The 57,671-nt window shown below is 45.9% G+C and carries 60 protein-coding genes and 1 pseudogene (2 of these 61 cut by a window edge); 21 read left to right on the top strand and 40 right to left on the bottom strand.

Going from position 1 to position 57,671, the window contains the following annotated elements:
- From dusA to rapZ, 4 genes are all read left to right on the top strand, one after another.
- A protein-coding gene (dusA, locus tag QEO93_RS10880) for a tRNA dihydrouridine(20/20a) synthase DusA (protein ID WP_032138056.1) crosses the window boundary here: on the top strand, positions 1-220 show its 3' end. It extends 779 nt beyond the left edge of the window; only the last 220 of its 999 coding nucleotides appear in the window; its start codon lies off the left edge, out of view; its stop codon occupies positions 218-220.
- A 143-nt stretch (positions 221-363) separates the two neighbouring features.
- Positions 364-810: a PTS IIA-like nitrogen regulatory protein PtsN gene (ptsN, locus tag QEO93_RS10875; protein WP_032138057.1), complete on the top strand. Its 447-nt coding sequence runs from the start codon at positions 364-366 to the stop codon at positions 808-810.
- A gap of 181 nt (positions 811-991) precedes the next feature.
- Entirely contained in the window at positions 992-1,957 is a 966-nt protein-coding gene (gene hprK, locus QEO93_RS10870) for an HPr(Ser) kinase/phosphatase (RefSeq protein ID WP_032138058.1), read from the top strand.
- A complete protein-coding gene (gene rapZ / locus QEO93_RS10865) occupies positions 1,938-2,783 on the top strand; it encodes an RNase adapter RapZ (RefSeq protein WP_032138059.1) in 846 nt (281 codons plus the stop codon). The genes hprK and rapZ overlap by 20 nt, the downstream gene beginning before the upstream one ends.
- A gap of 112 nt (positions 2,784-2,895) precedes the next feature.
- Here rapZ and QEO93_RS10860 read toward each other — a convergent pair whose 3' ends face one another.
- The 3 genes from QEO93_RS10860 to QEO93_RS10850 form a co-directional block, all read right to left on the bottom strand.
- On the bottom strand, positions 2,896-3,477 hold the full coding sequence (locus tag QEO93_RS10860; protein WP_032138060.1) for a hypothetical protein: 582 nt from the start codon (positions 3,475-3,477) through the stop codon (positions 2,896-2,898).
- A gap of 15 nt (positions 3,478-3,492) precedes the next feature.
- Complete coding sequence (locus tag QEO93_RS10855; RefSeq protein ID WP_032138061.1) at positions 3,493-3,795, bottom strand: hypothetical protein; 303 nt, start codon at positions 3,793-3,795, stop codon at positions 3,493-3,495.
- A gap of 443 nt (positions 3,796-4,238) precedes the next feature.
- Positions 4,239-5,225, bottom strand: a complete 987-nt coding sequence (locus tag QEO93_RS10850; RefSeq protein ID WP_032138063.1) for an RluA family pseudouridine synthase — start codon at positions 5,223-5,225, stop codon at positions 4,239-4,241.
- Between the two features lie 407 nt (positions 5,226-5,632).
- On the opposite strand from QEO93_RS10850, the gene QEO93_RS10845 reads away from it, so the two are divergent.
- Entirely contained in the window at positions 5,633-5,881 is a 249-nt protein-coding gene (locus QEO93_RS10845; protein WP_032138064.1) for a hypothetical protein, read from the top strand.
- Positions 5,882-5,904: 23 nt separating this feature from the next.
- Positions 5,905-8,775: an Rne/Rng family ribonuclease gene (locus QEO93_RS10840; RefSeq protein WP_032138065.1), complete on the top strand. Its 2,871-nt coding sequence runs from the start codon at positions 5,905-5,907 to the stop codon at positions 8,773-8,775.
- Between the two features lie 70 nt (positions 8,776-8,845).
- Here QEO93_RS10840 and mutM read toward each other — a convergent pair whose 3' ends face one another.
- The 4 genes from mutM to QEO93_RS10820 form a co-directional block, all read right to left on the bottom strand.
- Positions 8,846-9,664 carry a bifunctional DNA-formamidopyrimidine glycosylase/DNA-(apurinic or apyrimidinic site) lyase gene (gene mutM, locus QEO93_RS10835; RefSeq protein ID WP_032138066.1) on the bottom strand — a complete coding sequence of 273 codons (819 nt, stop codon included), beginning with the start codon at positions 9,662-9,664 and terminating at the stop codon, positions 8,846-8,848.
- Between the two features lie 58 nt (positions 9,665-9,722).
- Positions 9,723-10,961 carry an MFS transporter gene (locus tag QEO93_RS10830; protein WP_085815432.1) on the bottom strand — a complete coding sequence of 413 codons (1,239 nt, stop codon included), beginning with the start codon at positions 10,959-10,961 and terminating at the stop codon, positions 9,723-9,725.
- An 83-nt stretch (positions 10,962-11,044) separates the two neighbouring features.
- Positions 11,045-11,506, bottom strand: coding sequence for a hypothetical protein (locus tag QEO93_RS10825; RefSeq protein WP_032138068.1), 462 nt, complete (start codon positions 11,504-11,506; stop codon positions 11,045-11,047).
- Positions 11,503-11,760 carry a helix-turn-helix domain-containing protein gene (locus QEO93_RS10820; protein ID WP_032134054.1) on the bottom strand — a complete coding sequence of 86 codons (258 nt, stop codon included), beginning with the start codon at positions 11,758-11,760 and terminating at the stop codon, positions 11,503-11,505. The genes QEO93_RS10825 and QEO93_RS10820 overlap by 4 nt, the downstream gene beginning before the upstream one ends.
- 79 nt (positions 11,761-11,839) lie before the next feature.
- On the opposite strand from QEO93_RS10820, the gene dndC reads away from it, so the two are divergent.
- The 4 genes from dndC to QEO93_RS10800 are packed head-to-tail and all read left to right on the top strand — an operon-like array spanning position 11,840 to position 16,834.
- Complete coding sequence (dndC, locus tag QEO93_RS10815) at positions 11,840-12,958, top strand: DNA phosphorothioation system sulfurtransferase DndC (RefSeq protein ID WP_032138069.1); 1,119 nt, start codon at positions 11,840-11,842, stop codon at positions 12,956-12,958.
- Complete coding sequence (locus QEO93_RS10810) at positions 12,955-13,176, top strand: DNA modification system-associated small protein (RefSeq protein WP_003785297.1); 222 nt, start codon at positions 12,955-12,957, stop codon at positions 13,174-13,176. The genes dndC and QEO93_RS10810 overlap by 4 nt, the downstream gene beginning before the upstream one ends.
- A 4-nt stretch (positions 13,177-13,180) precedes the next feature.
- Positions 13,181-15,241 (top strand): AAA family ATPase, encoded by a 2,061-nt coding sequence (locus tag QEO93_RS10805; RefSeq protein ID WP_032138070.1) that lies wholly within the window; start codon positions 13,181-13,183, stop codon positions 15,239-15,241.
- A gap of 9 nt (positions 15,242-15,250) precedes the next feature.
- On the top strand, positions 15,251-16,834 hold the full coding sequence (locus QEO93_RS10800; RefSeq protein WP_032138071.1) for an FtsK/SpoIIIE domain-containing protein: 1,584 nt from the start codon (positions 15,251-15,253) through the stop codon (positions 16,832-16,834).
- 41 nt (positions 16,835-16,875) lie between these two features.
- Here QEO93_RS10800 and QEO93_RS10795 read toward each other — a convergent pair whose 3' ends face one another.
- Together QEO93_RS10795 and lolA are read right to left on the bottom strand one after the other, a co-directional pair.
- Complete coding sequence (locus QEO93_RS10795; protein ID WP_032138072.1) at positions 16,876-18,183, bottom strand: DUF2130 domain-containing protein; 1,308 nt, start codon at positions 18,181-18,183, stop codon at positions 16,876-16,878.
- Positions 18,184-18,270: 87 nt separating this feature from the next.
- A complete protein-coding gene (lolA, locus tag QEO93_RS10790; protein WP_032138073.1) occupies positions 18,271-18,876 on the bottom strand; it encodes an outer membrane lipoprotein periplasmic chaperone LolA in 606 nt (201 codons plus the stop codon).
- Between the two features lie 163 nt (positions 18,877-19,039).
- Between lolA and QEO93_RS10785 the strand changes: the two genes are divergently transcribed.
- From QEO93_RS10785 to QEO93_RS10770, 4 genes are all read left to right on the top strand, one after another.
- Positions 19,040-19,858, top strand: coding sequence for a ferritin-like domain-containing protein (locus QEO93_RS10785; RefSeq protein WP_425432028.1), 819 nt, complete (start codon positions 19,040-19,042; stop codon positions 19,856-19,858).
- Complete coding sequence (locus tag QEO93_RS10780) at positions 19,858-20,229, top strand: fluoride efflux transporter CrcB (protein WP_209434872.1); 372 nt, start codon at positions 19,858-19,860, stop codon at positions 20,227-20,229. Before QEO93_RS10785 ends, QEO93_RS10780 begins: the two co-directional genes overlap by 1 nt.
- 233 nt (positions 20,230-20,462) lie before the next feature.
- Complete coding sequence (gene xerD, locus QEO93_RS10775; protein ID WP_032138074.1) at positions 20,463-21,347, top strand: site-specific tyrosine recombinase XerD; 885 nt, start codon at positions 20,463-20,465, stop codon at positions 21,345-21,347.
- Positions 21,344-21,664, top strand: a complete 321-nt coding sequence (locus QEO93_RS10770; RefSeq protein ID WP_081907047.1) for a rhodanese-like domain-containing protein — start codon at positions 21,344-21,346, stop codon at positions 21,662-21,664. Before xerD ends, QEO93_RS10770 begins: the two co-directional genes overlap by 4 nt.
- Positions 21,665-21,703: 39 nt before the next feature.
- Here QEO93_RS10770 and QEO93_RS10765 read toward each other — a convergent pair whose 3' ends face one another.
- The 11 genes from QEO93_RS10765 to QEO93_RS10715 form a co-directional block, all read right to left on the bottom strand.
- Positions 21,704-21,859: a hypothetical protein gene (locus QEO93_RS10765; RefSeq protein ID WP_348651514.1), complete on the bottom strand. Its 156-nt coding sequence runs from the start codon at positions 21,857-21,859 to the stop codon at positions 21,704-21,706.
- Between the two features lie 368 nt (positions 21,860-22,227).
- On the bottom strand, positions 22,228-23,811 hold the full coding sequence (locus QEO93_RS10760; RefSeq protein WP_032138076.1) for an L-lactate permease: 1,584 nt from the start codon (positions 23,809-23,811) through the stop codon (positions 22,228-22,230).
- A 235-nt stretch (positions 23,812-24,046) separates the two neighbouring features.
- Positions 24,047-24,460 carry a hypothetical protein gene (locus QEO93_RS10755; protein WP_052368856.1) on the bottom strand — a complete coding sequence of 138 codons (414 nt, stop codon included), beginning with the start codon at positions 24,458-24,460 and terminating at the stop codon, positions 24,047-24,049.
- 234 nt (positions 24,461-24,694) lie between these two features.
- Complete coding sequence (gene aspS, locus QEO93_RS10750) at positions 24,695-26,503, bottom strand: aspartate--tRNA ligase (RefSeq protein WP_032138077.1); 1,809 nt, start codon at positions 26,501-26,503, stop codon at positions 24,695-24,697.
- 86 nt (positions 26,504-26,589) lie between these two features.
- The gene (locus QEO93_RS10745) at positions 26,590-27,243 is read right to left on the bottom strand and encodes a DUF502 domain-containing protein (protein ID WP_032138078.1); all 654 of its coding nucleotides are present in this window, start codon (positions 27,241-27,243) and stop codon (positions 26,590-26,592) included.
- Positions 27,244-27,328: 85 nt separating this feature from the next.
- Entirely contained in the window at positions 27,329-28,456 is a 1,128-nt protein-coding gene (locus QEO93_RS10740; protein WP_032138119.1) for a phospholipase A, read from the bottom strand.
- Positions 28,457-28,686: 230 nt separating this feature from the next.
- Complete coding sequence (gene truA, locus QEO93_RS10735; RefSeq protein ID WP_425337452.1) at positions 28,687-29,469, bottom strand: tRNA pseudouridine(38-40) synthase TruA; 783 nt, start codon at positions 29,467-29,469, stop codon at positions 28,687-28,689.
- 115 nt (positions 29,470-29,584) lie between these two features.
- Positions 29,585-30,292, bottom strand: coding sequence for a purine-nucleoside phosphorylase (deoD, locus tag QEO93_RS10730; RefSeq protein ID WP_032138080.1), 708 nt, complete (start codon positions 30,290-30,292; stop codon positions 29,585-29,587).
- Positions 30,293-30,365: 73 nt separating this feature from the next.
- On the bottom strand, positions 30,366-32,018 hold the full coding sequence (locus QEO93_RS10725; RefSeq protein WP_032138081.1) for a phospho-sugar mutase: 1,653 nt from the start codon (positions 32,016-32,018) through the stop codon (positions 30,366-30,368).
- A gap of 98 nt (positions 32,019-32,116) precedes the next feature.
- Entirely contained in the window at positions 32,117-33,424 is a 1,308-nt protein-coding gene (gene deoA / locus QEO93_RS10720) for a thymidine phosphorylase (RefSeq protein ID WP_167331722.1), read from the bottom strand.
- A gap of 92 nt (positions 33,425-33,516) precedes the next feature.
- Positions 33,517-34,788 (bottom strand): NupC/NupG family nucleoside CNT transporter, encoded by a 1,272-nt coding sequence (locus QEO93_RS10715; RefSeq protein ID WP_032138083.1) that lies wholly within the window; start codon positions 34,786-34,788, stop codon positions 33,517-33,519.
- 129 nt (positions 34,789-34,917) lie between these two features.
- Between QEO93_RS10715 and cdd the strand changes: the two genes are divergently transcribed.
- The 3 genes from cdd to QEO93_RS10700 all read left to right on the top strand — a co-directional run bounded on the left by cdd (position 34,918) and on the right by QEO93_RS10700 (position 38,343).
- Positions 34,918-35,715, top strand: a complete 798-nt coding sequence (cdd, locus tag QEO93_RS10710) for a cytidine deaminase (protein WP_032138084.1) — start codon at positions 34,918-34,920, stop codon at positions 35,713-35,715.
- Positions 35,716-35,896: 181 nt separating this feature from the next.
- A complete protein-coding gene (gene hutW / locus QEO93_RS10705; RefSeq protein ID WP_032138085.1) occupies positions 35,897-37,723 on the top strand; it encodes a heme anaerobic degradation radical SAM methyltransferase ChuW/HutW in 1,827 nt (608 codons plus the stop codon).
- On the top strand, positions 37,723-38,343 hold the full coding sequence (locus tag QEO93_RS10700) for an NAD(P)-dependent oxidoreductase (RefSeq protein WP_081907050.1): 621 nt from the start codon (positions 37,723-37,725) through the stop codon (positions 38,341-38,343). The genes hutW and QEO93_RS10700 overlap by 1 nt, the downstream gene beginning before the upstream one ends.
- 154 nt (positions 38,344-38,497) lie before the next feature.
- Here QEO93_RS10700 and QEO93_RS10695 read toward each other — a convergent pair whose 3' ends face one another.
- A complete protein-coding gene (locus QEO93_RS10695; protein ID WP_032138086.1) occupies positions 38,498-39,457 on the bottom strand; it encodes a beta-ketoacyl-ACP synthase III in 960 nt (319 codons plus the stop codon).
- Positions 39,458-39,596: 139 nt separating this feature from the next.
- Here QEO93_RS10695 and gloA point away from each other — a divergent pair, with 139 nt between their 5' ends.
- Entirely contained in the window at positions 39,597-40,004 is a 408-nt protein-coding gene (gloA, locus tag QEO93_RS10690) for a lactoylglutathione lyase (protein WP_032138087.1), read from the top strand.
- Between the two features lie 59 nt (positions 40,005-40,063).
- Here gloA and fnr read toward each other — a convergent pair whose 3' ends face one another.
- On the bottom strand, positions 40,064-40,798 hold the full coding sequence (gene fnr, locus QEO93_RS10685) for a fumarate/nitrate reduction transcriptional regulator Fnr (protein ID WP_032138088.1): 735 nt from the start codon (positions 40,796-40,798) through the stop codon (positions 40,064-40,066).
- A gap of 217 nt (positions 40,799-41,015) precedes the next feature.
- On the opposite strand from fnr, the gene hemN reads away from it, so the two are divergent.
- Positions 41,016-42,419, top strand: coding sequence for an oxygen-independent coproporphyrinogen III oxidase (gene hemN / locus QEO93_RS10680; protein ID WP_085815431.1), 1,404 nt, complete (start codon positions 41,016-41,018; stop codon positions 42,417-42,419).
- Between the two features lie 164 nt (positions 42,420-42,583).
- Complete coding sequence (locus tag QEO93_RS10675) at positions 42,584-43,027, top strand: hypothetical protein (RefSeq protein WP_052368858.1); 444 nt, start codon at positions 42,584-42,586, stop codon at positions 43,025-43,027.
- On the opposite strand, the pseudogene QEO93_RS10670 reads toward QEO93_RS10675, so the two are convergent.
- From QEO93_RS10670 to minC, 18 genes and pseudogenes are all read right to left on the bottom strand, one after another.
- Positions 42,955-43,479: pseudogene (locus QEO93_RS10670) on the bottom strand (transposase); the annotation flags it as partial. The gene QEO93_RS10675 and the pseudogene QEO93_RS10670 sit on opposite strands and share 73 nt — an antisense overlap.
- Positions 43,480-43,603: 124 nt before the next feature.
- Positions 43,604-44,215, bottom strand: a complete 612-nt coding sequence (gene aqpZ, locus QEO93_RS10665; RefSeq protein ID WP_280642268.1) for an aquaporin Z — start codon at positions 44,213-44,215, stop codon at positions 43,604-43,606.
- 144 nt (positions 44,216-44,359) lie between these two features.
- The gene (locus tag QEO93_RS10660) at positions 44,360-45,118 is read right to left on the bottom strand and encodes an amino acid ABC transporter ATP-binding protein (protein ID WP_032138122.1); all 759 of its coding nucleotides are present in this window, start codon (positions 45,116-45,118) and stop codon (positions 44,360-44,362) included.
- A gap of 25 nt (positions 45,119-45,143) precedes the next feature.
- Entirely contained in the window at positions 45,144-45,923 is a 780-nt protein-coding gene (gene rsmA, locus QEO93_RS10655; RefSeq protein ID WP_032138090.1) for a 16S rRNA (adenine(1518)-N(6)/adenine(1519)-N(6))-dimethyltransferase RsmA, read from the bottom strand.
- Positions 45,924-46,008: 85 nt separating this feature from the next.
- Positions 46,009-46,677, bottom strand: a complete 669-nt coding sequence (hda, locus tag QEO93_RS10650) for a DnaA regulatory inactivator Hda (RefSeq protein ID WP_032138091.1) — start codon at positions 46,675-46,677, stop codon at positions 46,009-46,011.
- 113 nt (positions 46,678-46,790) lie between these two features.
- Positions 46,791-47,669 (bottom strand): DMT family transporter, encoded by an 879-nt coding sequence (locus QEO93_RS10645; protein WP_032138092.1) that lies wholly within the window; start codon positions 47,667-47,669, stop codon positions 46,791-46,793.
- Between the two features lie 62 nt (positions 47,670-47,731).
- Positions 47,732-49,405: an energy-dependent translational throttle protein EttA gene (gene ettA / locus QEO93_RS10640; protein WP_032138093.1), complete on the bottom strand. Its 1,674-nt coding sequence runs from the start codon at positions 49,403-49,405 to the stop codon at positions 47,732-47,734.
- 174 nt (positions 49,406-49,579) lie between these two features.
- A complete protein-coding gene (gene rfaE1, locus QEO93_RS10635; protein WP_052368860.1) occupies positions 49,580-50,530 on the bottom strand; it encodes a D-glycero-beta-D-manno-heptose-7-phosphate kinase in 951 nt (316 codons plus the stop codon).
- Positions 50,531-50,719: 189 nt separating this feature from the next.
- Positions 50,720-51,031: a 2-nitropropane dioxygenase gene (locus QEO93_RS10630; RefSeq protein ID WP_095062766.1), complete on the bottom strand. Its 312-nt coding sequence runs from the start codon at positions 51,029-51,031 to the stop codon at positions 50,720-50,722.
- A gap of 118 nt (positions 51,032-51,149) precedes the next feature.
- Positions 51,150-51,527, bottom strand: coding sequence for a putative periplasmic lipoprotein (locus tag QEO93_RS10625; RefSeq protein ID WP_032138095.1), 378 nt, complete (start codon positions 51,525-51,527; stop codon positions 51,150-51,152).
- A gap of 46 nt (positions 51,528-51,573) precedes the next feature.
- Positions 51,574-51,927 (bottom strand): glycosyltransferase family 9 protein, encoded by a 354-nt coding sequence (locus QEO93_RS10620; protein WP_052368861.1) that lies wholly within the window; start codon positions 51,925-51,927, stop codon positions 51,574-51,576.
- Between the two features lie 10 nt (positions 51,928-51,937).
- Positions 51,938-52,834 carry a tetratricopeptide repeat protein gene (locus QEO93_RS10615; RefSeq protein WP_085815430.1) on the bottom strand — a complete coding sequence of 299 codons (897 nt, stop codon included), beginning with the start codon at positions 52,832-52,834 and terminating at the stop codon, positions 51,938-51,940.
- A gap of 18 nt (positions 52,835-52,852) precedes the next feature.
- Positions 52,853-53,146 carry a hypothetical protein gene (locus QEO93_RS10610; protein WP_032138096.1) on the bottom strand — a complete coding sequence of 98 codons (294 nt, stop codon included), beginning with the start codon at positions 53,144-53,146 and terminating at the stop codon, positions 52,853-52,855.
- Between the two features lies 1 nt (position 53,147).
- Positions 53,148-54,248: a methyltransferase gene (locus QEO93_RS10605; RefSeq protein ID WP_032138097.1), complete on the bottom strand. Its 1,101-nt coding sequence runs from the start codon at positions 54,246-54,248 to the stop codon at positions 53,148-53,150.
- Positions 54,249-54,374: 126 nt separating this feature from the next.
- Positions 54,375-55,295: a LysR substrate-binding domain-containing protein gene (locus QEO93_RS10600; protein WP_032138098.1), complete on the bottom strand. Its 921-nt coding sequence runs from the start codon at positions 55,293-55,295 to the stop codon at positions 54,375-54,377.
- A 2-nt stretch (positions 55,296-55,297) separates the two neighbouring features.
- On the bottom strand, positions 55,298-55,621 hold the full coding sequence (gene minE / locus QEO93_RS10595) for a cell division topological specificity factor MinE (RefSeq protein ID WP_032138099.1): 324 nt from the start codon (positions 55,619-55,621) through the stop codon (positions 55,298-55,300).
- 3 nt (positions 55,622-55,624) lie between these two features.
- Positions 55,625-56,437, bottom strand: a complete 813-nt coding sequence (gene minD / locus QEO93_RS10590) for a septum site-determining protein MinD (RefSeq protein WP_032138100.1) — start codon at positions 56,435-56,437, stop codon at positions 55,625-55,627.
- A 123-nt stretch (positions 56,438-56,560) separates the two neighbouring features.
- Positions 56,561-57,385 carry a septum site-determining protein MinC gene (gene minC, locus QEO93_RS10585; RefSeq protein WP_032138101.1) on the bottom strand — a complete coding sequence of 275 codons (825 nt, stop codon included), beginning with the start codon at positions 57,383-57,385 and terminating at the stop codon, positions 56,561-56,563.
- Between the two features lie 214 nt (positions 57,386-57,599).
- Between minC and QEO93_RS10580 the strand changes: the two genes are divergently transcribed.
- Positions 57,600-57,671, top strand: partial view of an extracellular solute-binding protein gene (locus QEO93_RS10580; RefSeq protein WP_032138102.1) — the 5' portion only. 1,053 nt of this gene lie beyond the right edge of the window; only the first 72 of its 1,125 coding nucleotides appear in the window; its start codon is at positions 57,600-57,602; its stop codon lies beyond the right edge, outside the window.

Genomic DNA, 57,671 nt, shown 5'->3' with positions numbered 1-57,671 from the left:
CCTAGTGCAACGTCTGTATGAATACGCGCAAATTCAGCTTGCAGCAGGACGCGGCAGCATTTTGCGACACATGGTTCGCCATTATCTCGGCATTATGCACGGCTTGAACGGCGCACGTGTTTGGCGACATATTTTGTCTGATGCAGAGCAACTGAAACCTAATCGCCCTGAATTGATTTTGGAAGCGTGGGAACATGTGGCTCGCAGCCTGAAAGATTAAGAAATTGTTGTAGGGTGTGCTCCATTTTCAGGCTGCGTAACACCCCAAAACGCAGCCTGAAAAAATGTAAATTTGATTTAAAACATTGTAGCCCATGTTAGCAAGCGTTAAAATTCGCGCCTAACTATTTTTGAGCAAAAGATATGAAAGCCATTGGCGAAATTCTTCCTTTAGCCCATGTTGTGTTAGACATGGAAACCACCAGCAAAAAACGACTCTTTGAGCAAGTGGCGCAACTGATTGCCACCGAAAGCGAATTATCGCAAACCGATATTTTTGACTGCCTGTTTGCTCGTGAACGACTGGGTTCAACAGGTTTGGGACACGGTGTCGCCATGCCGCACGGTCGCCACGCCAGCATTCAGGCTGCCACGGGCGCGTTTATCCGCCTGAAAACGCCTGTGAATTTTGATGCACCCGACAATATTCCTGTTTCATTGGTGTTTGTGCTGCTCGTTCCCGAAGAAGCGACTAGCGAACATTTGGAAATTTTGTCGCACCTTGCCGCGAAGTTTGCCGATAAAGACACGCGTGAATCCTTGCTGCATTGCGATAGTGCGATGAAAGCATACGCGCTTTTAACCCAATAATTTTTCAGGCTGCCTTTATCTTCCAGGCAGCCTGAAAACACGTTTGCAGCCTGAAAATCGTCTGAAATCTTTGTTCGATAGGGACAAGTGTTATCCTTGTCCAAATTTCCGAAAGGGGAAATGGACAGGGATAAACCCTGTTCCTACCAAAAAATTTCACACACAAAAAAAAGGAAACCCTATGCCCAGCGTATCCGTGCGCCGACTCTACCAAGACAACCAGCAAAAACTCCAAATGTCGTGGACAGCAGGCACGGCAGGCAGCGACAACCGTATTGCGATTGACACCGACCGCCCTGCCCTCGCCCTAGTCGGACACCTAAACTTTATCCACCACAACCAAGTGCAAGTGTTAGGCGTTGCCGAAGTTGCCTATCTACAAAAACTGGAACAAGCCGAAAATCCCACCAGCTTAGACGAACTCTTCAACTTCCCGATGACGCTCGTGATTGTCGCCAACGATTTGCCCGTGCCGCCAAACTTGCGTGATTACTGCCACACGCACAACGTCCCCCTGCTCACGTCCAAGCTGGAAAGCCCGTATCTGATGGACGTTTTGCGAATTTATTTGCAGCGCGTGTTAGCGGTATCCACCGTCAAGCACGGTGTGTTTTTGGACGTGTATGAAATTGGCGTTTTACTCACAGGCGCGTCAGGCTTGGGCAAAAGCGAATTGGCGTTGGAACTGATTTCGCGCGGACACAGCTTAGTCGCCGATGATGCTGTGGAACTGCACCGCACCGCGCCCGAAGTATTGGAAGGACGTTGCCCCCCAATGTTGCGCGACTTTTTGGAAGTGCGCGGCTTGGGCGTATTGAACATCAGGCAAATGTTTGGCGAAACCAGCATTCGTCCCAAAAAACAACTCAAGTTAATCATCAACTTAGTCCCAGCTGATGATGATTACATGAAACAGCTAGACCGCTTGAGCATTCGCACGGAAACGGAAGCGATTTTGAACGTGAAAATCCGTTCGGTGATGTTGCCCGTTGCCGCAGGGCGAAACTTAGCGGTACTCGTGGAAGCTGCCGTCCGCAACTATATTTTGCAACTGCGCGGCAAAGACAGCACCAAGGAATTTATTGAACGCCATCAGGCGATGATGATGAAAGACGAAGAAATAGAACATGAAAATAATCTTGATTAGCGGTTTGTCGGGTTCAGGCAAAACCGTTGCACTAAATTTATTGGAAGACAGCGGCTTTTATTGTGTGGACAATTTGCCGCTCGCGCTGTTGCCCGAATTAGTCCGCTTGCATATTTCAGGCAGCCTGAAAACCAGCAAACTCGGGATTAGCGTAGATGTTCGTTCCAATTTGAATGTGGACAACGCACAAGCGTTAATCAAAGAATTGCGCGAACAGGGACACGAAGTAGAAATCCTGTTTTTAGAGGCGGCTGAAGATGTGCTGTTACGCCGTTTTTCTGAAACGCGCCGCAGCCACCCACTTGCCAACGAAAATATCACGCTGCCTGAAAGTCTGCATTATGAACGCGAATGGCTGCTGCCCCTGCGCGATTTAGCTTATTGTATCGATACGTCCAAACTCAACGCGCAACAACTGCGCCGCATGGTTGGACAATGGCTGAATGTGAGCCGTGAACGTCTGCTCGTCAGCATAGAATCGTTCGGGTTCAAGCATGGCGCGATGATGAACGCTGATTTTGTGTTTGATGTACGCAGTCTGCCCAATCCGTATTACGACCCAACGCTGCGCCCATTCAATGGCAAAGACAAACCCATTCAAGATTATTTGTCCCAGCAGCCTTTGATTGGCGAGATGATTGGCGATATTGAAACGTTCTTGCGCCGTTGGTTGCCGCGCATGGAAGACGAAAGCCGCAGTTATGTAACCGTGGGGATTGGCTGCACGGGCGGACAACATCGCTCGGTTTACATTGCGGAAACGCTGGGGAAATTATTGAGTGATGAATTTCAGGTGTTGGTGCGCCATCGTCAGCTTGATTCATAAATTTTCAGGCTGCAAAATCATTCAACAATCATGGGATAAATCCCATCTTACGAGTCTTACAAAAGTTTTCAGGCTGCATTTTGAAATCAAAATGCAGCCTGAAAACTTTTATCTACTTCGGCACAACTTGCAAAAACTCATTCAAATTATTCACAATTTCCGCCTCATTCAGCAAACCGTCCGAAATAAACGCCGCCAAAAAAATACTAATCAGCAGCCCAGACACCAGCCAATAAACCACATAAGCCAGCAACACACGCCAAATCGTTTGGCGGCTAACTACCGCAAAACCAGCCAGTTGCGCCCAAGCCGCCCACGCCGTCCAAATCCCTACCAAAGGCGCAAGCTCCTGAAACGGCAGCATAAAAATAGTTGGGATAACCAAAGCCTCAGTTGCCAAGGTATAACCCAAAAACGGAATTTTTGGGCTGCCATATTTATAGTGCAGCACATCAGTAACTGCACGCGTCAAAATCAGCCAACGCGTAACCGCCGCCACCAAACCAAACGCAAACGCGCCCCAAGAATGCCCCAAAATCGGCGCATAAGCCATCGCATTCGCCACGCCCACCGCCAACATTACCACCACAAAAACAGGCAGCCCATAAAAATACAATTCCGCAAACGGACGATAACGTAAACGCATCGCCTGAGTCGCGTCCACGCACAAATCCCATACATTCATCTTCATCATTCAGGCAGCCTGAAATCAATGCGAACAGCCGCAACCGCAGCTATGTTCATGCTCATCATCAAAACTTTCCGCCAACAAAGCCTCATAATCCCCACTTTCAATCAAGCTCACCAATTCCGCCAAACTGTCCGCGCCCTCCACCACATCGCACGGCTCGTTTTCAGGAAAATCAGGCGGCAACACACTTGCCGTATCATCGTACCACGCCAACCAATAACCATTTTCCGTTTCAAAAAATTCAGCATATTCAGGGACAACCGTTTCCGCACTCACATTCATACGCGCCGCAATTTCCGCTTGATAAGGCAAAGTTTCCATTTTTCATATTCCAATCGTTAAATTTTATAAGACTCGTTATTTTAACTGAAAACTCATTTCTTCTTCAAAGAACCCAAATAAATCGCCGCCGACTTTTCCGACATCTGTTTCATCATCACTCCCAAATAAAAACTTTCAGGCTACATTTCAGCAAACAAATGCAGCCTGAAAAACATTTTCAGGCTGCATTATTTGAATAAACCCCGTACACCTTGATAAATAGTATAGAGCAACATAAATGTTCCTAAAAACACAACAGCTGAAACACCATAAACACCCCCCCCAGCCCACACCTTTAAATATGCCCACAAATAAGCCGTCTATACCCGATTCAAACAAGCCCATAATTGCATAATAAAGCACCGTACCATTAAAAATAGCTACACCCACCGATTCCATAAAACCTCCCATATTTCAGGCTGCGTTAAAAGCAGCCTGAAAACTCAACCACCCGTACTCTTCAAATTCTCCACTAAATTCCGCAATTCAATCGGCAAATCCGCCTGCAAATGCAACTTCTCCCCCGTCAAAGGATGATTCAACTCCAAAACAAAAGCGTGCAAAAACATCCGCTTCAACCCCAACTTCTGCAACCGCTTATTCGCCTGATAATCCCCATAACGCTCATCGCCAGCAATCGGGCAATTTTGCGATTGCATGTGTACGCGAATTTGATGCGTCCGCCCCGTCTTCAAAGTCGCCTCCACCAAACTCAACGCCGAAATGCCCACCGAATGCGTCAGGCTACCTGAAAACGTATTCAACACGCGAAAAATCGTGTGTGCCGATTGCCCATCTTCCGCAGAACCCACGCGCACCATTTTCTCCCCAGCCGCGCCTGTATATTTAATCAACGGCAGTTTCACATGACGATTTTCAGGCTGCCAAGTCCCCACACCCAACGCCAAATAAACCTTTTTCGGGTGGTCGTTTCGCAGCATTTCATGCAATTTAACCAACGCAGAACGCTTTTTCGCAATCATCAACAAACCGCTCGTGTCGCGGTCAAGCCGATGCACCAATTCCAAATATTTCGCGTCAGGGCGCGATTGGCGAAGCTGCTCAATCACGCCAAAACTCACACCCGAACCGCCATGCACCGCCACACCGCTCGGCTTGTTAATCACAATCATCGCATCGTCTTCAAACACAATGTCAAACGCACGCGCAGGCACAGGTTTCAGGCTGCCTGAAACCGTTTTCTCCGCAATTCTAATCGGCGGAATACGAACCAAATCCTTGTTTTCAATACGATAATCAGGCTTCACGCACCCTTTGTTTACGCGCACTTCACCAGCGCGAATAATGCGATGAATATGGCTTTTTGGCACACCTTTTAAGATTTTAATCAGATAGTTATCAAGGCGTTGCCCTGCTTCATGTTCTTCAATGGTAATGTGATTGACTATTTCTTTGCTAATTTGGGGCATTTTCTCTATAATCCGAAACTTGTTTCTGCTGCCACAAACGCAGCCTGAAACACGGTAATTGCAAGCAGTACGGCTTTGATTTAATGTAGAAAATTGTTTTCAGGCAGCCTGCATACCGATTTAATGAAAAAGCCGTATATCGCCATTTTACAAAAAAAGCACTTTGCACGTTTTCCTTTTTGTTGTCACAGAGCCTACAGCAGCAAAATTAGTTTGAAAAGATAACCATTAGACGATGGCTTAAACATTGTTAAATATAAATAAAATTACTTTCAGGCTGCCTGAAAAACAAATTTGAATAACCATTTATCAGTTGGGCAACAAACCCAATCATTCATTTTCAGGCAGCGTTTTAGTTCAAAACAATCAGTAGGCCGGGTTGTAAACCCAGCAAAAAATATCACAATTTGCAGGGTTTCAACCCAGCCTACTATTTTCTGTTACACACTAAACGCAGCCTGAAAACCTACCGTTCTTTATTATCGTCTCAACAAAAAAACTGCACACATCGCAGCGCAAAAAAACGCGCCATCACGCGAGCAGTTTCCAGTAGATTAGGTTCAACCAAAAAAGCTCAAACCGCGCCACAAATCCAAGGCGCGACAACCCTTTTGTTGCAAAACCAATCCACAAATCTCAAACCGAAAACGTGTTAAACTTTTGAAAATAAAGGTATAACATGAAACGAATGCTCTTCAACGCCACGCAAGCAGAAGAATTGCGCGTGGCAATCGTTGATGGACAAACCCTGTTGGATTTGGACATCGAAACCCTAGGCAAAGAACAACGCAAAGGCAACATTTACACAGGCGTGGTAACACGCATTGAGCCATCTTTGGAAGCCTGCTTTGTGGACTACGGCACAGACCGCCACGGCTTTTTGCCATTCAAAGAAATCTCACGCGCCTATTTCCACGACTACGAAGGCGGCAAAGTTCGCATTCAAGACGTGATTAAAGAAGGCACGCACGTTATCGTTCAAGTGGAAAAAGACGAGCGCGGCAACAAAGGTGCAGCTTTAACCACTTATGTGAGCTTGGCAGGACGCTACTTGGTGTTGATGCCAAACAACCCACGCGGTGGCGGCGTATCGCGCCGAATTGAAGGCGAAGACCGCGCTGAATTAAAAGAAGCCATGTCGCAATTAGACGTACCAAACGGCATGAGCTTAATCGCACGTACTGCAGGCATTGGGCGCAGCGCAGAAGAATTGCAATGGGACTTCAATTACTTGCTGCAATTATGGCGCGCCATTGAAGACGCAGCCGCGGCGCACAAAGACCCATACTTACTGTTCATGGAAAGCTCGCTGGTTATCCGCGCCATTCGCGATTACTTCCGCCCCGACATCGGCGAAATTTTGGTTGATAATCCCGAAGTTTACGAACAAGTGTCCGAGTTTATGAGCTATGTGATGCCCAACAACTTGTCGCGCTTGAAACTTTACGAAGACCACACTCCTCTATTCTCACGCTTGCAAATCGAGCAACAAATTGAAACGGCGTTTGCGCGTTCTGTGAACCTGCCAAGCGGCGGTGCGATTGTGATTGACCACACCGAAGCCCTTGTTTCAATTGACGTAAACTCAGCGCGTTCCACTCGCGGTTCAGACATCGAAGAAACCGCATTCCGCACAAACATGGAAGCGGCAGAAGAAGTCGCACGACAAATGCGTTTGCGCGATTTGGGTGGCTTGGTTGTGATTGACTTCATCGACATGGAAGACGCGAAACACCAACGCGAAGTAGAAAATACCTTGCGCGATGCCTTGAAAAAAGACCGTGCGCGTGTGCAAATGGGTAAATTATCGCGCTTTGGTTTGCTGGAATTAAGCCGCCAACGCTTGCAGCCTGCATTAGCAGAAAGCAGCCATATCGCGTGTCCGCGCTGCGCTGGCACGGGCGTGATTCGCAGCATTGAATCGACTGCGCTGCACGTTTTGCGCTTGATTCAAGACGCGGCGATGAAGGAAAACACCAGCGAAATCCACGCGCAAGTGCCTGTGGATGTGGCAACTTTCTTGTTGAACGAAAAACGCGCGGAATTGTTTGGTTTGGAAGAGCGTTTGGACGTGTCTGTGGTGCTGATTCCAAACACGCATTTAGAAAATCCGCATTATGAAATCACGCGTGTTCGTGAAGACGATGTGGAAGAAGATGCTGAGCCAAGTTACAAACGCGTAACGCAGCCTGAAAAAACGGAAACTGTGCCGTTTAGCAACAGCAAAGGCGAAAAGGCAACGCGCCAAGAGCCTGCTGTGAAAGGCGTTCATCACACTTCGCCGCCGCCAACGGTTGCCAAAGAAAGCAAATCTTGGTGGGACAATTTCAAAAGTTGGTTGAGCAATTTGTTTGGCGGTTCGCAAGAGCCTGCGAAGCCTAAGCCAAGCAAGAAAAATGCGAATGGCAAAGACAAAACGCGCGCGAACAACAAACGTAACAATCCAAATCGCCGTCAGCACAAAAATCGCCAAGACGACAATGCGGAAAACGTGAACGAGCGCAAAAATTCGCGTAAACAGTCAGCGCAAGAAGAAGCCAAAGCGGTAACGCAGCCTGAAAAACCTGCGCGTAGCAACAAGACGGAACAGCGTGAGCAACGTGCAAAAGCGAAAGCGGAAAAATTGGCGCAACAGCAAGCACAACAAGCGGCTGAAGCGGCGGCAGTTCAAGAGCCACAAACGCAGCCTGAAACGGAACAAGTTGCGGCAACTGAAGGCAAATCTAGCCGCAGTCGCAACAAAAAGCAAAAACCGTTGGTGGTGTATATTGGCAACGAAAAAGCGCGTGGCAATGGCAAAAATCGCCGCGATTCTGAACGCCGCCACGTGCCGTCTGCTGAAAAAATCGAGCGTTATTTAGACGTTGATGAAGTGGCGGAACGCGTGGAAGATGGCGTGGTTCATGTGTTGCAGCAAGACCCTGAATTGGCGGCTGAAAGCCAGTTGGTGGCGCAAGCGGCTGAACGTGAAAGCGTGAAAGTGTTGGTGGAAACTGAACCTGTTTTACGCGCGGTTGAGCATGAAGATGAACTGCAAACGCAGCCTGAAAACTTGGTTGCTGCGGAAACTGAAGCAGTTGAGCAAGCTGAAATGCAGCCTGAAATTACTGAAGCGGAACAAGCTGAAGTTGAACCACAATCGCAGCCTGAAAATGTGATTGCTGCTGAAACTGAAGTTCAATCGCAGCCTGAAAGTGAAGCTGCTGAACCAACTGAAACGCAGTCTGAAACTGCTGAAGCGGAACAAGCTAAAGTTGAACCACAATCGCAGCCTGAAAATGTGGTTGCTGCTGAAACTGAAGTTCAATCGCAGCCTGAAAAACCTGCCAAACCTCATTTTGTTTTGCGACCAAACGCAAATAACAATGAGTTGGCGCAAGTGGCTGCCGCAAGCGGTTTGCAGTTGGTGGAAACCAGCGTAGGCGCGATGATTGCTGCTGCAGCGCGTGTTGAGCCTGTGGCTGAACCGAAGTTGCGCCGTGCCGATGTGCCGCGTGTGCAGACTGAAGTTGTTGCTGTGGAAATGGTGCAAGTAGAAACTGTGAAGTAAAAATAAAGCTGTGTTGCTTATAAAGCGACACGGCTTTTTTGCAGCCTGAAAACTTTTCAGGCTGCTTTTTCTATTGCTGACAATTCGCGCAGTAAAACGTCCCTCTCTGCCCTAAAACGGACTTTTCAATCAAGCCGCCACATTTCAGGCAGCTTTCACCATCTCGCCCATACACTTTGTATTCTTGCTGGAAATAGCCGCTTTTGCCATCGCTGTCCACAAAATCACGCAAGGTGCTGCCGCCTGTTTCAATGGAACGCTGCAAAATCTGTTTAATCGCGGCAACCAAATCCGCACACTCTTCTTTAGAAACTAATTTAGCTGGGCGATTGGGCAAAATAGCAGCCTGAAACAGACTTTCATTAGCGTAAATATTGCCCACGCCAACCACAACGGCGTTGTCCATTATCATCAATTTGATTGCGCGATTTTTGCCCTGCAATTTGCAGAACAGATATTCTGCGGTAAATTCATCACTCAACGGCTCAACGCCTAAGTTTCGCAGTAATTCATGGTGTTCCGCCACGCCTGCCAGCCACAAAATCGCGCCGAATCGGCGTGGGTCGTGGTAGCGCAGCAACGTGCCATCTTCAAAGATGAAATCTGCGTGGTCGTGTTTGCCTACTTCAGGCTGCGTGTCGCGGAAAATGCGCAAGCTGCCTGACATGCCTAAGTGGATAATCAACACGCCTGTGTCAAATTGAATCAGCAGATATTTTGCGCGGCGACGGCATTCGCGCACGGTTTGGTTGCGCAGCGTTTCGGCTAAATCGGCTGGGATTTGCCAGCGCAATTTGGGCTGGCGAACGATGGTTTGCGCGACTTTTTTGCCATTGATGTGCGGGGCGATGCCGCGCAGTGTGGTTTCGACTTCGGGTAGTTCTGGCATGGTTTTTCTTTCTATTAATAGAGCAGCCTGAAAACATTTTCAGGCTGCCTGAAATGGTTTAATGCTTGCACCAATCGTTTGTTCTGATTTGGAATGCGGACAACACGGCAATCACGGCAACCACAAACGCGCAAGCCATCGCTAGATGAATACCGTTTAACATGTCTTGCTGCGGATTGGTCGCTTGGCTCATTTTTTCGCCAATGCTGGTCATGCCAACAAAAAACGCTGCGCCCAATGAACCGAGCAGCGCAATCGTGGCTGGGATTAACATGAATCGTCTGCCTTTTTTGTCTAGCAATGCGCCAAAAAGTGGGGCAGCAATCGCTTGGGCGATACTGGCTGGCATGAGCATTAAGCCTGTGGCTGTGCCTGTCATCAATAAAACTTGTTGCGTGTACATGGGGAGGAGTAATTCCATGCCCAAAAACAGAAACGAGCCGCACACCAAAATAATGGCGACATAACGGAATTGTTTGAACTCGAACACGCGCAGATTGAGCAATGGCACATCTAGCGTGAGTTGGCGTTTCACGAAAAAGGCGATAATCATCAAGGAAATAATCATCACGGCGACGAATACGGCCAATGGTAAAGATTCAAAATTGCTGCTGGCGTACACCAAACCGCCAAAACCTAGTATTGACGCAATCGCTGACGGAATATCTACTTTGGGTTTGGTGATGTCGCTCAGGTTTACGGTTAAGAATTTGCTCACTAATAGCATCGCCAACACCATAAAAGGAATGGTCAGCCAGAACAGGTAACGCCAGCTTAGGTGGTCAATAATCACGCCTGAAATGGTGGGACCCATGGCTGGGGCAGCGGTGAACATCATGGTAATCACGCCCATGACTTTGCCGCGTTGATTGGGTGGGAAAATGGTTAAGATGCCGTTAAACAAAATGGGGACGAAAAACGCGGCGGCAATCGCCTGAAAAATGCGCCCAAACATCAACACGGGGAAATTCGGCGCGAACATACAAATTAACGAGCCAACCAGAAAAATAGTCTGCGTAATCAAGACCATTTTTCGGGTTTCAATCCATTGAATGAGGTTGGCGGTGATTGGGATGAACGCGCCCATAATCAGCAAAAAGCCTGTGGTGAGCCATTGGACTGTGGTTTTATCAACATGAAAATCTGCCATGATTTTGGTGAGCGCGACGTTGAGTAAGGTGTCGTTTAGATAGCCGAAAAATGCGCCGATAAATAAGGTGAAGACAATGATTTTGCTGGGAAATTCTGGGTTGTCGCTGAAATAGGTTTGGTTTGGGTTTTCGTCTGTGTGGTGCATAATTGAATGGTTAAAATGAAAAAAGGCGGTATTTTAGCAGATAGGACAAAGCAGCCTGCACATTTAAGTTGCAGGCTGCTTTTTTACAGAATTTCAAATAATCGCGCCAACAGCACGTCTTTTAATATCTGACACGTTGCAGGCTGCTTGAACAGCGCAACCAAATCTGCGTCCAATTCCACATATTCCACGACTTCGCACAAACTGGAAAAGGTTTTCATGCGGTGTTTGTTTTCAAACTCGGATTCGCTATCTGGTTTGAGATGAAATCGCCAAAACGGTTCAGATTTCATGTGATACAAGGGCATGCCGAAGTTCATTTTATGATGCGAATTTTGTACCCACAACGCCCATTGTCGTTCAAATTCTTGTTTCAATTCATCGTTTAAAACGACTTTTTCTGTGTGCAGGCTGCTTTTTTCATACAACGCCACAACCGCGAGCATCAGAATAAATTTATGTGGCGATTGGTTGTTTTTGTGCGTGAAATTGGTGTGTAGTTGTCTAAAACCATTCGCGTAATAAAACAATGATTGATGATTCATTCTGCGTCCAATTCTGCTTGTAGCTGCTGCAAAATGTCGGCGGCGTTCAAATCCAGCGCATGACAATATTCCACAAATTCAAATACATCTAATCTTCTGTCGCCTGTTTCCACTTTGCCGATAAACGAATGCACCACGTCTAATTTTTCCGCCAATGCGCGTTGCGACAATCCTAAATCTAGTCGCCGCCGAATAAGGAGTTGTCGCAACTTCATGTGTTCTGTGGAGTGTATGGATAAACGTGGGTTTTTCATTGCACCAATTTTAGGTACAATCCGCTTTGCACCTGTTTTAGGAGCAAATAAGATTAAAACGATGAAATGAACCACAAAAATGACTGTTATCCCGATTCAACCCCTTTCGCCTTTTGATGAAATCCGACAAAACATTGCTGATGAATATTTAAGCACGGCGCAGCATTACCCTTGGATTGTTACGTTTTCGGGTGGCAAAGACAGCACGCTTGTGGCGCATTTGGTTTTTGAAATGCTTCTGTCGTTGCCACCGTCTTTGCGTCAGCGAAACGTGTATTTTGTTTCTAATGACACGCTGGTGGAAAGTCCGCTGGTCGTGCAACACATGCGCAACGCGCTGAATACGATTTTGAACGCAGCAGAAATTTTCAGGCTGCCTGTAACTGGGGAAGTAACTGTTCCAAAATTGCAAGAAACCTTTTGGACATTGTTGATTGGTAAAGGTTATCCCACGCCAAACCGTTCCATGCGTTGGTGTACCGACCGCCTGAAAATTCAACCGACTAGCGGCTACATCAAGCAAAAAGTGGATGAAAACGGCGCAGCAATCATCGTGTTGGGCGTGCGAAAAGACGAATCGTCCACGCGCAAAGCCAGCATTGAACGCCATCAAAATTTAGAAAATTCCAATCTCACGCCACACAATGATTTGCCCAATGCGTTTGTTTATCGCCCGATTGTGGATTTAACAACCGATGATGTGTGGGAATTTTTGGCAGCGAACAATCCGCCTTGGGGCGGTACGCATGATGATTTGATTCGTTTGTATCGTGAAGCAGCAGGCGGCGAATGTCCGATTGTGTTATCGCAGGAAGAAGCCCCAGGCTGCGGCACGAATTCCAGTCGTTTTGGCTGCTGGACTTGCACGGTGGTGAATAAAGACCGCAGCCTGCAAGGCTTTGTTGATGTAGGAAAAACGGAATTTTTGCCATTGATTGAGTTTCGGGATTGGTTAGTGGAGATTCGCAATAAGCCCGAATATCGCCAAATGGAACGGCGCAACGGACGCGTGGAATACAAAAATGGGCAACACATTCCCGGCCCGTTTACCGTTGAAGCGCGAAAAATGATGTTGGATAAATTATTGGAAGTGCAGGCTGCTTTTGGCGCGGAGCTGATTTCTGATAAAGAAATTGAATGGATTAAACAAACTTGGGCAAAAGACGTGATTAACGCCCACTCTCGGAGCAAAAAATGAAAGCAGAAGTACAAGAAAAATTAGAACATTTGATGTTGTGGCAAGATGAAACAGCGCGTTCATTGTTGCGTCAAACCGCTGTTGAATTTCAAGTACCCGAAGATGCGTTAGCCGAACTGCTGGCGTGGGAAATGGCGCAACAAGAACGTGGACGCGCCGACAATCGCCGTGCCACTTTTGATGATGTGCTGGGCAATACAGATTATTGGAAAGAGTAAAACCATGTGGATTAGCAAAATTAAATTACACAATTTCAAATCGTATGCCGATGCAGAATTTACGTTCCCGGAACCGCAAAACGGCAAAAACTTGGTGTTGATTGGCGCAGAAAACGGACACGGCAAAACCACGCTGCTCGAAGCAATTTATTTGGGTTTATATGATGCCGATGCGATTGTGCATTTGAATCGCGCAGGTTTAAATTCGCAAGAACACAGCTATCCACGTTTTATCAATCAAGCCTTATTTCATCAAGCCCAAGCGCGTCGTGGCAATCACACCATGTCGGTGGAATTGGAAATTAGCCTACGCAGTCGTGATGTGGTGCATACACTAAAAATCGCGCGTAAATGGTATTTTGATGCCAACCGCAATTTCTCATATTCTGCCGAAAATTCGCGTGAATATGCGCTTTGGTATATGCGTAACGACCAAAGTGGCAAAAAACTGATTCCTCCTTCACAACAACGCAACTTTTTTAGCCGCTTTGCTCCCCCATCGGATTACGCACCATTTTTCTTTTTTGATGGCGAAAAAATTGTGCAAACCGCCGCACAAAGTGGCGCAGGTATTTGGCTAAAAGATGCGTTGATGGGTTTGCTGGGCATTACATTGCTCAATCAACTTAAAGAAAGTTTAAGTCAATTTCGCACTCAAAATATTTCCGCCAGTGCTTCTGCCAAAGTGCAGGCTGCTTTAAAAGAAGCGGAAAGCAAATTGATTCAAGCAGAAGCCATTTTGCAAGAAGAACGCGAAAAACAAGAAACCCTACTCAATCAAATCAATGAATACACCCAACGCCGAGATACATTAACGCAAACATTGGGCGGAAGCAGCAGTATTGTGCATACCGAAGACCTTGCCAAAGCGCAAAAAGAAGCCGAAATCATGCAGCAAAAATTCCGCGATACGATGAAAGAAGCGGTATTAGCCATGCCATTGGCGTTTTTACCGCAAGCGCGATTGGATAAATTGGATTTACAACTGGAAAAAGAAGCCAACCGTTTGGGCTACGAAAGCAATAAAGACCAAATTGGCGATAAAGTTGATGATTTTTGGAATAAATTTCAAAACAGCGACAAAGTAAAAGAAGTGTTAGGGCGTTCTGCACAAACCATTTTATCTGATGAACTGATGAAAGACGCAGTGCGAGAATGCTGGAATAGCTTGTTTTATCCGCTGCCTGAAAATTGCGCCGAACAAATTGAACACAATTATTTATCGCCCAGTGCATCGGTAGATATTCGCAATCAAATCCGTCAATTAAGCGCATCGCCCCTGTCTAATATTGGCGAAATTTTGGATAACATCAGCGAACAAGAACGCATTGCACAAGACATGGCAAGCAAAATCGCCATACTCAAAGGCACAGGCAACGATGAATTAGTGGAAGAATTAGAGCAAGTTCATCACGCATTGGACGATTTAAATGGCAAATTAGGCGGTGCGCTCACCAAATGTGAGCAAGAAGAAAAAAATACCCACCGCTGGCAACTTGAAGTAGAACGACTGCGCCAAGAATCTGCCAATAATTCGCCACAGCACCAAAAATCCGAACGCGCCAAACGCATGGAGCAAATGATTGAAAGTCTCGCCAATAAATTGCTGCAAACCAAAGCCAATGATTTGGGCAACATCGCCACCAAATTGCACAAAAATATTGCACACGACCAGCGTATTCAACGCATTGAAGTACAAGCAGGCGGACAACTGGGTTTGTATGGTGGTAATGGCGAAAAAATTCAGGCTGCCCTAGCCGCAGGACAAATGCAAATTTTGATTATGTCGCTGGTATCGGCATTGGCACAAGTTACCCGTTATCACGCACCAATGGTGATTGATACGCCGCTTGCACGTTTAGACGCAGGACACCGCCAAGGCTTGTTCAACCATTGGACACGTTTGCCGCAACAAGTGATTTTATTATCGCAAGATACCGAAATCACCGCCGAAATCCGTCAAGAGCTGGCTAAACACATTTGCAGCACCTATTTAGTACGCGCCAAATCGTTGCCAACAGGTGGCGCACAGTCCCATGTACTTGCCAATCAATATTTTAATTAAGGGAAAAAAATGTCCTATCAAGTCAATACCGCAACAGGCTGGGATACAGAATGGTTTCACGAATTGATGAAACCCAGAATCAAAGGCAGCCTGAAAAGCCAAGAAGTTCGCAAAGAATTAGCCAATCAAGGCGCATTGCCCGCTTTTGATAATAACTACGACTGGGCGATGTTTTGCATTGCATATTGTTTTGCAAAAGATTTAATACCACATTTAGAAACCGCACCCGATGCCAAAGGCAGCGAAATCCCCAATTTTGAAACCTGTTTTCAAAAAGAAGCCCGATTGTGGCTGGCTTATTTAAGCGATGCCCTATTTGAATTGAAACAAGGCAAACCTTGCACGCGAGATGATTTGTATCAATTTATCCAAGATTTGTGGCACACAGGCGCAGTTGAGCTGGAAAAGCGGTGGTATACCTATCGCAAAAACAACGAGCATTCTGAATTGGACGCACAAAAACAATTTTTGGAAGAATTGGCAAAATTAGCGCAAAAACATTCCAATTCACGCAAAAAAACCGCACCAAGCAGCCTGCAAAATAATGACCATTCAGACCACGAAAACAGCATTGTATTAGATGCCGAAATCGTCAAAAAAGCCTTGGAACGCGCAAAATTAGCTGCCGAAAAAGTAGAACTCATCGCCAATGGCTTGCGCTATGGCTGCTTTCGTGTGCAACTCAAACAAGCCAGCGATTTGGACAGCAACGAAAGTAAACAAAAAACCTTACGCAGCGAACTCAATATTGCCGACCATGCTTTACGCATAGAACGCAATACCAGTTGCGGTACGCTTTATACGTTTGATTTGAAAATCTTACGTCCGCGCAAAGAATGGCGTGATTTTGGCAAAGCTGAATTTCAGGCTGCCTTAACGCAATTTCAGCGCAAAAACGAAAAATTGCCCGTGTGCATTGGCATTGATGAAGCAGGCAACGCACAATTTGCCGATTTAACCGATGCGCCGCATTGCGTTGTCGCTGGCGAAACCAAATCAGGCAAATCCGTGTTTATCCGCGCCATGTTGCACAGTTTGTGTCAATTAAATTCGGAAAAAGACGTGAAATTGTATATTCTTGACCCCAAGCGCGTGGACTATCAAGAGTTTAAGCGTTATCCACATTTAGTAGGTGGCAACGTCATCACAGAAATTGATGAAATGGTGCAAACCTTGCATGATTTGGTTGATGAAATGGAAGAGCGATATAGTTTATTGGAGGCACATCACAAAAACAAAGTCAGCGATTTAGCCGACCATGCCAGACCGCCTTATTGCGTGGTTTTAGTAGAAGAAGCAGGCGATTTATTTGATGCCGATAAATCTGCCGAAGAGCCTTTGGTACGATTAGCGCAAAAAGCACGCGCAGCAGGAATTCATCTAATCGTGGCAACACAACGCCCTGATTCTGCAACATTAAGCGGACGATTGCGCGACAATCTCAATTCCAAAGTTGCCTTGCGTGTTGGCAAACACCAATCGTCTAATATCATCTTGGGCGAATCGGGTGCGGAAGGATTAGCAGGCTATGGCGACCATTTAATTAAATGGGACGGCAGCGAAACGCGATTTTTACACGGCTACAACATATAAAAAAGCAACCTGCACTTTAATTATGTGCAGGCTGCTTTTTATTATTCCCCATTATTCAACGCATCAAATTTCGCTTTCATAGTCGGATTTTTGCGCGTCAATTTCTTCACCGTCAAATCTTCCGCCTTATCATTCGCCAAACGCAAATTATTTTCCGCACCGAGCAAATCCGCTTTCGTCTTTTCCAAATGCTTAATCGTTTCATCAATATGCTTAATCGCAGCCTGAAACTTCTCACTCGCCAAACGATAATTGCGACCAAACTTCTCACGGAAATCGTCCAGCTCACTTTCAAAGTTTGTAATATCAATATTCTGCGCGCGCATCGTCGCCACTTCCTGCTTGTATTGCAACGCATTCAAGCCCGCATTACGCAACAGCGAAATCATCGGAATAAAAAACTGCGGACGCACCACATACATCTTCGGATAATGATGCGACACGTCCACGATGCCGCCGTTATACAAATCACTATCCGCTTCCAACAGCGACACCAGCACCGCATATTCACAGCCTTTTTCGCGGCGGTCTTTGTCCAATTCTTTCAGGAAATCCACGTTTTTCTTTTTGGTTGCTGTGCCATCGTTTTCATTTTTCATTTCAAACATAATGGAAACGATTTCGCTGCCCTGCCCGTCTGTTTCGCGGAAAATATAATCGCCCTTGCTGCCTGAAGACGCATCGTTGTCCTTGCCGAACTGCGCCTGCGGAAACGCCATCGCACGCACACGGTTGAACTCGTTTTCACAATGCAATTCCAAGCTCTCGCCGACCATTTTTGTGGACTGCTTCGCCTTGAAATCTCTATAAGCTGCAATCTCTTCATCTTTAATTTTCAAAACCATTTGAAATTTATCTTGCAGCGCACGTTGTTCTGATTCATTTTTTGATTCACTCAATTTCAGTTGAGTCTCTAAATCCAGCACCTCGCGTTCTTTTGCCGCCAATGCTTGACTAATTGCCAAATCACGCTCCAAATTCATACGCTCAACCAACGCAGCATTTTGTGCGCGCAGTTGCTCAATTTCGCGTTCACGCGTTGCCAAATCCGCTTTCAGGCTGCCTGAAACTTCAGCAACGGCTAATTGTCTGTCTTTTTCATGCGATGCTAATTGGCTGTTTAATTGGGCGATTTCAGCATTTTTTTGCGCTAAGGTTTGTTCAAATTGCGTTTGTGCTTGCGCTTGTTGCAATGCCAATTCGCTTTTGGCTTGCGCTTGGTGTTGCACTAATCGCTCGTGAATTTCGGCTTGAAATTCTTGCGTGCGGACTTGGTTTAAGATGTCGGCATAACTGGCTTCGTTAATCGTGAACGCGGTGTGACAATGGGGGCATTTGATTTCGTGCATGATGGGCTTTCTATTTGTTTATGAATGATTGATTGTAACAAACAAAAATGCAGCCTGAAAAATCATTTTCAGGCTGCATTTATTAGTTTAGTTTTTCAACACATCAACCCCTTTTGGCGGCGTAAACGTAAACGCGCCGCGCGACAAATTTGGTTTCATGTTCACACCGCCAAAGCGAATGCTGGTTTGATTGCCGAAGCTGTCTTTCAATTCCATGGCTGCCAACGTGTCGTCTTTGAAGCCGATGCGGATAAATTGATAACCTGCGTTGGCTTTTTTCGGGCTTGCCAACACATAATCAATACCGTCTTTGCTACCGTCTTCTTTCAGCGAATAACTTGCGTCCAATGCGGTTTTGTTGGACAGGATTGAAGCTGGACTGTCGCCAATCGCTTGGTTTTGGTTGGACTGGGTTACTTGTTTTAAATCAACATCATACAACCAAATATGTTTGCCGTCGCCAACAATTTTTTGTTGATAAGGTTTGGTGTATTCCCATTTGAACAAACCAGGGCGCAAAATTTGAAAGCTGCCTGAGCTGGTTTGCGTTTTCTTTTTGGCGTGGACAGTTTGTGTGAAGCTGCCTGAAATGCCGTCTGCGTCGTTGTTGAATTTGCGAAGTGCATCAATGCCGCCTGCGTTGGCTGCGGTCATTAAGGCGGTCATCAATCCTGCGAATACTAATTTTTTCATGGGGTTATCCTTTCATTTATCGTGTTCGTTACACTGTAACAAGCAGCTATCTTAACACTTTCAGGCTGCCTGAAATGCCTGTCTTCTTAATGTAAAGATGATACAATTCTTCAAGTATTTTATTTTAAAACATTTTCTTCTAAAACTTTAACCCGATTTTATGATTATGGAAAATTTTTATACGCTGGCGCAAGCGGCTTTGTGTGAAACCAATCCGAGTGAAAAATGTCGTTTAACTTTTGAATTGTTTGAAAAATATCATTCAGGCAGCCTGAAAATGAATAAGTCGGTTTCTTGCGAGGATATTGCGGTGGCGGGTCGCCCTGCTAAGCCTGAATTAGTGTCGCCATTTAAGGTGGAACAGCGCAAACCGTCCACGCCTGAGGGTTATGCGGCGATGTTGCACGCGATTGCGCATATTGAGTTTAACGCAATTAACTTGGCATTGGACACGGCGTATCGTTTCCGCACGCTGCCTGAACAATTTGTGGCAGATTGGTTGCAAGTGGCGAAAGAGGAATGTGAACATTTTGGCTTGATGCGTGAGCGTTTGTTGGCGCATGGTTATGATTATGGCGATTTCACGGCGCATGGGCATTTGTGGGACATGGCTTTGAAAACGGCATTTGACCCGTTGCTGCGCATGGCGTTAGTGCCGCGTGTGTTGGAGGCGCGTGGTTTGGACGTTACGCCTGCGATTCGTGAGAAAGTTCGCCAGCGTGGGGATTTGGAAACGTGCGCGGTGTTGGACGTGATTTATCGCGATGAAGTGGGGCATGTGAAATTTGGCAATCATTGGTATCAGTTTTTGTGTGAACAGCGTGGGCTTGAGCCGATTGCGTTGTTCCGTCAGTTGTTGCGCCAGCATGATATGTTTATTTTTCGCGGTTATGTGAACTTGGAGGCGCGTGAACGGGCTGGGTTTTCTCAGTTTGAAATGGATATGTTGGAAGATTTTGAGAAGAGTTTTCAGGCTGCGTGATGATGAATGTTTTAGCGATTGCTTTGGGTGCCGTGGGTGGTGCGTTGCTGCGTTGGCGGTTAGGGGCTTGGCTAAATGGCAGCCTGAATGCGCTGCCGTTGGGGACTTTGGTGGCGAATTTGGTTGGCTGTTTTTTGATTGGGGTGGCGTTGGCTTTCAGGCTGCCTGAATTTTGGAAATTGCTGATTGTTACGGGCTTTTTGGGCAGTTTAACGACTTTTTCTACTTTTTCGGCGGAATTGGTCACGCAGATTGAACAGGAAAAATGGGGTGGTTTGGTGGCGATGTTGGGGCTGCATATTGGCGGTGGCGTGTGCGTGGTGGCGTTGGGGGCGATGTTTGTGAAGATAATTTTGAAAAGTTTGGCATGAAGCGGTTAGCTCAAAATGGGGTTTCAGGCTGCAATATCGCAGCCTGAAAATTTTGATTACATTAAAAATCGTTATTTGGTAAGACGCTTTTAATATCGTTGTAGGTCGGATTCTTGAATCCGACAATTTTCCGATTTTCCAATCAGATTAAATGATGCGTGAAATTGAGAAAAAACAAGAATAAACCTTGTCCCTACCAAATAACAACCTGAAAATATTAGCAGCCTGAAAATATGGATTGGATTGAAAAGTTATTAGACCATTTGTGGTTACAAGAGCGTTTGTCGCAAAACACTTTGGAGGCGTATCGCCGTGATTTGAACAAGGTGGCGCAGCGTTTGGCGACGGCGAAATTGGATTTTATGAACGCGCAAAGCACGGATATTGCGGCGGCGGTTTATGTGGAAACGGAAAAGCTACGTTCTCAGGCGCGTGCGTTGTCGGCGTGCAAGCGGTTGTACACTTGGCTGGAAGAAACGGGCGTGCGTGAAGACAATCCGTGTCGTGATTTGAAAGCAGGTAAGCAGCCGCGCTTGTTACCTCCGATTATCACGGAGGTGCATGTGGACGCGTTGTTGGCTGCGCCTGACACGGAAACGGTTTACGGTTTGCGTGATAAGGCGTTGTTGGAGTTGATTTATGCGACTGGGTTGCGTGTGAGCGAAGCAGTGAATTTGCGTTTGGACGAGGTGAATTTGCAGAGCGGTATGGTGAACACGATTGGTAAGGGCAATAAACAGCGCATTGTGCCGATGGGTGAGGAGGCGGTTTATTGGGTGGAATTGTATGTGTCGCAGGCGCGTGGGATTTTGCTGAAAGGGGCGCGGTGTGATGAATTGTTTGTGTCGCAGAAAAAGGTAGGCATGAGCCGTCAGTTGGCGTGGATGGCGGTGAGCCGTTATGCGGAACAGGTGGGCATGGGCAGCCATGTTTCGCCGCACAGTTTGCGCCATGCTTTTGCCACGCATTTGGTAAACCATGGGGCGGATTTACGCGTGGTGCAGCTTTTGTTGGGACACGCGGATATTTCGACCACGCAGATTTATACGCATGTGGCGAATGAGCGTTTGAAAAATGTGGTGGATTCATTTCACCCACGGTCTAGGAATGAATCATGATTACTGAATTGAAACCAATTGAATTGAAAGAATTTTTGGCGCAACATCCTGATACGATTTTGTTGGACGTGCGCGAAGATGAGGAATTGGCGATTTGTCAGCTTTCAGGCTGCGTGCATATTCCGATGAATTTGGTGCCGTTGCACCAAAGTGAGTTGCCTGATGAAGTGCCGATTGTGGTGTATTGTCATCATGGGATTCGCAGCCTGAATGTGGCGCGATTTTTGGAGCATGCTGGGTTTGAGGAACTTTATAATTTGCGCGGGGGGATTGATGCTTGGGCTCAAGAAGTTGAGCCTGAGATGAAGCGGTATTAAGCATGCAGCCTGAAAAGATTGTTTTCAGGCTGCATTCATTTACGCAATAATCTCGCGATGATAAACAAATTTATCTGCAATTTGCGCGAACTGTTCCATAATGGCGCGGTCGGTTGGCGTTTCCATTTTGGCGATTTGGTGCGCGGTTGGTTCGTCCAAAATCGCAATCAATAAATGAATGTCGCCATCTGCCACATAAATCAAAGCGCGGTCGCTGGTGCGTTTTCACCCCATTTGCCACGCTCTGTCCCAACGCATTTTGTCTTGTAAATTGATAAATGGCACAAGATGAACGTGTCGCAAAATATAACTTTCGCCATTCACTTTGGGCGTGATATATGCGCCGTCTTTGCTAAATTCGTAATGATTAAATTCACCTGCTACCGTTATGCTTTTTGTGATTGGCTTTCCAGCCCATTACAATGGCTTGTGTTTGTAATTTTTTCTTTTGTACTAATCGCATGATTTTTCTCTCATTTCATTGAATTATTCAATTTTATCAATGTGTAAGCAGCCTGAAAACCAACTTTCCAGGCTGCGTTATTATGCTTTTCAGGCTGCAATTAGAACATAGTCAAAATAAACGTCCAAACGCATACAAAAACGAGCAATGAAATACTATATTTCAACACCATTTTCAACACGGCAGATTCTTGACCTGCTTGACCTAATGCACCAGTTGCAATCGCGATAGATTGTGGCGATACCAATTTAGCCATCGTACCACCTGCGGTGTTGGCAGACACCAGCAAGTTAGGGTCAATGCTTAATTTGTTGGCTACGGTGCTTTGTACACCTGCAAACAAGGTGTTGTTGTTTACCACAGAGCCTGTCATAAACACGCCAATCCAACCTAATACTGGCGACAACAATGGGAACACGCTGCCTGTTTCAGCAATCGCTTCGCCCAGCACTTTAGTCATGCCAGTGTAAGTCATCAATTTAGCAATCGCCAAAATGCAAGAAATGGTTACCACGGCAATCCAGAAAGATTTGCAAGTTTCTTTCAAAATGCCAAATGCTTTTGCTGGCGTGATAGATTGAGTGTTGGTAAAGATAGTAATCAACACAGCCACTAAAATTGCCGTACCCGTTGCTTTAATTAAATCCAAAGATACGCCAATTTTTTTCGCACCGTCAGCATACACATCAAAACCAAATGTGGTAAACGCCAACGCACCGTCTTTTGCAAACAATACTTTAAAGAATGGCATACTCCAAACAATCACGGCAACGCTCAATAAGATAAATGGCATCCAAGCATCAATAATTTGTTTGGTTGTATAGTTAACTTTGCTGCTTTCATCTTCTGCCACCAAACGGAAAATGTTTTTAGGTTTCCATTTGGTACACAACACGGCTACAGCAACTAAGGTTACCAATGGAGGTACAATGTCCACCAATTCTGGGCCTAAGAAATAGCTCACCACCATTTGAGACAGAGTAAACACGATTGATGTAACCAAAATCGCTGGCAAGGTTTCTTTAATCCCTTTCACACCGTCCAAAATCCAAACGATTAAGAATGGCACAGTAAATGCTACAATCGGCAAAGTAGTGTTTGTTGCGCGAGACACGCCCAAAGCGGTAACGCTGTCTAATTTAAACGTGTCCACAATCGCTACTGGAATACCAATCGCGCCCCATGCGCCTGTTGCGGCATTGGAAATCAAGCACAACATCGCTGCTTGCAATGGATTGAAGCCCAAAGCCGCCAACATCACGCTACAAATAGCAATCGGCACACCAAAACCTGCCGCACCTTCCAAGAAACCGCCAAAGCAGAAACCAATCAACAATAATTGAATGCGTTGGTCAGCAGACATCATCGTCAGCGAGCCTTTAATCACATCAATTTTGCCAGTCGCCACAGTTAAGCGATACAGCCACATCGCCATGATGATGATGTAGCCAATCGGCCAGAAACCAGCCCAAAAACCTTGCGCAATCGCGCCAAACACCGCGCCAAATGGCAGGCTAAAAGGGAAAATAGACAAGATTGTCGTCGCAATCAAAGTCATCAAAGCCGCATGAATGCCTTTCAGCTTCAACACGGTTAAACCAAGCAAAAACAACACAATCGGAATGGCTGCAACCAATGCAGACAACCAAATGCTACCTAGTGGGTCAAACGTAGGGGAAAACATAAATGTACTACTCCTAATGGTCAATAAAAACAAAAAACAACTAATACTTTTATATTAATAATTTTTAATCGATAATTAGTTAATTTTACTCCCCTTCGTTACAAAAAAACATGCTTTGCGCTATTTTTTGCAAATAAAGGTCAATTTATGTTTGAAAATTACTATTTTCTATCATTAAATTCACATTTTTCTTAATAAAAATAACGATTTTAAACATTCAGAATATCTGTTGCTTTCAGGCTGCATAATAACAACACAATAAAAAGCAGCCTGAAAACCATTTCAGGCTGCTTTCTCTTTTATCTTTTTTCAGGCAACCTGAAACAGCACACGGCTGTCCAAAACCTGCCAATCTTCTTCCGAATCCGCCACCATCTGCGGCACACCACGCACACCCAAACGGTTTGCCAAATCCGCGCCCTGCTCTATCCACGCCCGTGCTTTTTGCTGCCAATCCACGCACCGCCGCCAATGCCACCACCGCATTAAACGAATCAAACGGCGTAGCGCGATTTAAAATTTGCTCGCGATAAGTTTCGCTAAACACCAAGCCCGTCAATTTGGAGATACGTTGGTCGTTGTTCCATGCGTGTTCTGCGAAAGATGCGCTCATCATTTGCCCTGTTTCGCTGAACAAACCTGTGGGCATGAAGATGATTTCGTTTTCTTGCGCTAATTTCGCTACACCATTGCTTGCGCCGTAGCACTAATCGCACAGTGGGTTGAAAGATAAGTCAGTTTCATGTTGTTTTCCTATTGATGTGAGCCGCGCATGATAGCGGTTTTCAGGCTGCGTGATTAGTGGTATTTTACTGATTAAATGATTTAGTAGAACTAAAAAATGCAGCCTGAAAACTTTTCAGGCTGCATTTTATTTCAGCAATTACGCTTCTTTGGTTTCAGTTTGTTTCACGCGCAAACGCAAAGACAATTCACGCAACTGTTTCTCATCAACCGTATTTGGCGCATTCGTCAGCAAACATTGCGCGCGTTGTGTTTTCGGGAATGCAATCACATCGCGAATCGATTCCGCACCCGTCATCAATGTTACCAAACGGTCTAAACCAAACGCCAAACCGCCGTGTGGTGGCGCACCAAATTTCAAGTTATCCAACAAGAAACCGAATTTCTCTTGTTGCTCTTCAGAGCTGATTTTCAACGCCGCGAACACTTTTTCTTGCATATCCGCACGGTGGATACGGATAGAACCCCCGCCGATTTCCCAGCCGTTCAACACCATATCATAAGCGCGAGCCAAGCATTTTTCAGGGTCGCTGGTCATCAAATCCACATGACCTTCTTTTGGCGCGGTAAATGGGTGGTGTACCGCCACATAACGGTCAGCTTCTTCGTCATATTCAAACATTGGGAAATCCACAACCCACAACGGTTTCCATTCGTCCACGAAATAGCCGTTTTCCAAGCCGTGTTCCTTACCGATTTTGATACGCAACGCGCCAATCGCTTCGTTTACCACTTTCGCCTTGTCCGCGCCGAAGAAAATGATGTCGCCATTTTCCGCACCTGTGCGTGTGATGATTTCTTTCAAAGCGTTTTCCGACAAGAATTTCACGATTGGGCTTTGCAAACCGCTATTTTCGCCGTTTGACAAATTGGTTACATCGTTTACTTTGATGTATGCTAGGCCTTTCGCGCCGTAAATGCCGACAAATTGCGTGTATTCGTCAATTTCTTTGCGACTGAATTTCGCACCATTTGGCACACGCAACGCCACCACGCGACCGCCTTTCATGTCTGCCGCGCCACGGAATACTTTAAATTCTTCCGTTTTCATCAAATCGGTTAATTCGGTAAATTTCAACGAGATACGCATATCAGGTTTGTCTGAACCGTAGTTGAACATCGCGTCCCAATATTGCATGCGTGGGAAATCGCCCAAATCCACACCCAAAGCGTCTTTAAACACTTGTTTTGCCATGCCTTCGGTAATATCCATGATTTCATCTTCGTTCAAGAACGAAGTTTCCAAGTCGATTTGCGTAAATTCAGGCTGGCGGTCGGCGCGTAAATCTTCATCGCGGAAACATTTGGTAATTTGATAATAGCGGTCAAAACCTGCAACCATTAACAACTGTTTGAATAATTGCGGCGATTGTGGCAACGCGAAAAATTCGCCAGCGTGAACGCGGCTAGGTACGAGATAATCACGCGCACCTTCAGGCGTTGAGCGTGTCAGCATTGGCGTTTCAATGTCAATAAAGCCTTGCGCGTCCAAATAACGGCGCACGCCCATTGCCACTTGATAGCGCAAACGCAGATTTTTTTGCATTACAGGGCGGCGCAAATCAATCACGCGGTTGGTCAAACGCACGGTTTCGCTGATGTTTTCATCGTCAATCATAAATGGCGGCGTGGCAGCAGCGTTCAGGATTTCAATTTCTTTCGCCAAAATTTCAATTTTGCCTGAAATCATTTTGTCGTTGCTTGTGCCCTCTGGGCGGTTGCGGACACGTCCTGTAATGCTCAACACAAATTCATTACGCGCTGAATCCGCCAATTTGAATGCTTCGGGCGTGTCTGGGTCAATCACAACTTGTACGATACCTTCGCGGTCGCGCAAGTCAATGAAAATCACACCGCCATGATCGCGGCGGCGATGAACCCAGCCTTTTACGGTTACGGTTTGGTCTAAATATTGTTCGCTGATTAGACCGCAGTAGTTGGTACGCATAGTTTTTTCCTTGGTTAAATTTGTGGAAATTTAAAAATGGTTTAAATGGGGTTTCAGGCAGCCTGAAAATAGGCAGCCTGAAAAATTCAATCTTTATGTTTTATCGGTAAATCGTCTGGCATCACCATACCAAGCGAAATCACATATTTCAACGCATCATCAACCGACATATCTAGTTCACGAATATCGGTTTCACGCACCATGATGTAATAACCGCCAGTCGGATTTGGCGTGGTCGGCACATACACGGAAACATAGCCTGTTTTTTCAGGCAGCGCGTTATTAACAGCGTGTGGCACTTCGCCTGAGACAAAAGCAATCGTCCAAATATTAGGTTGCGGAAAGGGGATTAACACGGGCGTTTTAAAAGAACGGGCATTATCAGAAAGCAAACTTTCAGATACTTTTTTCACGCTGGAATACACAGACTTAATCACAGGAATCCGTCCCAGCAAGCTATCCCAACCTTCTAAAATTTTGCGCCCCAGCACGTTTGCCGCAAACACGCCCGTAACAAACAAAACAACTACAGCAACCAAAAAACCTTGCCCTGGAATTTGAAAGCCCAAATAGGTTTCGGCGCGCCATTCAACAGGCAGTAAATTACTGAGTTTGTCTGTTGCGTTGATGATGTAGGTAACGACCCAAACGGTTACGGTTATTGGTAGCCATACAAGCATACCTGTCATCATGTATTTTTTGAGGTGGCGGGCGATTGTGCCACTGGGTTTTTCTGCCATTTATTTTGTCTATCCGTGAATGCAAAGCGCAAAACGCGCATTATACGCGGTTTGCGCTATTTTGTGGTTTTCAGGCTGCGTGAAATTAAAACGCGTCCAAGCTATTGAACATGATGCCAACGCCTAAGCCTGTTTGCTTGTGGTTATATTCCAACAGGTTTTCGCCGTAGCCATGGAAACCTTCCACAAAGCCTTTCAATTTGCCTTTGATTGGGAAGGTGTAATTGACGCGGACTGCGCCACGGTTATGCGCTGGATTATAGCGAATGGTTGAAGATACGGTGCGTTGTTTTGGCAACTGATAAATCAGACGCACATCGCCGTAGCCCATGTAATGCATGATGTCTGGATTATCGTCCTTATCACCGCTTGGGTCGATGCGTGTCCACACGCGTGGAATCACGGTCAGCTTGCCTTTTTCTAAACCCGCCATGGCATAAAATCTGTTCCATGAACGCGACAATGGGCGCGGTTGTCCGTTAGATTGGTGAACGTAACCGCCGCCAATCATGCGCAATTTGAAACCAAACGGCAAATCGGCTTTTACAGGCTGCGTGATGAAAATTTCAGGCATGTAGTCTGTATTACGGAATGGCGCAGATTTTTTGCCTTGGTTATACAACTGCCAGTTGGAATTTTGCGTATAACCAACCCACAAATCGGCGCGCGTTTTGAACAAATCTTCCCAAACTTTTGTTTTTACGGAGATTTGCATTTTGGTTTCTAAACGTTTTTGGTCGGTTTGCACATCGTTTACGGCTGTGCCTCGTGTGGATGTGTACGGATAATAATTCGGGCTGGTGCGATACCAAGCAGGCATTAAATACATCGGCTCGTGTTCGCGAATGCTCAAAATGCCACTGTCATCGTTTTGGTCTAAATCATACATTTGCGACAATGGGGTGTATGCATCAGTTTGGGCGACCGTTACGTTAGTTGGCACATTATTGGCAAACACGATTTGCGGAGCTTGCGCTTCTTTGCTGGCTTCGTATGTTTTTTCCAAATCAATGGCTTTTGACTCTACGGTTTGAGTAGGCAACGCTTTTTTTGGTGGAAACTGCGCTGCGTACACTTTATCAAAACACGCCAAGCGTGCCGCGTTGTCTTTTACCGTAGCACAAAGCAAAGCTGGGTCTTCTGGAGGCGTTTCGGCTTGCGCGACAGTTGCACCAAAAGGCAATATAGCAAGCGTAAAGATGATTTTTTTCATGGTAATTTTGTTTTCTTGCAATTAAAAAGTGGGCGAGATTTTAACTGATTTTGTTGTTATACAGTAAGCCTGAAATATAGTTGATGCAATTATTTTTTAAGACAAAGCGACAACGTCCGCCGTGTACATCTAGTACATAAGGGCGTTGGCAACGCAGTATTAAAAGATAAGTGCATTAACTATGGCTTTCAGGCTGCGATTTTTATGTAAATTCTTTGCAGCCTGAAACTTTACAACCACTCAGGAATTTCAGGCTGCAAAATCCCCCACTCTTCAGGATAGTCCACACCCGTTAAATACAAACCATCTGGCATAAATGTAGGCGGTGCGGTGAGGCGACTTTTTGCCACGAGCAATTCGCCAAATTCCGCCACACTCAACCGCCCACTGCCCACATACACCAACGCGCCCACAATATTGCGAACCATGTGATGCAAAAACGCATTCGCGTGTAAATCCAATTTAATCAACCCATTGCAGCCTGAAAGTTCCACACGATACATCGTTTTAATCGGCGATTTCGCTTGGCATTCCGCCGCCCTGAAACTGGAAAAATCGTGTTCGCCAACCAAAATTTGTGCGGCTTGCTGCATCGTTGCTAAATCTAGCGCGTAATGCGTCCAGCCAGCGCGGTTTGCCAACAAGGGCGAGCGAACGGGCGCGGATTGCAGCAAATAGCGGTATCGGCGACCAAATGCGTCAAAACGCGCGTGGAAATTGGGCGCGACTTCTTGCGCATGCAACACGGCAACGCCGTCTGGCAAATGCGCGTTTACACCGCGAACCCATGCGCTGAGTGGGCGATTGGCGGTGCTGTCAAAATGCACCACTTGCGCGGTGGCGTGTACACCCGTGTCGGTACGACCTGCGGCGATGGTATTGATGTTTTCTTGTGCGATTTGTGACAGGGCGTGTTCCAGTGCGGTTTGCACGGTGAGAATGCCGTCTGCTTGTTTTTGCCAGCCGAAAAATTGGCTGCCGTCGTAGGATAAGGTGAGTGCGTAGCGTTTCATCATTTTCAGGCTGCTTTGAAAGGGGCAAATTATAAAAGTTTCAGGCTGCGATTGCTTGTGTTTATAAAAAAATGCAGCCTGAAAACTTTTCAGGCTGCATTTTTATAGGACTAGATTACAAAGTAATCGCTGCGTCCAACGCAATTTTAATCATGTCGTTGAATGTCAATTGGCGTTCTTCTGCTGTTGTGTATTCTTCACGAACAATGTGGTCTGACACGGTGCAGATAGTGGCTGCTTTTGCGCCAAATTCTGCTGCTACGCCGTAGATACCAGCAGCTTCCATTTCCACGCCCAAAATATTGTATTTACGGAACATTTCGGCGTTGCTGTGTGGGTGGTAGAACAAGTCTGAAGAGAAGATGTTACCCACTTTTGCGTTTACGCCGTGTGCTTTTGCGGCTGCGTCCAAGGCTTGCACGATGCCGAAATCCGCCAACGCTGCGAAGTCGTAGTTATTGAAACGCATACGGTTTACGCTGCTGTCTGTGCTTGCGCCCATGCCAATCACAACATCACGCACGTGAACATCGTCCAAAACTGCGCCACAAGAGCCGATGCGGATTAAGTTTTTCACGCCGTATTCTGTAATCAATTCCTTAGCGTAGATTGAGCAAGATGGAATGCCCATGCCGTGCGCCATGATAGAAATGCGTTTGCCTTTGTAAGTACCTGTGTAACCGTACACGTTGCGAACAGCGGTTACTTGTTCTGCGTTTTCCAAGAATGTTTCTGCGATGTATTTTGCGCGAAGTGGGTCACCAGGCATTAAAACGGTTTCTGCAAATGCGCCATCAACAGCGGAAATATGTGGAGTTGCCATAGTCTTTTTCCTTATGAAAATAGTTTTCAGGCTGCCATTTTTCAGGCTGCCTGAATGGTTTTTAAAAAATGTTTTAACAGTTTTGTGCGCCGTAAGTTTCTTGGCGCAACAATTCGCGCACAGATTCTTCAAACGATGCCAATACGTTTTGCGCATCTGCTGCGTCTGTGCCTTTAGAATCCAAATAGAATTTCACTTTTGGTTCTGTGCCAGATGGACGAACAATCAAGCGGCTGCCGTTTGTCAAATAGAACACCAAAATATTGTCGTTGCGGTCGGTTTGCAAGTGGTCGATGAATTGCGCTACTTTGTGTCCGCCGATTTGTGTTGGGCGGTTTTCACGCAAGGCGGTCATCAATTTGCCGATGTCTGCCAAGTCGCTCACGCGGATAGAAATTTGTGAGCTAACGTATGCGCCAAATGTTTTTTCAAAGTCTTTGGCGTGGTCTAACAAGGTTTTGCCTTGTGCTTTCAGGCTGCGAACCAAATCCAAGAACACAACGGCAGCTGAAATACCGTCTTTATCGCGCACTTTGTCTGGGTCTACCAAGTAGCCCAATGCTTCTTCAAAACCGAATACCAAGTTTGGTGTTTTTGAAATGTATTTGAAGCCTGTCAAAGTTTCTTCGTTGGCAAAGCCGTATTTTTTGGCGATGTGTTCCAACGCTGGCGATGACACGAGTGAGCAAGCCAATGTGCCTTTTTTGCCTTGGTGTTTTTGCGCCAAATACCAGCCCAAATAGCAGCCCACTACGTTGCCATGCAATGATTTCCAGTTGCCGTTTTCGTCTGCGATTGCCACTGCCAAACGGTCAGCATCGGGGTCGTTGGCGATGATAAATTCGGCGTTTTCTTTTTTCGCTAATGCGATTGCCAAATCCAATGCGCCTTTTTCTTCAGGATTCGGGAACGCTACGGTGCGGAAAGTTGGGTCTGGGTCAGCTTGTTCTGCCACGATGTGTGGCAATGGCAAGTTGGCTGCGTTCAATGTTTTCAGCAACACTTCTTTGCCCACACCGTGCATAGCGGTGTAAACGTAGTTCAATTCGCAAGCTGGCTCTTGTGCCAACGCTGCGGTTTTGGCAATGTACGCTTCAATCACAGTTTCGTCCAGCACTTCATAATCGGTGCTGCGAGCGTATTCGTTGATTGGGGTTTGTGTGGCTTTTTCAATCAACGCAGAGATGTCGTGGTCGGCTGGCGATACGATTTGACCGCCACCGTTGCTTTTGCCCAAATACACTTTGTAACCATTGTCGGCTGGCGGATTGTGGCTGGCTGTAACCATTACGCCTGCTGTGGTATCAAAGTGGCGAATGCCGTATGCCAAAACTGGGGTTGGCAAGCAACGTGGCAGCAGACGTGTTTTAATGCCAGCGGCTGCCATGATTTCAGCGGTGTCTTTTGCGTACACGTCTGAATTTTTGCGACCATCATAACCAATGATAATGCTTGGGTTTTCTGGGTCAAATTGCAAGATATAGTCTGCCAAACCTTTTGCAGCTTGTGAAACCAAAACGCGGTTCATGCCCATTGAGCCAGCTTGTTGGCGACCGCGCAAGCCTGCTGTACCAAATTGTAAACGCCCATTGAAACGGCTTTCTAATTCCGCTTCGGCGGCTTTGTCGCCTGATTTTGCTGCGGCGATGATTGCGCTGAGTTCTTCGCGTGTCTCTGGGTCTGGGTCTTGTTTCAGCCAGTTTTCGGCTTGAGATAGGTAAGTCATGGTAAATCCTTATTTTTATTGATAGACAATAGTTTTCAGGCTACATTTTATATCACGCAGCCTGAAAATATTGGTGCGCGTGGCACACCCTACAATCACTAAGCAGTCAATGTTTCGTAAACCATCGGACGGCTTTCAGGCTGCGTTTCGCCAAACTGCAACGCTGCGCGGTATGCTTGTGCCGCCGCTTGCCAATCGTCTTCGCTTTTCGCGTGAATCATTGCCAATGGCGTGTCTGCGGTAACTTTCGTGCCAATCGGCAACACTTCGTCAAAGCCCACGCTGTAGTCAATTTTATCGCTAGCCACGCGGCGACCACCGCCCAAGTTAATCACGGCAATACCAATATCGCGAGTGTTCATCGCTTGGATATAGCCTTCCGTGCCAGCCAAAACAGGTTTAATCACGTTAGCCGTTGGCAATTTATCAAATTCAGTTGAACCGCCTTGAGCTACAACCATTTTTTCAAACAATTCGTAGGCTTTACCGTTATCCAAAACCACTTGCAATTTCGCACGCGCTTCTTCACGAGTCGCCGCCAACTTGCCGTTTACCAACGCTTCTGCGCTCAATGCCATTGTGATTTCGTGCAAGCGTGGATTGCGAACACCTTCGCCACGCAAGTAGCGAACCGCCTCGCGCACTTCCACCGCGTTACCTGCACTTGAAGCCAACACTTCGTTCATATCAGTCAGCAAAGCAGTAGTTTGGCAGCCAGCGTGTGTCGCAACGGCTGCGATACTTTGCGCCAATTGTTTAGACAATTCGTAAGTTGGCATGAATGCGCCGCTACCCACTTTCACGTCCATAACCAAGCTGGTCAAGCCTTCAGCCAATTTTTTAGACAAGATAGACGCAGTAATCAAATCAATGCTTTCCACTGTCGCAGTTACGTCGCGTGTCGCATAGATTTTGCGGTCAGCAGGGGCTAAGTTACCAGTTTGACCCACAATCACGCAGCCAACTTGTTTGACCAACTCTTGCATTTTTTGTGGGCTAGGGAAAATATCAAAGCCTTGGATACTTTCCAATTTGTCCAACGTGCCGCCTGTATGACCCAAGCCACGACCTGCAATCATTGGCACAAAACCGCCACAAGCCGCCAACATTGGGGCTAACATCAATGAAACCACATCGCCCACGCCACCTGTTGAGTGTTTGTCCAAAGTTGGCGCGTTCAAGTTGTATTTATCCCAGTTCAACGTGTCGCCGCTGTCGCGCATCGCCAATGTTAAATTGGTGCGTTCTTCCAAGTTCAATTTATTGAAGTAAATTGCCATACACATCGCGGCGATTTGACCTTCGCTGATGCTGTTGTCAGACACGCCTTTTGCGTAGAAGTCGATTTCTTCTTTACTGATGACTTGGTTGTCGCGTTTTTTACGAATAACTTCTTGGATTAGCATAATTTGCTCCTTGCTTATAAATAAACTTTTCAGGCTGCATTTGAGCCTTTTCGTGTTTCAGGCTGCTTAAAAAAGCAGCCTGAAAATGTAGATTACAGAGTTAAACCAATAAACAGACCTGCGATTGTTGCGCTCATCAAGTTAGATAATGTGCCAGCAATCAAGGCACGAATACCTAATTTAGCAATGTCGCCGCGACGGTTAGGAGCCATGATAGACAAACCTCCTACCAAAATCGCGATAGAGCTCAAGTTAGCAAAACCGCACAATGCGAATGAAATAATCGCTTTGGTTTTTTCGTTCAAAGCTGGCAATGAAGCATCTTTGATGTAGTTAGTGAATTCAGAGTAAGCCACAAATTCGTTTACCACCAATTTTTGACCGATGAATGAACCAGCAGCTTGCGCGTCAGCCCAAGGCGCACCAATCAACAACGCCAATGGTGAGAACACCCAGCCCAAGATTTTTTGCAATGACAATTCTGGATAGCCAATCATGCTGCCCACGCCGCCAACCATACCGTTCAACAAGGCGATGATTGCCACGAATGCAATCAACATTGCACCCACGTTCAAGGCAATTTGCAAACCAGTTGATGCACCAGCCGCAGCCGCGTCAATCGCGTTAGTTGGAGGCGCCTCGCCTTCCGCTACGAAACTCAAGTGGTCATCAGTAACCAATTCAGGGGTTTCAGTTTCAGGGTGCATCAATTTAGCGAATAACAAGCCACCTGGTGCTGCCATGAATGACGCAGCAATCAAGTAAGGCAATGGCACACCCATAGCGGCATAACCACCCAATACAGAACCTGCAATAGACGCCAAACCGCCAGTCATAATGGCAAACAATTCAGATTGTGTCATTTTTGCGATGAAAGGTTTCACAACCAACGGCGCTTCAGTTTGACCCACAAACACGTTAGCTGCTGCAGAAAGGCTTTCTGTGCGTGAAGTACCAAGGGCTTTTTGCAAACCGCCGCCCAAGAATTTCACCACGAAACCCATAATGCCGAGATAATAGAAAACAGAAATCAGAGAAGAGAAGAAGATAATCATTGGCAAGACACGGAATGCAAAAATGAAACCGTTACCACCAAATAATTCAAACATTTTGGCATCAACCAAGCCGCCAAACACAAAAGAAACACCTTGATTACCATAGCTCAGCACTTTAGAAACACCATCTGAAAGCGCGTTCAAAATATCGCGCCCCACTGGGACATAAAGCACAATCGCACCAATCATAAACTGAATCAAAAACGCAACGCCAACCGTGCGTTTATTGATGGCTTTACGATGTTTGGAAAGCGCAACAGCAATAGCGATGAGGGTTACCATGCCGATAAGGCTATTTAAAATACCCATGATTGAAAGTCTCCAATTTAGTTAGTATTGTGATGTAAATTTGGTTAAAATTACGTTTAAAATTGTGTTTGCTGCACTGGTTCGTATCATACTAAATTTAACTAGATTTCACTACAGGAATTTTCAATTATGACTAGTTTTTTGAACTCTTCTGACGTAAATCAGAAAATCGCAGACTTTAACCAAGACAAAATTGCTTTAGCCTTATCTTTGCTGCCTGAAGCAGCGAAATTAGCTGTAGTCCCAGTCTCACAATTTCACGTGGGCGCGATTGCGATTGATGAAGACAGCAACTTCTATTTCGGCGCAAACCAAGAATGCGCGACCGCCAGCATGGGGCAAACCGTTCACGCCGAACAAAGCGCAATTTCCCACGCATGGCAACGCGGCGCGAAACGCATTACCGATATTGTTGTGAATTACACGCCTTGCGGACACTGTCGCCAATTCTTAAACGAATTACGTGGTGCAGAAGAGCTGAAAATCCACTTGCCACACAGCCGTGATAACTTGCTCAGCAGCTACTTGCCAGACAGCTTCTCGCCCAAAGATTTGGACATGGAAGAACGCTTGTTAGACCATTTGGACAACCCAATTACTGAACCTGCTGGTTTGGATAAAGTCGCGCAAGCCGCTTTTCAGGCTGCAAAAAGCTGTTATGCACCGTATAGTAAGGCTTATGCTGGCGTAGCGTTGGATTTGAGCAATGAAATCATCACAGGTCGTTACGCAGAAAACGCAGCGTACAACCCTACCCTGCCACCTTTGCAAGTTGCCATTAACTTGTTGCGCCTGAGCGGTCATCACACCAAAGATGTGAAACGTGCCGTTTTGGTTTGCACAGAACACGGCGGTCATCAAGAAATGACGAACGCACTGTGGGAACAAGTGGGCGAATGCAAATTAGAAACAGTGTTTGTGAAATAAAATATGAAATGCAGCCTGAAAAATCATTTTCAGGCTGCATTATTTTTCACATATTTATTAATAAAAACTCTTATTATTGATTATTGTCAATAGTAATTATCAATTATTTTCATTTATTAAAATTTACTCTTATAATGCTAACCGAATTTTTGCTTAAAAACTTCAAAAAACGGAACGCACAATGACCACTCAAACCCTCCAATTTAAACCCACCCAAGCCGCGCCTAACGCCTTCCCCGACCGCAGCGCACTGATGCCGATTTGGGGTGGACTCTCTATCCCAAACGACAAATGGCACACCATTTGGGAAAGCAAATTACCCCATTCATTAGACGAAGACGGCTTGGCATACGTCCACATTCCCTTTTGCGCGAATCATTGCGTATTTTGCGGCTTTTATCGCAACGCTTGGAAAGACGACATCAGCGCAGGCTACACCGACCGCGTGATTGCAGAATTGAAACGTGAAGCCGAAATCCGCACAGGTTCGGGCAAAATTCAGGCAGTCTATTTTGGTGGTGGCACGCCGACCGCGTTGTACAGCCGTGATTTAGCGCGTTTAGTGGAAGCGTGTTACCGCTATTTGCCGTTGGCTGATGATTGTGAATTTACGCTTGAAGGGCGCATGAGCCATTTTGATGACGAGAAAATTCAGGCTGCCATTAGTGCTGGCGTGAATCGTATTTCGATTGGCGTACAAACGTTTGATACCGCCATTCGCCGCCGTTTGGGACGCAAACATTCGGGCGATGAAGCGCGTGCGTATTTAGAAAAATTGTGCGGTTATGATGTGGTTACTGTGGCGGATTTGATTTTTGGGCTACCAGCGCAAACCGATGAAATTTGGCAGAATGATATTGCGATTGCCAGTCAGTTGCCGTTGTCGGGTTTGGATACTTATGCGTTTAATTGTTATCCCTTTTTGCCGATTAACCGCATGATTGAAAAAGGCGCGTTTCCGAAACCGTTGGGATTTGACCAGCAGTCGCAGCAATACGCTTACGCGGTGGCGGAATTGGAACGCTCGGGCTGGAATCAGGTCAGCAATAACCATTTTGCCTATCCCAATCGCGGCGAACGCAATCGTTACAACACACTAGTTAAATCGAATATGCCGTGTTTGGCATTTGGCTCGGGGGCTGGCGGTAATTTTGGCGGATTGAGTTATCAGGTGCAAAACGATTTGCAAGCCTATCTTTTAGGCAGCCTGCACGAAAAAAGTTTGTCGTTTTTGAGTAAACACAGTCCACAAAAAGAGATTTTAGGCGTGGTTCAACACGATATTGAGCTGGGCTTTTTGGATACGAAATTATTTTCAGGCAGCGATGAAGCGCAGAAATTATTGCAGCAATGGCAATCGCTTTCGTTGCTGGAAATCGACGATAAATCGGGCATTGCCCATTTAAACACGAGCGGTCGCTATTGGTCGCCGACTTTAACGCGCAAACTGATGTTTGCACTCACTCCACCTGCTGATAAGGACACAGCTATGAATAAATTAACTCCTGAACAAAAAACCGTTTTACGCAATTCTTTGGCAGACAACGCTGGGCAAATTTTGGAAATGTTGGCAATGCAACATCAATGCACATTTGAAGAAGTGATTGAATGCTTGCCTGTGGATATGGTTAAAAAAACCGAAGGCGGTCGCATTGTGGAATTTTTGCAAGCGATTGCCGCTTGGGACGAAGCCGTTACGTTTATCGCGCACACGCCTGACGCGATTGTGGAAGTAACAGGCAAAATCCCAAACGGCAAAGTGGGCGGCGGTTTTTATAATTTTGAACACGCAAAAGAAGGCGGCGTTCACGGTCATATTTATTATGAAAATTGTGCGGCAATTTATTTGCTGGAACGCCCATTTATGGGAAAAAGCACAGTTTCTTTGAATTTTATCAATCGCAACGGCGGCGCGATGTTCAAGATTTTTGTTTCACGCGATGAAAACGGTGAATTGAAAGCGCATCAAATTGAAAAAATGCGCGAATTGATGAAAGCAGGGGCTTGATGATGAATGTGATTTTTGGCGCAAACGGCGCGAGTGGGCGCGAATTGATTGCGCTGCTCAACCCTAAAACCACGTTGGCAGCGTTGCGCGTTCCTGCAGAAGATGATTTTTTTGCGGCGCGAAATGTGGCGACTGACGTTGCGGACGCTTTGGACGCGGAAGCTGTTGCCGCGTTGGTGGCGAAACATCAGCCGCAGATCATTGTGAGCTTTGTCGGTGGCAAAAACGAGCAAGGCATTCGCAGTGATGCGGTGGGCAATATTCATATTATTCAGGCAGCCTGCACACACGCGCCAAATGCCCATTTGGTGCTGATTACCAGCATGGGTTGCGGCGAGCAATGGGAACACACCAGCGAGCCAGTTCGCCAATTTCTCGGCGAAGCATTGTTGGCGAAAACAGAAGCGGAAAATAGGTTGCGTGAAAGCGCGTTGAATTGGACGATTGTCCGTCCGTGTGGTTTGAATAACGATGAGAGCGAGCAATATTGTTTGACGGAAAATCGTTTGGAAATGCCGCAAAATTATATGTCGCGCAATGGTTTGGCTCATGCAGTGGCGCATATTTTGGTAGAACCTGCGGCACATAATCATAAAGTTTATTCGGCGTGTGCGGAATAGTTGATGCACTTATCTTTTACTACTGCGTTGCCAACACCCTTATGTACTTTCGTACACGGCGGGCGTTGTCGCCTTGTATCAAAAAATAATTCCATCAACTATAGTTTTCAGGCTGCATTTTGAAATCAAAATGCAGCCTGAAAATTTATTTCAATCAGTATTTCAACAACACCGCACCCCAAGCAAAGCCGCCACCAATGCCTTCCAGCATCACATGCTGACCGCGTTGAATGCGACCATCGCGCACACCTTCGTCCAAAGCCAACGGAATAGAAGCCGCAGAAGTATTCGCATGTTCTTGCACCGTCAAAATCACTTTATCCATACTCAAGCCCAAGTGCTTCGCTGTCGATTCAATAATGCGGCGATTGGCTTGATGCGGCACAAGCCAGTCAATTTGCTCTTTCGTGTAACCCGATTCACTCAATACTTCATCAGCCACCGCAGACAATTGTTTCACCGCAAATTTAAACACGCCCTGTCCGTCCATTTTCACAAACGGCAAACCTTCAATTTTGCCCTCGTTCATCTGCGCAGGCACGTTCAATAAATGCAAATACGCGCCATCAGCATGCAGCTTGCTGTGAATAATGCCGCTCTCATCTGATGTGCCCAACACCACTGCGCCAGCACCGTCGCCAAATAAAACACAAGTGCCACGGTCTTCCCAGTCCACAATACGGCTGAAAATATCCGCACCAATCACCAACGCTTTGTTTGCCATACCGCTTTTGATGTACGCGTTCGCTGTGGCAATCGCATACATAAAACCAGCGCACACAGCCTGAACATCAAATGCAGGGCAGCCTGAAATGCCCAGTTTATTTTGCACAATCGTTGCTGTTGAAGGGAATTGCATATCAGGCGTAGTCGTCGCCACAATAATCAAATCAATATCCGCAGCCTGAATACCAGCCGCAGCCAACGCTTGTTGTGCTGCTTGCGTGGCTAAATCGCTGGTTTTCTCATTTTCTGCCGCAATATGACGCGCTTTAATCCCTGTGCGCGTGGTAATCCATTCGTCTGATGTATCAATTTTTTTGGCTAAATCATCGTTTGTTACACGGCTGGCAGGCAAGTAACTGCCAGTCCCCAAAATCTTAGCATATCGCATAAATCTGTATTCTTTATAATCACATGAAAACTGGATTGTATGTAATTTAACTTATTTACTCAACTTCTTTCAGGCTGCCTAAAAAACAAAGCGTGCTAAAATTTCCGTTCCATTTTTCACAAAAAACAAGGAACACATTATGCGATTACTCCACACCATGTTACGCGTAGGCGATTTAGACAAATCACTCGCGTTTTACACCGAAGTTTTGGACATGAAACTCTTGCGCCGCAAAGATTATCCAGAAGGACGCTTCACCTTAGCATTTGTAGGTTATGGCGAAGAAAGCGACACCACCGTGTTGGAACTCACGCACAACTGGGATACACCAGCATACGACTTAGGCACAGGTTACGGACACATCGCCGTTGAAGTAGACGATGCTTACGCCGCTTGCGATGCCGTTCGCGCCAAAGGTTGCAAAGTAACGCGCGAAGCAGGTCCTATGAAACACGGCACCACCGTTATCGCTTTTGTGGAAGACCCAGACGGTTACAAAATTGAGTTCATTCAAAAACGTTCAGGTAACGACACTTACAGCAAGTAAAACAAAAACCGCATGATAATCTCATGCGTTTTTTTTATTTTCAGGCTGCCTGAAAAGACTTAAAGAAACTTCCTACCATCAGAACTCGACACAATTTTTTGCAACGCTTCAGGCTGCAAAATTTTAATGTGTCTATGTTCCACAGAAATCAGCCCTTCCTGATTAAAACGAGACAACGTACGGCTGACTGTTTCCAGTTTCAATCCCAAATAGCTACCAATTTCCTCGCGCGACATACGCAAAATAAAATCATAAGCCGCAAAGCCACGCATACTCAAACGGTCGGACAGGTTCATCAAGAACACCGCCAAACGCTCTTCCGCGCGCATATTACCCAACAACAACATAACAGACTGGTCGCGCACAATTTCACGGCTCATCAATCGGAAAAAATGTAACGTTATGTGAGGCGCATATTTTTGCAGTTCTTCCAACTTATCAAACGGCAATTCACACACTTCACTATCTTCCAAAGCAACAGCATCACAAATATATTTATTGATACTGATGCCGTCCATTCCCACTAATTCTCCCGACATAAAAAAGCCAGTAACTTGGTCGCGACCATCTTGCAAATTCACTGTAGTTTTGAAAAAACCCGTGCGAATCGCATAAAGAGAAGAAAAAGGCTCCCCAGAATGGAATAAATACTCCCCTTTTTTGACCCTTCTACTTTGCTTAATGACCAAGCCAAAGTTCTGAAAATCCGCCTCCTGCAAACCCGCAGGCATACAGATTTCATGCAACGAGCAATTTGAACATTGAGCTTTACACGCAAGTGATGTTTTTGCCATATTTTGACAATCCTAAACAATTGATTCCACTAAAAAATTTAAAAAAAACCAAATAACTTGTTTTATTGTTATCCATTATCTGAATCCCCATACTACTCACCTTTTTATTACTTTTAGCTATATAATTATGAGATTGAAAACAAACCCAATTTCAACATTGACTAATCCCATCATTTTATCAAAGTTTGACATAAAACAAAATATATTCACTTTTAACATGAAAACCATTACCATCACCCCCAGCAAACACACCCTATTTGAATTTGACCGCGAACTCATTTCCAGCCTGCCCAACCAAGGACCACGCTACACCTCCTATCCCACCGCAGACCGATTTCACGACGGCTTCAGGCAGCCTGAATACACACAAACACTCGATACAGTTCTAAACGGCAACGACAAACCCGTTTCCCTATACATTCACATTCCCTTTTGCAACGTCATCTGTTATTACTGCGGCTGCAACAAAGTCATCACAAAAGACACCTCAAAAGCCGACGACTATCTCAACTATTTAGAAAAAGAAATGGCATTGCTCAAGCCCCACTTGCACAGCAAACATAAATTAGCCCAATTGCACTTTGGTGGCGGCACACCCACATTCTTAAGCGACGAACAGCTTGAACGCGTGTTCAATATGATTCGCGAACATTTTGAATTACTGCCAGACGGCGAATATTCCATTGAAATCGACCCACGCAAAGTTAGTCGCGAAAGCGTATTCAAACTAGCAAAACTCGGTTTCAACCGCATGAGCGTCGGCATTCAAGATTTCGATCCCAAAGTTCAGGCTGCCGTAAACCGCATTCAAACAGTAGAAGAAACCAAAAACGTGATTGATTCCGCACAAGAAGCAGGTTTCAAATCCATTAGCGTGGACTTGATTTACGGCTTGCCACATCAATCCGTAGAAAGCATTAAGCCGACTTTAGACACTGTTTTATCGCTAAACCCAGACCGTTTAGCCCTGTATCATTACGCACATTTGCCACACATTTTCAAACCACAACGCCGCATTGATACCAATGCCGTACCGTCTAGCGAAGAAAAATTAGATATTCTGCAATACGCCGTCCATTTGTTAGACGAGCGCGGTTATGTATTCATTGGCATGGATCATTTTGCGAAACCTGAAGATGAGTTGGCGATTGCCTTGCGCGAAGGACGTTTGCAGCGCAATTTCCAAGGTTACTCCACTTATGCCGATTGCGATTTAATCGCAATTGGCGTTTCCAGCATCGGCAAAGTGGGCGACACATACAGCCAAAATCAGCGTTTGCTTGAAGACTACTACGCAGATTTGGACGCAAACCAATTACCCGTTATGCGCGGTTTCCAATTGAATGCAGACGACGTATTGCGCCGCCAAATTATCCAAGATTTAATGTGTCGCTTTGCCTTAGAATTGGCAGATTATGGCGTGGATTTTGTGGACTATTTCGTCGCAGAATTGCCCGAATTAAACAATATGGCAAAACTAGGATTGGTTGAATGGAACGCCGTTTCAGGCAGCCTGAAAGTAACACCGAAAGGTCGATTCCTGATTCGCAACATCGCCATGATTTTTGACTATTATTTGAGAAACAAAGAAACCAAAGCGAAATATTCGCAAACGGTTTGATAACTTTTTCAGGCTGCAATAATTAATATAGTTGATGCAATTATTTTTTGATACAAAGCGACAACGACCACCGTGTGCATTTAGCGCATAAGGGCGTTGGCAACGCAGTAGCAAAAGATAAGTGCATTAACTATAAATGCAGCCTGAAATTTTGAAATTAACACATGCAACTTTATCGTTTTATTTTACTGATTATCCTAGTCCTCTTTCTCGCACCCAACGCACACGCATTCAACAGCAATAATTCAGGCATTTTTACCCTTTTGGACGCAAAATTTAAGCCAACCAAAATGCAAATGCGTTACCGTTTAGCAGGCAAACAATGGCATGCAGAAACACGCGTCGGCAAACAAACTTGGCAAACACTATGCCGCCGCTCAAGCGGTTGTTTATTGCGCGTATCCAGCAATAGCGAAGTGTCGCGCTTCAAACGTTCATTGCCGCAAGCATGGCATAAGCAATCGTTCGACTGCATTCATAACAGCGCGTTTGCATTTTGTAAAACAAATGATGTGAAGAAACCCAAGCAACTCGCCTACTGGTGGTTCGCGCTAAAACCCAATATACACGCCCTGCCCTTGCGCCGCGTAGAATATATAGAAAGATAGGATAGTAACGCATCTGTGAAATTATCATAACTAGGCAAAATTGAACGCATATATTTCTTAATATTTGCCCATGTTTTTTCTATTGGATTTCATTCAGGCGAATAAGGTGCAAGCGGTAGCATTTTATGCCCCAAATGATGCACCATTTCTTGCGGAATACCCATTCTGTGAAATCTAGCATTATCTAAAATAATCAATGACTTTTCGGGTAAATTGGGCAATAGCATAGTTTCAAACCATGCTTCAAAAAAATCGCTGGTCATTGTATTTTGATAAATCATTAGCACAATTAAATTTTGCCCAATTTGCGCTGCAACTCATGATAAGCGTTGGTATTTTCTACCGCTTATCTTGGTTTTAACAATTTCCCCTTTCGGACTACGAGCATACGGACGAAAGAAATAGGTATCAAATCCTGTTTCATCCAAATAAACAAGCGGGTAGTCCGAAAATTATGTGCTATATGCACACGGCGGACGTTGTTGCCTTGTCTCATTTTTATTTTAATCAACTATAAAAAACGCAGCCTGAAATGATTTTCAGGCTGCATTTTCACGTCATAACTGGATATTTTTATTAAGCAGCAGTTTTTTCTTCTGCTGAAACAAATTTGTAGCACAATGCACCGATTACGCCGCCAACGATTGGCGCAACCCAGAACAACCACAATTGTTGAATCGCCCAAGAACCTTGGAAAATCGCTACCGCAGTTGAACGCGCAGGGTTTACAGAAGTGTTGGTAACAGGAATGCTCACCAAGTGAATCAGCGTTAAGCACAAACCAATTGCGATAGGAGCAAAGCCAGCAGGTGCGCGGCTATCAGTTGAACCCATAATCACAAACAAGAAAATGGCAGTCAATACCACTTCAATCAACAAAGCTGACAACATTGTATAGCCGTGCGGAGAGTGTTCGCCGTAACCATTGCTTGCAAAACCGCTTGCCGCAGCATCAAAACCTGGTACACCAGAAGCGATTGTGTACAACAATGCTGCTGCAGCGATACCGCCTACCACTTGTGCCACAATGTATGGCACCAAATCTTTGCTATTGAAGCGGCCGCCAACCATCAAACCGATTGAAACGGCTGGGTTAAAGTGTCCGCCAGAAATATAACCGACTGCGTAAGCCATCGTCAAAACGGTTAAACCAAACGCCAAAGATACACCAGCGTAGCCGATGCCCAAATCAGGAATGCCTGCCGCAACCGCCGAATACTAACCAGAATGTGCCGAAAAATTCAGCAAAATATTTTTTCATGCATGTTTCCCTTTTCAAAAAAGATGAAGAGCAATATTTATTTTGATACCACTAAAACGCAGCCTGAAATTTTAACTAGCAATCTGATTCAAGAACTGTTGCGCACGTTCTGTTTGCGGATTATTGAAGAACGTTTCAGGGTCTGCCTGTTCCACAATTTGCCCGTGGTCCACAAAAATCACATAATCCGCCACTTCACGCGCAAAACCCATTTCGTGGGTCACGCACATCATCGTCATGCCAGACTGCGCCAAATCTTTCATCACTTTCAGCACTTCGCCCACCATTTCAGGGTCAAGCGCAGAAGTCGGTTCATCAAACAACATCACACGCGGCTCCATTGCCAAGCCACGTGCAATCGCCACACGCTGCTGCTGACCACCTGATAATTGCGTTGGCAGCGCATCTTTTTTGTGCGCCAAACCCACTTTTTCCAGCAATTCCATTGCTTTAGCTTCAGCTTCTTCTTTTTTCACACCTTTCACTTTAATTGGCGATAGCGTGATGTTTTCCAAAACGGTTAAATGCGGATACAAATTAAAGTGCTGGAACACAAAACCCACTTCCGTACGGACTTTGTTCAAATCCGTTTTTGGGTCGGCAACGTTTACGCCGTTTACCCAGATTTCGCCTGATTCAATCGTTTCCAGTTGGTTCACAGTACGAATCAATGTAGATTTACCCGAACCTGAAGGCCCACAAACCACCACCACTTCGCCTTGTTTGATGTTCAAATTCACGCCGTTAATCACGTGCAAGTCTTTGAAATATTTGTGAACGTTTTTAAAGCTCACTACGTATTCTTCATTATTATTTTGCTGTTCACTCATTTTAATTTCTTTCTTTGTTATTTTTTCAGGCTGCTTTTGCAACCAAATAATTAGACAATTTCACATACAATTCAGGCTCGATTTCTTCCGCGCGTTGTTGCGGTTGAATACCGACTGCTTGTAAATCGTCGTCTGTGGCGATTTCTTTCAAATTATTGCGAATGGTTTTGCGGCGTTGATGAAACGCATCGCGTACCAAATCGCTGAAATGTTTGAAATTATCTGCTTTGCCAATTCGATTTTCTACAGGAATCATGCGCACCACGGCGGAATCCACTTTCGGCGCAGGGTCAAACGATTCCGGCGGCACTTCAATCAACATTTCCATGTCAAAGAAATATTGCAACATCACGCTCAAACGTCCGTAGTCGTTAGTTTTTGGCGTAGCAACCATGCGCTCAACCACTTCTTTTTGCAGCATAAAGTGCATATCAATCACTTCATCGGCAATCTCCGCCAAGCGAAACAGCAACGGCGTCGAAATGTTATATGGCAGATTACCCACCACTTTTTTGTGCCCTGCAATGCTGCGAAAATCAAATTGCAACACGTCGCCATCATGAATCACGAGTTTGTTGGCAAACGGTTGTTTTTTCAGGAAAGTGATAATATCGCGGTCGATTTCGCAAACGTGTAATTGATTGAGTTTGCGGGTGAGCGGCTCGGTAATCGCTGCCAAACCGGGACCAATTTCAATCACAACATCGTCAGGATTGGGGCGAACGGCGTTCACAATATCGCTGATAATGCGCGTATCTTGCAGAAAGTTTTGCCCAAAACGCTTGCGGGCTTTATGTTCAGTCATGTTTAGTTTTATTAAAGATAATGAATAGGTTGAATTATAAACTAAATTTTCAGGCTGCGATTAGGGTTTAATCGCAGCCTGAAAATTATTTGGTTTCTTGCTGTTTCAATAATCGGCGCAGCAAAGGCAGAGTAATTGGTTTGCCTTGCGTAATCGAATAATTGGCTAAATCATTGAACATTTTGATTAAACTGTTCAAATCTTGTCGCCAATGTTCCAGCAAATATTGGTAGATAATCGGGTCGATATTCAACTGGCGCGTTTTTGCCATATTGGTGAGTGCGTCTATTTTTTCTTCTTTGCTCAGCGATTTCACTTCATACGCTAAACAAAAACCCATGCGTGTGCGCAGATCTTCGCGCAGTTGCAATTTGGCTGGTGGCACTTCGGCAGATAACAGCAAATGCCCTTTGTGGCTATTGCGGAAGCTGTTGAAAATATAGAATAAAGTGGCTTGTTCTTCTGTGCTGAGTTTTTCAATTTGGTCAATCGCGATGAAATCGGCGTTGGCAACATTGTCGGTTAATGGCGTGCTGCCCACGTCTATATAAACGGCTTGATAACCTGCTTGCACGGCTTGTCCAACCCATGCTTGCAAAATATGGCTTTTCCCTGAGCCTTGTTCGCCCCAAATATACAAAAATTGGTCGTGTTCCTGTTGCAGAATGTAGATGAGTTCTGCATTGGCTGTACCCAATAGTTTGTCAAAACGGGGGTAGGCTGGTTCGTCAAAATCAAAAGCTTGTTGGTTCACGGTGTTGAATGGTTGAAAATACGAAAGTGGTAGGATTGTAAAGGGTTAGACAAGGATTGTATAGGTTTTCAGGCTGCATTTAATCTTAAACGCAGCCTGAAAAATAGCACATTTCAATTAACCGCTGCTTTCTTTTCAAAACGCGGCAAAATCGTTGCCAAAACGGTAGAAAAAGTCACAATACCAATGCCAATCCACGAAATCCATGTAATCTGTTCGTGCAGCAGCAACACTGCCATCGCCACGCCAAAAATCGGCTCAAGCGCAGCCAGCAAACCCGACAAATTGGCTGGCACGCTATCCATGCCTTTGTTCCACAGCCAATAAGCTAGCCAGTTGCAGCAAATGCCGAGATACAGCAAGCCCAATACACCTTGCGTATTCCAATGAATTTCCCACGTTTGCGTGAAAATGGCTGTGAACGGCAGCGCAAGAAATGGTGCGAACAAAAGCGATAATAATGAATAACTTGATGCTGAAATATTTTTCAACAGGGCTTGAGTGGGGCGCAAAATGCAAGCAAAAGTAATGCTGCCCAAAAACACCAAAAAACAACCCAGTAAACTGATTTCACCGCCAATTTCCGCACCGTGTCCGCCTGCAATCAGGGTAATCACGCCGATAAACGCTAAAAGCCCACAAAACCAGTGGTAACTTTTCGCTTTATCTTTAAAGAAAAAATGCCCCAAAAACACGACAATCAGTGGCTCAAGCCCCAAAATCGTTACAGCACTGGAAGCTGATGTGTATTGCAAACCTTTGAATTGCAAGAATAACACGGCGACATAATTGAGAAACGCCATGGCAATCAACGGCTTCCAAGATGGGCGTTTAATGCGATGAACGTGCCGCAATGCCATTGGCGCGACAATAATCGCGGCAATGGTTAGACGAAATTGCACCAGCAAAATCGGGTCTAACATCATTTGCGCGTATTTGGCAGAAATAAACGCGCTTCCCCAAATGATAAGCGCGATAATTTGGTAAATCATAATTTTCTCGGTATTTCAGGCAGCCTGAAAGATTATTTTCAGGCTACCTGAATAGTTTAAAATCAACGTGTTACAGGTTTATACTTAATGCGTTTTGGTTTCGCCGCTTCTTCACCCAAACGGCGTTTTTTATCCGCTTCGTATTCCTGATAGTTGCCGTCAAAAAACACCCATTTTGAATCGCCCTCGCAAGCCAAAATATGTGTCGCAATTCTGTCCAAGAACCAACGGTCATGCGAAATCACCATTACGCTGCCTGCAAATTCTAACAACGCATCTTCCAACGCACGCAAAGTTTCCACGTCCAAATCGTTAGACGGCTCGTCAAGCAACAACACATTGCCGCCAGCCAACAGCGTTTTCGCCAAATGTAAACGTCCACGTTCGCCGCCCGACAACTGCCCAGCAATTTTACTTTGGTCGCTACCCTTGAAATTGAAACGCCCCAAATACGCACGCGCAGGGATTTCAAATTGCCCCACTTGCAAAATATCACGACCTTCCGCGATGTTATCAAACACCGTTTTATCATTTTGCAAACCTTCACGGCTTTGGTCAATCAATGACATTTTTACCGTTTGACCAATTTTCACGCTGCCTGAATCGGGTTGTTCTTTGCCCGAAATCAATTTGAACAATGTGGATTTACCCGCACCGTTCGCACCAATCACGCCGACAATCGCGCCTGCTGGAATTTTGAAACTCAAATCATCAATCAACACACGGTCGCCAAACGATTTAGAAACATTTTCAAATTCAATCACTTCATTACCCAAACGCTCGGCAACAGGGATAAAAATTTCCTGTGTTTCATTGCGTTTTTGGTATTCGTAATTAGACATTTCTTCAAAACGTGCCAAACGCGCTTTGGATTTCGCCTGACGACCTTTCGCGTTTTGGCGTACCCATTCCAATTCCTGTTTCATTGCCTTGATACGCGCCGCTTCCGATTTCGCTTCATTTTCAAGGCGTTGCTCTTTTTGCTCCAACCAAGACGAATAATTGCCTTTCCAAGGGATACCATGTCCGCGGTCAAGCTCCAAAATCCACTCCGCCGCGTTGTCCAAGAAATAGCGGTCGTGCGTAACCGCCACCACTGTACCGGGGAAACGCACCAAAAATTGTTCCAGCCAATCAACCGATTCCGCGTCCAAGTGGTTAGTCGGCTCGTCCAACAGCAACATATCAGGTTTGCTCAACAGCAACTTGCACAACGCCACGCGGCGTTTTTCGCCACCCGACAAGTTACCGATTTTCGCGTCCCATTCAGGCAAACGCAACGCGTCCGCCGCGATTTCCAATTCGTGTTCCGCGCCACCGCCTGTGCTAGAACCTGCCGCGATAATCGCTTCCAAACGTCCTTGCTCTTCCGCCAAAGCGTCAAAATCCGCGTCAGGGTCAGCATAGGCTGCATAGACTTCTTCCAAACGTTTTTGTGCGGCTGCCACTTCGCCCAAACCGCTTTCCACTTCTTCGCGGACGGTTTTTTCAGGGTCTAATTCAGGTTCTTGCGGCAGATAACCGATTTTCAAACCGCTCATTGGCACGGCTTCGCCTTCAAATTCCTTGTCCACGCCCGCCATAATGCGTAAAACGGTGGATTTACCCGCGCCGTTCAAGCCCAGCAAACCGATTTTTGCGCCGGGGAAAAACGACAAGGAAATGTCTTTGATAATGGTTTTTTGCGGCGGAACGACTTTGCTCACGCGCAACATGGAATAAACGTATTGAGCCATATTTTTGCTACCTTTGGTTAATTGAAAACGTGTTTTCAGGCTGCTTTTTGTATAAAACGAAGCCTGAAAAAATGAAATATTAGAATGGCGTGATTTTAACTGAAATTCACGTTTTCAGGCTGCCTGAAAATAAAAAATGCTTGTTCAATACAACAAGCATTTTTCAAGCTACGATTACTTACCCAAAGCATTAACTAATTCATCAAATGAGCAAACTGCCGTTCCCAGCTTGGCAACCACCACACCAGCCGCCGCGTTTGCCGTGTGCATGGCTTCAGGCAACTCATAGCCAGCCGCCAAACACAAACCCATCGCCGCAATCACCGTATCGCCTGCGCCCGAAACATCAAACACTTCTTGCGCACGCGTTGGCTGATGAACCACATCGTTCTCACGGAACAAGCTCATACCCTCTTCACTTCGCGTTACCAGCAAAGCCACCAAATCCAATTCTTCGCGCAACGCTTGCGCTTTTGCTGTCAATTCTGCCTCGTTGCTCCATGAGCCAGCCGCATCTTTCAATTCCGCACGGTTAGGCGTGAGCAAAGTCGCTCCATAATAGCGGCTGTAATCCGAGCCTTTCGGGTCAATCAACACAGGTTTGCCCAACGCGCGCGCCGTCGCAATCAGCACCGCCACATCGTCCAAAACGCCTTTGCCGTAATCCGACAAAATCACAACATCATATTGCCCCACCAACTCAGCAAATTCTTGCATCACATTTTTCAGGCTGCCTGAATCAGGTTTTTCTTCAAAATCCAAGCGAATAAGCTGCTGATTACGTGCCAAAACACGTAATTTCAGCGTAGTCGGTGCGGTTTTGCTGCGATGCAAATGGCTTGCCACACCGTCTTGATTGAGTAAATCCACCAGCATATCCGCCGCTTCATCGTCACCCACCACGGATAGCAAACCCACGCGTCCACCTAATGCAGCAATGTTTCGCGCTACGTTTGCCGCACCGCCTGCGCGATGGTCAGTTTTCGCAATTTTGGCAACGGGAACAGGGGCTTCGGGCGAAATGCGCGTTACATCGCCAAACCAATAGCGGTCTAACATCACATCACCCACCACCAACACTTTGGCAGCCTGAAAATCGGCTAATACTGGGATTTTTGTTTGCATTATGTTTCTTTCTATATTTTTAAACGGCGTGAATTTTAAACTAAAACGCAGCCTGAAAAATAGTTTTCAGGCTGCGTTTTATTTAATTGCGTTTCAAATTCGAATGAAGACAAGGCGACAACGCCCGCCGTGTACGCGTAGTACATAAAGGCGTTGGCAACGCAGTATTCATTCAAATTTAAAGCGCAATCACCAAGAAAATGAAGATTCACTGCGCGAACGGTTATGCTGCTCGCGGTGTTGATGGTCGAAATACGAACCGTTGTGGCTGTCGCTGCGCTGTATGGAAAACGAGCTGTTTTGTTCCATTTGTGAACGGCTGCCGCTTTGATGGTTGCGCACGCCGTCAAAGTTCACTATCACGTCATTGCCAAAACCTGTGGAACGTGAACGGTGAGACGGCCGTGAATACCCTACTGGTTGCTCCGCGTCCAAAATGATACAAGCGGAAAGCGACATCGCGCAAGTGAGCAATAATCCGATGCGACACATTTTTTTCATACTCTAGTCCTTTGATATTTATTGATTAAGTGTAGTAACTCTATAAATTCTAAAGACTGGTTTGCATTTTGCCAACGCGATTTACGTAATCTAATGAAGAATTACGCAGCCTGAAACATTACCACCAAAACGGATGATGGAATGGGAAACGTCGCCAGCCCCAGTCATCGTAATAGTTCTCCATTTGGCGCAAGCGGCGTTGTGCAGAATAGTTTTGCCACGCCATTTTGTAGCATGATTGGAACATCGGGTCGTTCACTTTTTCCACATAACGCAGCCTGAAATCTTGTTTTTCTCTTTCGCTAGCAAATTCAGGCTGGTCGAATTGCTGGCGGATTAAGGCTGCGGTGTCTTTGTCGCATTGTGCGGCTAGGGAAACTTGCAAATCTTGTTCGTATCGTTTTTGTTCTACGGCGCGTTTGGCTTGCTCTTCTGGCGTGAGCGCACAGGCAGAAAGCAGCATTGCCGCCGTGGCTAATATCAGTGCGTGTTTCATGGGTAAGCTCCTGTTTCAATGTTGAAATGAAAAATTATAGTCGGTTTCAGGCAGCCTGAAAGTGATTTAACGCTTGTTTAACCTGCGCTAACGGTTCGCACCAGTCTCCCACTTGCTGCTGACGGAACAACCGCGCACTGTCATACCAAATACTGCGCTCGCCCTTATCCAGCCAACGAAAATCAGGCGAAAACGGAATCAAAATCCACACGGGTTTGCCCAATGCGCCTGCTAGATGCGCCACGGCGGTGTCCACGCAAATCACTAAATCAAGCTGCATGATTAACGCGGCGGTGTCGGAAAAATCGTTCAGATTTTCATCCCACAATTTTACGTTTTCAAACTGCGCTAACTGCGCTCTGTCTTCTGCTGAAATTTCTTTTTGCAAGCAGTGAAACATGTGCGGACTGTCAAACAGCGCGGCAAATTCTGGCAATAAAACATTGCGATAATGCAAGAAAGTTGTTTGTGAAATACTTGACCAGACGACACCAATATTCAATCCATTTGCAGCCTGAAAACGGGTTTTGCCACGTTTGTAACTTTTCAGGCTGCACTTTTAAATAACCTTGCGTGTCAGGAATTTGTGGTAAAAGCGGTGCAAGCAGATAAGGCATATCCATCAAACTCGCTTGATATTGCACCGAAAAACCATCGCCCTGCATGGGTTTAATGCCCTGCGCTTGCAAATTAAAGTTCAGCAAATCATTCAAAGCCGCATGGTTTTTAACAACCACATTCAGCCCTAGCTTTTTCGCTGTCAACGCATAGCGGAAAAAGTGAATATTGTCGCCCAAACCTTGCTCTGCATACAGGTAAACACCGCAATCTATCCCCTGCTCCGCCGACCATTCAGGAATGGGATAACGCTTAGTTTCGCATTCATATCGCGCTTGATATTCCAGCCAGCCATCTTGGTTTTTGCTGTGCATTAACTTCAGCAAACCCAACGCTTTTCGTGCTTGCGTAAACTGAGGATTGAGCTGCAACGCGTGTTCAAAATCTTGCTTCGCTGACTCACATTCATTAAGCAGCCTGAAAATCGTGCCACGGTTGTAAAACGCGGCAAACTGCCATTGAAACGCGCTTTGCTGTGCGATAAAGGCATTCCACAGCTCAATCACGCCGCGCAATTCGTCCGCAGAAAACGCTGTTTTGCCTTTGCAATAAATGATTGAAAACTGCGTTTCAATGGACGGCTCAAGCGCGTAAGCCTGTTGATAAGCGTCTAGAGCCTGTTGCCAATCGCCTGCGCTGTCAAACTGATTGGCAGCCTGAAGCCATTGCGCTGCTGAAGTGTTATTCATGTTTAAACCTTTCTGTTTTCAGGCTGCATTTTGAAACGCCAACTCTGGCGCAGCCTGAAATTCCGCCACTCGTGCCAACAAATCCGTGCGCGTTTTCGGATATTCGCGGATTTGGTCTTCCAAAAAACCAAATTCATCATTTACCCACAAAAACGTCAGCACAAAACATTCTTCCATTTCCGCCCAAACCACATCAAACACAAAACGCCCATCGTCAGACGCGCCACCCATCAGTTGTGGGTGGGCGTATTCTGCACGATTGGTTTCATCGGGTTCGTTTTCAGGCAGCCGATTGGTGATTGTCCATTGCATATTATTTCCGTTTCAAAACATACAGATAAGTAATCTCTTGTGAACGCGCAAACGCCAATGGGTCGCGCATATCACGTGCTTTTCCGTGTTGCGGTGTGGTTTTCAGGTTGCCTGAAATTGTCCAGCCGTATTCATCAAACCACGCGGCTAAATCATCCGCACCACGCAGCCCTAAATGCACGGCTAAATCTGAAATAATCAGCCAAACTTGCCCGTTTTCACGCAAATGTGTCGCCGCGCCACGCAAAAAAGCACGTAGCATGCTATGTTCGGGGTCGTATAGCGCGGTTTCTACGGCTGAAGTGGGTTTGGCTGGCAACCAAGGCGGATTGCAGACGATTAAATCGGCTTGCGTTTCGGGGAACAAATCTTGTTCTAAAACTGAAACTTGCTTGGTAAAACCTAATCGGGCGATGTTTTCACGCGCACAATTAATCGCGCGTGGATTGTTGTCGGTGGCGATGATGTTTTTCACGCCGCGTTTTGCCAAAATGGCGGCAATCACGCCGCTGCCTGTGCCGATGTCGTGCGCGATTTCGCAGTTTTCAGGCAATGCAGCCTGAAAAAGCAGCGATAAATATTCGCCGCGAATGGGGGAAAATACGCCGAATGGAACGTGAATGTTGCCACCGAGTTCGGGGATTGCTACGCCTTTTTTGTGCCATTCGTGTGCGCCGATAAAGCCGAGTAACTGATTGAGTGGCAACAGAAAAGTTTGCGTGTTGGGTTCGCCATACACATCGCGCAACGCAGCCTGAACATTGGGGGAACGTGGCAAATCCAGCATAAAATCGGCGTGGATTTCTACCAGCAACATATTTACCAGTCGGGCAGTTTGCGATTGAGCTAGGCGGTGTTTGTGGAACGCGGTGGCTGGGTCGGTTTCGGTTTTGGGTTTGGGTTGGGCGCGCTTTTTGATGGCGGACAGAACTTGTTTGGCGTTGTGAAAATCGCCGTGCCATACGGTGGCGATGTTGTTTCGCGCAGCTTGTATGATGTGTTCGGCGGACGCTTCGCGCACGGCAATGACTTCGCGTGGGGGCTTTTGGGTGCTTTCATTGCGGTATTCGGTTTGGGTGTTTTGGTAGGGCAAGGTTTGCATGGGTTTTGCAGCCTGAAAAATGTGATATGAAAATGCAGCCTGAAAGGGTTTTCAGGCTGCATTTGGTTGTGATATTTGAATATTGTCGCCAAATGTCGGATTCAAGAATCCGACCTACGTTCCAATTTACTCTTTCACAAACGTTACACCAGCCAGTTGCGCGTGTGTAATGGCTTGTGCGATGGCAGTTAATGCTTGCGGACGAACGAAGTTGCGGCGATACGCTAACACCACGCGGCGGCTAGGTGCTGGAGCTTCAAACGGCACAATGGAAAACAGCAAATGGTCGTTGTCCGTCAGCGATGTGGACGGCAACAAGCTAATCCCCAAGCCGCTGGCAACCATGTGGCGAATGGTGTTCAACGAACTGCCTTGCAAGGTGTTCGCCAAACCTGCCACGCGCTGTTTTGCGGCTAATTCGCTGCACGAGCCTAACACTTGGTCACGCATGCAGTTGCCTTCTGTCAGCAATAACACGTTTTCTTCTGCCAAATCTGCGGTGGAAATAGAATCCAGTTCTTCAAAGCGGTGTCCTTTTGGCACAACCACGAAAAACGGTTCGTCATACAAGGGAATGGTGTCAATGCCAGGCTCAGCATAAGGTTCAGCAACCACAATCGCGTCCACTTCTGCACGTTTGAGCATTTCTGTCAGCGTTGCGGTATAGTTTTCTTCCAAAATCAAAGGCATGTGCGGCGCAACAGTTCGCAGCGACATAATCAATTTGGGCAACAAATAGGGCGCAACGGTGAAAATCAAGCCCAGTTTAAAAGTGCCTTCCAACTGATTTTGCTCTTCGTTTGCCATGTGGCGAATCACGTCCACTTCGTCCAACACGCGCAAAGCCTGTGTAACGATTCGTGTGCCTGCTTCAGTAGTCAAAATTTCGCTGCTACTGCGGTCAAACAAGGAAACGCCCAGTTCTTCTTCCAATTTTTTAATGGCGATAGACAACGTGGGCTGGCTCACATGGCAGCGTTGCGCCGCACGTCCAAAATGTTTTTCTTTTGCCACAGCAACGATGTAGCGCAACTCAGTTAAAGTCATGCTTATGCTTTCTCTTCTTCAGATTTCGGTGTCTCAGCGTTTTCAGGCTGCGTTTCTGCTGCTTTTGTTTCAGGCAGCGTGATATTCAACGCCAACATTTCCACGCCGTCTTGTTCTTCTCGTGAAATATTGATGTCGTTCAACTCAATCTTCACGTATTTAGACAATACTTCCAACAATTCTTTTTGCAAGGTAGGCAAATAATCTGGAGTATTACTTTCAGCATCGCGGCTCGCACGTTCTTGCGTGATGATGATTTGCAAACGGTCGCGCGCCAAAGTGGCAGTTTTTGGTTTTTTACCAAAAAGTTTGTCAATCAGCGACATGGTTTAACCCCCAAACAATTTTTGGAAGAAACCTTTTTTCTCGGCTTCCAAGAAACGGATTTCGCGGTTTTCGCCCAGCAAACGCGCCACAACGTCTTGATATGCTTGCGCAGCGATGGCATCTGATTGATGAATCACTGGCGAACCAGAGTTAGATGCTTGCAATACGTTTTGCGATTCTGGAATCACACCAATCAAAGGCACACGCAAAATGTCTTGAATGTCTTGCACAGACAGCATTTCACCTTTTTCCACGCGCTCTGGTGAGTAACGTGTAATCAACAAATGTTCTTTAATGCGCTCGCCTTTTTCGGCTTTGCGTGATTTGCTTTGCAAAATACCCAAAATACGGTCAGAGTCGCGCACTGAAGATACTTCTGGGTTGGTTGTGATAATCGCTTCGTCTGCAAAATACAACGCCATCAACGCGCCTGTTTCGATACCTGCTGGCGAATCGCACACCACATATTCGAAGTCCAATTCTTTCACCAAACCACTCAACACTTTTGCCACGCCTTCTTTAGTTAAAGCGTCTTTATCGCGTGTTTGAGACGCTGGCAAAATGAACAAATTGTCGCAATGTTTGTCTTTAATTAAGGCTTGATTCAAGGTTGCTTCACCTTGAATCACGTTTACCAAATCGTATACCACGCGGCGTTCGCAGCCCATAATCAAATCTAGGTTTCGCAAACCTACGTCAAAGTCAATCACGGCGGTTTTGTGACCGCGCAATGCTAAACCTGTGGCGATACTGGCTGATGTGGTGGTTTTGCCCACACCGCCTTTACCTGATGTTACTACGATGATTTTTGACACTTTTATACCTTCTCTTTCGGGTTAAATTTAAAATGGTTGAATGGGGTATTCAGGCTGCTTTTTTAGCGTAGGGTGTGCCTCGCGCACTCTACAGTTATGCAACATTTTCAGGCTGCCTGAAAATTATCTTGCGTCAATCGCGGCGATAACCAAGCGTTCGTTATCCAATGAAATTTGCACGGCTTGTTTATGCAAATGTGGCGGCAAATCTTGTTCAAACACGCGATAAATGCCTGCAATGGAAACCAACTCGGCTTGCATGGATTGCATGAAAATACGCACGTTTTGGTCGCCTGATTCGCCTGCCAACGCGCGTCCACGCATAGGGGCGTAAATGTGGATATTGCCATCTGCAATCACTTCCGCGCCTTCGCTCACCATGCCCAGCACGATTAAATCGGCTTTTTCGGCGTAGATTTGTTGCCCTGTGCGGACGGGGTGTGTAATCACTAAGGTTGGTCGCGCAGTGAGTTCTAAAACTGGGGCGGCTTTTTCGGATTCTTCTGCTGAAGTTTCTGCGTTTTCAGGCTGCGTTTCTTCGGTAGTTTCTGTTTGTTCTTCCGATGAATTTTCAGGCTGCGTTTCAGCCGTTTCTTCAACCGCGTCCGCGTTTTCAGGCTGCGAAACTTGTGTTTCTGCTTTTTCTGATTGCAACCACAACAAACCTGTTTCACGCGCAATATCTGCCCAATGCGCTTCTTCGTGTCGCAACGCCACCACACGCAAACCATGTTCCGCAAACAACGCAACCACGGCTTTCACGTCTAAATTATCCGATATTTTCAGGCTGCTCGCGTCCAAAATAAATGGCATAGACGTGAACATTTGATACTGCTCTGCTTTATCAGTTAATAATTGTTTGATTTCATCAAGTTGGGCGGAAAATAGGCGCAGCGTCAAGGCTTCTAAGCGCAAACGTGCAGATTTGAGTTCAAATGCGGCTTTCATGGTGGCGATTGTTTTATTCTATTGAAGTGGTGAAGTTTACCTGTTTACAAAGGTTAATTCAACTTTAAAAAAGGCAAATGTTTTTTCAGGCTGCAAATAAGCCAAATCGCAGCCTGAAACTTGATTTTCAACGGCAAAAACTGTTTGATTTTTAATAAAAATCATCTTAAAATTTCTTTTCCTTTTTTAACCACTCTAACGAGAAGATAATATAATGAAGAAAACTCTGTTAAGCACCATCTTATTGATGACTCTGGCAGCCTGTGGCGGACAGAAATCTGTTGAT

It is taken from the genome of Kingella negevensis, assembly GCF_030177895.1.
GTDB lineage: Bacteria > Pseudomonadota > Gammaproteobacteria > Burkholderiales > Neisseriaceae > Kingella_C > Kingella_C negevensis.
The sequence above is the reverse complement of the archived record's forward strand: the minus strand, read 5'-3'. Positions and strand labels throughout refer to the sequence as shown.

Bases quoted from the DNA above. Each gene is read 5' to 3' on its own strand.
- ptsN (WP_032138057.1), top strand. From the start codon at position 364: ATGAAAGCCATTGGCGAAATTCTTCCTTTAGCCCATGTTGTGTTAGAC.
- hprK (WP_032138058.1), top strand. From the start codon at position 992: ATGCCCAGCGTATCCGTGCGCCGACTCTACCAAGACAACCAGCAAAAA.
- rapZ (WP_032138059.1), top strand. From the start codon at position 1,938: ATGAAAATAATCTTGATTAGCGGTTTGTCGGGTTCAGGCAAAACCGTT.
- QEO93_RS10860 (WP_032138060.1), bottom strand. From the start codon at position 3,477: ATGATGAAGATGAATGTATGGGATTTGTGCGTGGACGCGACTCAGGCG.
- QEO93_RS10855 (WP_032138061.1), bottom strand. From the start codon at position 3,795: ATGGAAACTTTGCCTTATCAAGCGGAAATTGCGGCGCGTATGAATGTG.
- QEO93_RS10850 (WP_032138063.1), bottom strand. From the start codon at position 5,225: ATGCCCCAAATTAGCAAAGAAATAGTCAATCACATTACCATTGAAGAA.
- QEO93_RS10840 (WP_032138065.1), top strand. From the start codon at position 5,905: ATGAAACGAATGCTCTTCAACGCCACGCAAGCAGAAGAATTGCGCGTG.
- mutM (WP_032138066.1), bottom strand. From the start codon at position 9,664: ATGCCAGAACTACCCGAAGTCGAAACCACACTGCGCGGCATCGCCCCG.
- QEO93_RS10830 (WP_085815432.1), bottom strand. From the start codon at position 10,961: ATGCACCACACAGACGAAAACCCAAACCAAACCTATTTCAGCGACAAC.
- QEO93_RS10825 (WP_032138068.1), bottom strand. From the start codon at position 11,506: ATGAATCATCAATCATTGTTTTATTACGCGAATGGTTTTAGACAACTA.
- QEO93_RS10820 (WP_032134054.1), bottom strand. From the start codon at position 11,760: ATGAAAAACCCACGTTTATCCATACACTCCACAGAACACATGAAGTTG.
- dndC (WP_032138069.1), top strand. From the start codon at position 11,840: ATGACTGTTATCCCGATTCAACCCCTTTCGCCTTTTGATGAAATCCGA.
- QEO93_RS10810 (WP_003785297.1), top strand. From the start codon at position 12,955: ATGAAAGCAGAAGTACAAGAAAAATTAGAACATTTGATGTTGTGGCAA.
- QEO93_RS10805 (WP_032138070.1), top strand. From the start codon at position 13,181: ATGTGGATTAGCAAAATTAAATTACACAATTTCAAATCGTATGCCGAT.
- QEO93_RS10800 (WP_032138071.1), top strand. From the start codon at position 15,251: ATGTCCTATCAAGTCAATACCGCAACAGGCTGGGATACAGAATGGTTT.
- QEO93_RS10795 (WP_032138072.1), bottom strand. From the start codon at position 18,183: ATGCACGAAATCAAATGCCCCCATTGTCACACCGCGTTCACGATTAAC.
- lolA (WP_032138073.1), bottom strand. From the start codon at position 18,876: ATGAAAAAATTAGTATTCGCAGGATTGATGACCGCCTTAATGACCGCA.
- QEO93_RS10780 (WP_209434872.1), top strand. From the start codon at position 19,858: ATGATGAATGTTTTAGCGATTGCTTTGGGTGCCGTGGGTGGTGCGTTG.
- xerD (WP_032138074.1), top strand. From the start codon at position 20,463: ATGGATTGGATTGAAAAGTTATTAGACCATTTGTGGTTACAAGAGCGT.
- QEO93_RS10770 (WP_081907047.1), top strand. From the start codon at position 21,344: ATGATTACTGAATTGAAACCAATTGAATTGAAAGAATTTTTGGCGCAA.
- QEO93_RS10760 (WP_032138076.1), bottom strand. From the start codon at position 23,811: ATGTTTTCCCCTACGTTTGACCCACTAGGTAGCATTTGGTTGTCTGCA.
- QEO93_RS10755 (WP_052368856.1), bottom strand. From the start codon at position 24,460: ATGCCCACAGGTTTGTTCAGCGAAACAGGGCAAATGATGAGCGCATCT.
- aspS (WP_032138077.1), bottom strand. From the start codon at position 26,503: ATGCGTACCAACTACTGCGGTCTAATCAGCGAACAATATTTAGACCAA.
- QEO93_RS10745 (WP_032138078.1), bottom strand. From the start codon at position 27,243: ATGGCAGAAAAACCCAGTGGCACAATCGCCCGCCACCTCAAAAAATAC.
- QEO93_RS10740 (WP_032138119.1), bottom strand. From the start codon at position 28,456: ATGAAAAAAATCATCTTTACGCTTGCTATATTGCCTTTTGGTGCAACT.
- truA (WP_425337452.1), bottom strand. From the start codon at position 29,469: ATGAAACGCTACGCACTCACCTTATCCTACGACGGCAGCCAATTTTTC.
- deoD (WP_032138080.1), bottom strand. From the start codon at position 30,292: ATGGCAACTCCACATATTTCCGCTGTTGATGGCGCATTTGCAGAAACC.
- QEO93_RS10725 (WP_032138081.1), bottom strand. From the start codon at position 32,018: ATGACTTACCTATCTCAAGCCGAAAACTGGCTGAAACAAGACCCAGAC.
- deoA (WP_167331722.1), bottom strand. From the start codon at position 33,424: ATGCTAATCCAAGAAGTTATTCGTAAAAAACGCGACAACCAAGTCATC.
- QEO93_RS10715 (WP_032138083.1), bottom strand. From the start codon at position 34,788: ATGGGTATTTTAAATAGCCTTATCGGCATGGTAACCCTCATCGCTATT.
- cdd (WP_032138084.1), top strand. From the start codon at position 34,918: ATGACTAGTTTTTTGAACTCTTCTGACGTAAATCAGAAAATCGCAGAC.
- hutW (WP_032138085.1), top strand. From the start codon at position 35,897: ATGACCACTCAAACCCTCCAATTTAAACCCACCCAAGCCGCGCCTAAC.
- QEO93_RS10700 (WP_081907050.1), top strand. From the start codon at position 37,723: ATGATGAATGTGATTTTTGGCGCAAACGGCGCGAGTGGGCGCGAATTG.
- QEO93_RS10695 (WP_032138086.1), bottom strand. From the start codon at position 39,457: ATGCGATATGCTAAGATTTTGGGGACTGGCAGTTACTTGCCTGCCAGC.
- gloA (WP_032138087.1), top strand. From the start codon at position 39,597: ATGCGATTACTCCACACCATGTTACGCGTAGGCGATTTAGACAAATCA.
- fnr (WP_032138088.1), bottom strand. From the start codon at position 40,798: ATGGCAAAAACATCACTTGCGTGTAAAGCTCAATGTTCAAATTGCTCG.
- hemN (WP_085815431.1), top strand. From the start codon at position 41,016: ATGAAAACCATTACCATCACCCCCAGCAAACACACCCTATTTGAATTT.
- QEO93_RS10675 (WP_052368858.1), top strand. From the start codon at position 42,584: ATGCAACTTTATCGTTTTATTTTACTGATTATCCTAGTCCTCTTTCTC.
- QEO93_RS10660 (WP_032138122.1), bottom strand. From the start codon at position 45,118: ATGAGTGAACAGCAAAATAATAATGAAGAATACGTAGTGAGCTTTAAA.
- rsmA (WP_032138090.1), bottom strand. From the start codon at position 45,923: ATGACTGAACATAAAGCCCGCAAGCGTTTTGGGCAAAACTTTCTGCAA.
- QEO93_RS10645 (WP_032138092.1), bottom strand. From the start codon at position 47,669: ATGATTTACCAAATTATCGCGCTTATCATTTGGGGAAGCGCGTTTATT.
- ettA (WP_032138093.1), bottom strand. From the start codon at position 49,405: ATGGCTCAATACGTTTATTCCATGTTGCGCGTGAGCAAAGTCGTTCCG.
- rfaE1 (WP_052368860.1), bottom strand. From the start codon at position 50,530: ATGCAAACAAAAATCCCAGTATTAGCCGATTTTCAGGCTGCCAAAGTG.
- QEO93_RS10630 (WP_095062766.1), bottom strand. From the start codon at position 51,031: ATGAAAAAAATGTGTCGCATCGGATTATTGCTCACTTGCGCGATGTCG.
- QEO93_RS10625 (WP_032138095.1), bottom strand. From the start codon at position 51,527: ATGAAACACGCACTGATATTAGCCACGGCGGCAATGCTGCTTTCTGCC.
- QEO93_RS10620 (WP_052368861.1), bottom strand. From the start codon at position 51,927: ATGTTTCACTGCTTGCAAAAAGAAATTTCAGCAGAAGACAGAGCGCAG.
- QEO93_RS10615 (WP_085815430.1), bottom strand. From the start codon at position 52,834: ATGAATAACACTTCAGCAGCGCAATGGCTTCAGGCTGCCAATCAGTTT.
- QEO93_RS10610 (WP_032138096.1), bottom strand. From the start codon at position 53,146: ATGCAATGGACAATCACCAATCGGCTGCCTGAAAACGAACCCGATGAA.
- QEO93_RS10605 (WP_032138097.1), bottom strand. From the start codon at position 54,248: ATGCAAACCTTGCCCTACCAAAACACCCAAACCGAATACCGCAATGAA.
- QEO93_RS10600 (WP_032138098.1), bottom strand. From the start codon at position 55,295: ATGACTTTAACTGAGTTGCGCTACATCGTTGCTGTGGCAAAAGAAAAA.
- minE (WP_032138099.1), bottom strand. From the start codon at position 55,621: ATGTCGCTGATTGACAAACTTTTTGGTAAAAAACCAAAAACTGCCACT.
- minC (WP_032138101.1), bottom strand. From the start codon at position 57,385: ATGAAAGCCGCATTTGAACTCAAATCTGCACGTTTGCGCTTAGAAGCC.